Source organism: Phenylobacterium sp. NIBR 498073 (genome assembly GCF_027286305.1).
Classification (GTDB): domain Bacteria; phylum Pseudomonadota; class Alphaproteobacteria; order Caulobacterales; family Caulobacteraceae; genus Phenylobacterium.
Map to the genome: position 1 here is coordinate 1,993,559 of NZ_CP114599.1, position 55,749 is coordinate 2,049,307.

A 55,749-nucleotide genomic window follows, 5' to 3' on the forward strand; every position below is an offset into this window, starting at 1 on the left:
ACAGCAGCAGCGCCCGGCGGGCGTCCTCGTCCAGCGCTTCGTAGTCGGGGCAGACCCCGGCCACCGCCATCAGCTCGGCGACCGTGCGCGCGTGCACCGCCGAGTTCTGCCGCAGGTCCAGGGTCGCCAGGTGGAAGCCGAAGCAGTCCACCGCCCGGATCAGTTCGGGCAGCGGGCCGATGGCGAAGGTGTCGCCGTGGTTGGCGATCAGGCTGTCGAGAATGGTCTGCAGGTCGGCCTTCAGGGCCTGGGCGTTGGCGTAGGGTTGCGCCGACAGCGGCGAGGGGCGGGGCGGAGCCTCACCGGTCAGGATCGGGTAGGTCGCCGCCAGTCGCGCATAGACGCCGCGCAGGGCCCGCCGATAGGGCTCGTCGCCGCGCTGGGGCGAGGTGTCGCCCGAGGCGTCGGCCATCGCCTGCAGCGCCGGCGTCACCTGGGCCAGCGTGCTCGACAGCGACAACTCCGCACCCAGAGCGTGGATGCGTTCCAGGTAGTTCAGCAGCGCGGCCTGCGACTGACGCGCGAACGCCTGCCGCTGGACCGCGTCCGTGACGAACGGATTGCCGTCGCGGTCGCCGCCGACCCATGAGCCGATCCGCAGGAAGCTCGGCAGCTGGGCTTCCAGCTGGCGCGTCCAGCGCCCATAGAGCCGCGGCAGTTGGGCCAGGAAGCTGCGCTCGAAGTAGGAGACGGCGGTCTCGATCTCGTCGATGACGCCCAGGCGAACGCCGCGCAGCAGCCGGGTGCGCCAGAAGATCGCCACTTCCCGCAAGAGCTCGATCTCGCGCTCGTGGCGCGCGCTTTCGCCGCTGGCCTGCTCCAGCGCGCTCAGCGCCTCGGTGATCGCCCGCGTGCGGTCCAGCACGCTCTTGCGGCGCACCTCGGTCGGGTGGGCGGTGATCACCGGGGCGATGAACGCGGTCTGCAGCATCTTGGCGACCTGCGCGGTGGAGACGCCTTCCTCGGCCAGCGCCGCCAGGCTGCCGGCCAGGGTGTCGACGCGCGGATCGCCGGCCTTACGGCGCTGGACGTAATCCTCGGCGATGTTGGTGATCTGCAGGAAGCACGCGAACGAGTGGGCGAAGCGCACGGTCTCGTGCAGATCCAGGCTGCGCAGCCGTTCTTCCAGCAGCGCTGCGTTCGCCGCTCCGCCTTCGCGATGAAAGGCGACAGAGGTTTTTCGGATGTCCTCGATGCGGTCGAACAGCGTCTGGCCGTCCTGGGATTTGATCACGTCCCCCAGCACCCGACCCAAAACCCGAACCCTGGCCCTCAGCTCCGAGGGCGGCGACTTGGCAGCTCTATCCGGCACGCGCGCACTTTCAGAATGTCGTTACGTCAGTTCGAAGCACGGCGTTCTCTACAGGCGATTTGGCGCGCCGTCGCGCGGGAGTTTGGGCGGCCTCAACCGCGCACGGGGAACCAGATCTCGATCGCCGGCCGACCGGTGTTTTCAGCGTCGTCGCCATAGACCTCGATGAAGTCGGGGGTCAGGCTGTCCCCCGCCGAGCGCAAGCCAAGGTTCGGCAGCCAGCCGTACCAGGCGGTCCAGATGGTGCTGCGCAGCCGGCTCACCGGGCCCAGGTGCGCGAACACCGCATAGCGGCGCGTCGGCACCCGCAGCTGCTCGAACGTCGCCGGACGGCTGGCCGTCTCGTCCGTCGCCACCGCGGCGATCATCTCGAAGCCTTCGCGCTGGGCAAACAGATCGTAATAGAGTCCATAGCCCGCGCCGTCCTTGCGACCGCCGACCTTGGCGAAGCGTTCGGACGCCGCGCACCAGTGCTCGTCCAGGGCGCTCCAGACGCCTTCCTTGCGCGCGTGGCGGCGGCGCAGGCCCGCAAAGGTCCAAGGGCGCTCCACGAACCGCGGCGCGTCCATGGCTGCCGGCTGAAGTCTGTCCATCGTCCCTCTCGTCGGTCTTCCGCGGCGACGCCGCGTCGCGCGCCTGCATCCAGATCGTGTGAAGGTCGCGCGAAGGAACGTCCAAGCGTGTCAGCAGTCCGCGACCGGGCGGCTGTGAAGCTTAGCTGGGCCATTTCACCGGCGTCTTTCCAACCATGACGGGGGTGAAATGCTGACGGCGGAAATACGTATAGCGCCCGGATTTTAGCGGAGTAGAGCACAGATCGTGCGACCGCGCTTGGATAGTCTGAATGGACTAAATTGGTCGGGTTGTGAGTGAGCTGAATTGAATAAAAACAACTGTCAGGGGAAGTGTTTGGTTCAATTGTAAAATGTTAAGCAATGTTGTTGTGTGTGGCTAAATTGTGGCGCAAATCGACTGCCATCTGGAACAGCATCAAGGTGGTATTGCGTGAATAAGCTCAAATTTCAGGTCAAGGCTCCGGCCGTGATTTCGGCGCTCGTTCTCGCGGCTGCGGTCGCCACTCCGGCCGCCGCGGCGGTGCAGGTCGAGTTCAAGAACGTCGCTGGCGCGTGGTTCGACCCAGCCGGCGGCGTGAACGTCAACATCGCCGCCAACGGCGGCGACGGCACGATCCGCTGGGGTCAGTCGACCGGCTACGGCCAGAGCGGCTACAACTTCGTCGGCGCCGACTTCTCGGCCAGCCTCGACCAGGCCGTCGATTCCTCGGGCGCGGTGAACATCGGCGAATTCCAGCATGTGAACTTCCCGATCAGCAGCGGCGGGTCGATCACCGGCGTCGGCCTGCGCTTCACCACCGATGTCTGGGCCGACGGATCGTTCCTGGGCACCAAGACCTTCGAGTACAACTTCTCGCACAACGAGACGACGAACCAGTCGAACCCCTGCGCCAACGGCCAGGCGAACGGATCGGGGATCAACATCAATGGCTGCGCGGACCGCGTGACCATGAACTTCAACTCGAATTCCGAGATCTTCCAGATCGGCGGCAAGCAGTACACGCTCAACCTCGACGGCTTCCTGGTCGACGGCTCGCCCAGCGGCGGGTTCTGGACCAAGGAGAACGCGGTCAACAGCGCCTATATCCGCGGCAAGATCGACCTCTACAGCGTCGCCAGCGGCGTGCCCGAACCGGGCGCCTGGGCGATGATGATCATCGGCTTCGGAGGCGTGGGGACCATGGTCCGCTCGGCCCGTCGCCGTCAGATGCTGGCGACCTGATCGCAGCCAGAGAACAGAAGGCCCGCTCATCGAGCGGGCCTTTTTCGTTGGCCTCAGCGGTCGACGTATTCGCGGATCAGCGCGCGCGCCGCGCGCGGCAGCATCCGATCGGGGCCCTCGCCGCCCAGGGTGATGCGGGCCATGTGCGAGCCTTCGAGCAACAGCAGCAGTCCGTCGCCGAGTTCGTCGTCGGCCGCGCCCGCGGCGCGGGCCAGCTCGATCAGCCGCCGCCGGGTCTCCATCTTGTGGGCCTTGGCGACCAGGAAGGCCGGATGGTCCGGTTCGTGAAGTTCAACGGCGGCGTTGCACAGCGCGCAGCCGTGCGCCTCCGAACTTTCCGAACGCTCGGCGAAGGCGTCGAACAGGCCCTCCAGCTTGGCCCGCGGGGTGTCGAAGCGCCCGACGATCTCGTCCCACCAGGCCCAGCCCTCCTTGGACTGTTCGCGCAGCACCGCGGCGACCAGCTCGTCCTTGGAGGGGAAGTTGCGATAGAGGCTCATCTTGGTGGCCCCGGCCTCGGCGGCGATGCTCTCGACGCCGACCGCGCGGATGCCCTTGCGATAGAACATGTCGCGGGCGGCCTCGAAGATGCGGTCGCGCGCCGAGCGGGGCGCGGCAGCCGTCGTCTTGGATGGTCTCGCCGACATGTCCCGCCTTTCCGTGAGCGACCGGTCTGTAACGAGTTACATCACCGCGCGTCATGCGCGGGGTCAAGCGGGCAAGGCACGAAGCGTCACCTTAACGGCCGCGATGCTGCACGATCAGGCGGATGTTGCGCTGGCGGGTCAGCCAGCTCCACGCCCAGTCGAACGCCACGGCGATGCGGTTGCGCAGCCCGATCAGGAAGTAGACGTGGGCTAGGCCCCAGAACACCCAACCGACGAAGCCGGTCAGCTTGACCTGGCCGATCTGCACCGCCGCCGCGTGCCGCCCGATGGTCGCCAGGTCCCCGGCGTGTGCGTAGCGGAACGGCGCCTGGCCCGGCCTCCCGGCCAGCCGTTCGGCGATCTGCCGGGCCGCATGCTTGCCCGCCTGCTTGGCGGCCGGCGCGATGCCGGGCACAGGCTTGCCGTTGCTGGCCATGGCTGCGGCGTCGCCGACTACGAACACTTCGGGATGGCCGGGAACCGACAGGTCCGGGGCGACTTTCACCCGGCCGGCGCGGTCGTGCTCCACCGCCAGCCCGGCGGCGAGCGGCGAGGCCGCGACCCCGGCCGCCCAGATGATCGTTGCGGCCTCGACCCGCGTGTCGCCCAGATCGACGCCGTGCGTGTCCAGGTCGGTGACCATGGCCGAGGTGCGCACCTCGACGCCGAGGTCTTCCAGCGCGTCCTCCGCATAGGCCGACAAGTCGGGCGACAGGGCCGGCAGCACCCGCGGCCCGCCTTCGACCAGCAGCACGCGCGCCTGGCCAGGATCGATCTGCCGGAAGTCGCGGCTCAGGGCGTCGCGGGCCAGCTCGGCGACCGCGCCGGCCATCTCGACCCCCGTCGCGCCGCCGCCGACCACTACGAAGGTCAGCAGCGCCGCGCGCTGCTCCGGCGCGGCGGTCTCGGCCCGCTCGAACGCCGACAGCACCCGGCGGCGCAGTTCGGTGGCGTCCTCCAGGCTCTTGAGGCCCGGCGCCGCGCTCTCCCACTGCGGCTTGCCGAAATAGGAGTGGGTCGCGCCGGTGGCGATGATCAGGTGGTCATAGGCGAACGTCCCGGCCTCGGTAGTCACGCTGCGTGCGTCCAGATCGACCCCGGCGGCCCCGGTCATCACCACCCGCACGTTGGCCTGCTGGGTCAGCACATGGCGCAACGGCCAGGCGATTTCCGACGGCGACAGCGCCGCCGTCGCCACCTGGTAGAGCAGGGGCTGGAACAGGTGATAGTTGCGCTGGTCGATCAGGGTGATCTGGCATTCCGCCCTGGCCAGGGCCCGGGCCGCTTCCAGTCCGCCGAAGCCGCCGCCCACGATCACGACGCGGGGCTTTTCGGCTTGGGACATGGGCATCTCCGGTTGCGGCGCAGCTCCATCTAGAGGCCGTGCCGCCCGATCCCGCAAGGCGTCGAACCGCATTTGGCGAACGCCGTCCGAGGGCGCATGATGTCGAACAATTGTTTGAGGAATCCTGGCCGGGGGGCCGGGACGATTTCATAGGTGACATTGGTGGGCAGCGAACATTTCGACGTGCTGATCGTCGGGGCTGGGCTTTCGGGCATCGGGGCGGGCTATCACCTGCAGGCCAACTGCCCGGGCAAGACCTATGCGATCCTGGAGGGGCGCGAGGCCAGCGGCGGCACCTGGGACCTGTTCCGCTATCCGGGCATCCGCTCCGACAGCGACATGTACACCCTCGGCTACGCCTTCAAGCCGTGGCGCGAGGCTAAGGCCATCGCCGACGGTCCCTCGATCCTGAAGTACGTGCGCGACACGGCCGTCGAGAACGGCATCGACCGCCAGATCCGCTACGGCCACCACGTCACCTGCGCGTCCTGGTCCTCGGCCGACGCCCGCTGGACGGTGGAGGCGCAGGTCGGGACGAACAAGGAAGTGGTCCGCCTGACCTGCAACTTCCTCTTCATGTGCACAGGCTACTATGACTACGCCGAGGGCTACACCCCGCAGTTCGCCGGAACCGAGCAGTTCCAGGGCCAGATCGTCCATCCCCAGAAGTGGCCGGAAGGCCTCGACTATTCGGGCAAGAAGGTCGTGGTGATCGGCAGCGGGGCGACCGCCGTCACCCTGGTCCCGGAAATGGCCAAGACCGCGGCCCACGTGACCATGCTGCAGCGCTCGCCGACCTACGTGGTCTCGCGCCCGGCCGAGGACGCCGCCGCCAACTGGCTGCGCGCCAAGCTGCCGGCCAAGCTCGCCTATGCGATCACCCGCTGGCGCAACGTCCTGTTCGGCATGCTGTTCTTCAACCTGGCCCGCAAGAAGCCGGAGAAGACCAAGGCGCAGATCATCGACATGGTCCGCCAGCACCTGGGCCCCGATTACGACGTCGCGACCCACTTCACCCCCAGCTACAACCCCTGGGACCAGCGCCTCTGCCTGGTGCCCGACGCCGACCTGTTCGACGCGATCAAGGCCGGCTCGGCCTCGGTGGTCACCGACCACATCGAAGCCTTCACCCCGACCGGAATCCGCCTGAAGTCGGGTCAGGAGCTGGACGCCGACGTCGTCGTCACCGCCACCGGCCTGAAGCTGCAGCTGCTCAGCGGCTTGGCGGTCACCGTCGACGGCGAGCCCGTCAACATGGCGAAGACCATGAGCTACAAGGGCATGATGTACAGCGGCGTGCCGAACCTGGCCTCGGCCTTCGGCTACACCAACGCCTCCTGGACGCTGAAGTGCGACCTGACCTGCGAGTACGTCTGCCGTCTGCTGAACCACATGGACCGCACCGGCCAGCCGATCTGCACGCCCAAGCCCGACCCGACGGTGGGCGAGGCGCCCTGGCTCGACTTCTCCTCCGGCTACGTCCAGCGCGGCATCGACCAGTTCCCCAAGCAAGGAACCAGGAAGCCCTGGAAGCTGTATCAGAACTACGCCCTGGACCTGGTGGCCTTGCGCTTCGGCTCGGTCGACGACGGCGTCATGCAGTTCTCCAAGCCAGAGGCTCGCGGCCGCCAAGATCTGGCAGCGTGATCGAACGTCGATATGCGGCGGCTTGCCAAGCCGCCGCCCCGCGGTTCTGATAGCCCGGCCGGCCGCTCGACGCCGGTCGGGGCGCAGGGGAGGCGGCCATGGGGGCGTTTGCGGGGCGTGCGCTGCCCGCGTGGTACGATGACGCCAAGTTCGGCGTCTTCATCCACTGGGGCCTGTTCTCGATCCCGGCCTTCGCGCCCAAGGTCGGCAAGATCTCGGACATCTTCCAGACCGACTACCGGCGCGCGGTGGCGCTCTCGCCCTATACCGAGTGGTACGAGAACGCGATCAAGTCGCCCGACACGCCCTCGGCCGCGTTCCACCAGGAGACCTATGGCGGCGCGCCCTATCGCGACTTCCGCGAACCGTTCCTCGCCGGCCTGCGCCAGTGGGACCCGGACGCCTGGGCCGAAGCCATCGCCGGCTCGGGGGCCCGCTATGTGGTGCTGGTCACCAAGCACCATGACGGCTTTTGCCTGTGGCCCTCGCGCGTGGCCCATCCCCACGCTCAGGGCTGGCGCACCGAACGCGACGTGGTCGGCGAACTGGCCGCCGCGGTCCGCCGCGCCGGGATGCGGTTCGGCGTCTACTATTCCGGCGGCATCGACTGGAGCTTCAATCCCGAGCCGCTGCGCACCCTGATGGACTTCGTCGGCTCGGTGCCGGGCGGGCTCTATCCGGCCTACGCCACGGCCCAGACCCGCGAACTGGTCGACCGCTACGAGCCCAGCGTGCTCTGGAACGACATCTCGTGGCCGACCGCCCAGGGCGAGCTCGACGCCCTGTTCGACGACTACTATGCCGCCGTGCCCGACGGGGTGGTCAACGACCGCTGGAAGACCCCGACCTTCACCGCGCGGCTGCTGCGCCACAAGCTGCCGCGGCTGGTGCTGGACCGCATGATCGAGGCGCGCGCCGCCAAGTCGGGCGCCGGCGTCGATGGCGTGGTGCCGCCGCCGGTGCCGCACAGCGACTTCCGCACCCCCGAATACGTCCGCTTCGCCGACATCCAGGCCCGCAAGTGGGAGGCGACCCGCGGCATGAGCCATTCGTTCGGCTTCAACCGCAACGATTCCGAAGCCGACTACGAGAGCCCCGAGCATCTGTTGCTGGAGCTCATCGACAGCGTCTCCAAGGGCGGCAACCTGCTGCTCAACGTCGGTCCGCGCGGCGACGACGCCCAGATCCCCGCGCCTCAGCTTGAGCGGCTGAAGGCGATGGGCGCCTGGCTGGCCGACAACGGCGAGGCGGTCTACGGCACGCGGCCCTGGCGCATGGCTGAGGCGCAGACGCAGGATGGCGCGCCGGTCCGCTTCACCACCCGCGGCGATCGGTTGAACGTCATTCCGCTGACCGCGGTCGGCGGCGGCGAACTGGTCGTCCGCGGGGTCGCGCTCAGCGGCCTGGGCGTGCGCCTCTCCGACGGCTGTCCGGTCGAGCTGCGGCCGGAGGGCGAGGCGACCCGCATGATCTTCGCCCGGCCCCAGACCGGCGCCTTCGCGCCGGCGGTGGCGATCGACGGCGGGGCGCTTGAAAGCCCCAGCCTGGGGAGTTCGGCGCCTTGACGGCCAAGCTGGCCGCGGGACCAATGGGCGCATGAAGCCTGCGCGCACCCGGGCCATCTACGCCGGCTCGTTCGACCCGATCACCCTCGGGCACCTCGACATCATCCAGAAGGCGCTGCTGACCTTCGACGTCGTGCACGTGGCGGTGGGGATCAATCCGCTCAAGGCCGGGCTGTTCAGCGTCGAGGAGCGTCTCGACCTGATCGCCCAGTCGGTGATGGACCTCGACCTGACCGGGCAGGGGACCCGCAACCTGCCGCCCGAGGTCGAGGTCGGCGCCTTCCAGGGCGAGAGCGTCATCAAGTACGCCCACCGCGTCGGCGCCACCCACATCGTCCGGGGCCTGCGCCAGTCCTCCGACTTCGACGACGAGTTCCGCTATCACGGCATTCTCGGCCGGCTGGACCCGAACATGCCGATGATCCACATCATCTGCCGCGAGACCTTCCTGCACGTCAGCTCCAGCACCGCGCGCGAACTGGCCAGCCTCGGCGAAGATGTCTCGTGGCTCGTCACCCCCAGCGTCGAGCGGGCCCTACGGGCGAAATTCGGCGAGCGGGCGCAGGCGGGGACCTGAAAATCCGGATTGCGAGAGACTAGCCCAGCCGCAGCCGCACCGGATCCAGCTCAGTGCGCGGCGCATAGTGGTCGCCCAGCAGCCGGCTGCCCTCGACCGACAGGCCGACGGGGATGACGATCTCGCCCGACGGCTCGGTGGTCATCGCCGCCAGGTCCAGCCGGGCGACCTCGACGCGATAGTCGCGCTTGGCGGTGTCGGCGACGGTCAGCGCCGCGCCCTTGTCATCGACCTCGATGGCCGGGTCGGCCAGGAACACCGACAGCATGCCGCCATGGGCCTGGAACTTCACTTCGCCGGTGAACCCGCCGCGGCCCTGCAGCTTGCCCTCGGCGTCCAGCGCCAGGTCGCCGTCCGCGGCGGCGAACACGAACGCCCCGTCCTCGGTCTGCTGCGCGCCGGCCCCGACCTCGGTCGTGCCGCCAGCCATGCCGACATAATTGCGGAAGCTCTGCTTCACGCCCCATTGCAGCGACGTCGCCGGCTTAATCTGGTCGCTCATCGACGACTCCCTCCCCATACCGAGCCCGGAAAGTAACATCTCTCGCCAAACCCGCAGCGGTTGCTTGCCGGTGTCGTGACAATTCCTTTGCGGTGCGACAGGTTGCCGGCCGCCGGCCATGGGGCCGGCGCGGGGTGGGTATGGTCGACCTTCTGTCGTCGCGCGCCGAGGTTCGCGACATCTATGACGGGTTCAACGGACGCGTGGCCGACGGCCCGCGCGCGCCGCGCCATGGGCCGGCCTCCGCCCGCCTGCCGGTCGAGCGCGGCGCCGGGCACTGGGACGTGGTGCGGCTCTACGACTACCTGCTCGTCTGCGTCGCCGACAGCAGCTACGACGACCACTACACCCTGCCGATCCGCGCGCCCGAGGACTTGGTCTCCCTGCGCTTCGTGCTGGCCGGCGGCATCGGCGTGCACGACGGCGGGCCCAATGCGGTGCGGGTCGAGAAGGGCTATGCCTCGGTGCTGACCTTGCCGGCCGGGCGCGACTATGACCTGCACATTCATGGCCGCGAGCGACTGGCCTCGCTGACGCTGCATTTCCACGCCGGCAATCTGGCGCGGATCATGGGGCTGGAGCCGGACGAACTGCCCAAGCTGCTGCGCGACCTCGATCGCACGGGGCAGGGGTTCAACCACCTGGGCATGCGCCTCACCCCGGCCATGCACAGCGCCGTCGGCGACATCGTCGGGGCCTCGTTCAAGGGCAATCTGCGCCAGCGTTATCTCGAGGCCAAGGTCATGGAGATGTTGTGCCTGCTGGTCGACACGGTCGAGAGCAGCGAGCAGGGGCCGCGTGCAGCCTCGCCGGGGCGGCGCAGCGAACGCGACAGCCTCTACCAGGCGCGCGAGATCCTGATGGCTGAGTTCGCCGACCCGCCGACCATCGAGGCCCTGGCCCGCCGCGTCGGCCTCAACCGCACCAAGCTGCAGGGCGGTTTCAAGGAGACCTTCGGGGCGACGGTCTTCGACTTCTGCCAGGGGCGGCGCATGGAGCGGGCCAAGGACCTGCTGCGCGAGGGCGCCATGACCATCGCCGAAATCGCCGAATCGGTGGGCTACGAACACCCGACCAACTTCACCGCCGCGTTCCGCCGCCGGTTCAACGCCGCGCCCAAGGACTTCCGCCGAAGGTAGCGGCGCGGGGGCGCTGCACCTGAAGTTGCCGGTTTCCCGCGACTGATTGCATCGCGCATCAGAATGGCTGCTTGGCGCATCATTCGCAGAAGCGTCACACGCCTATGTTCCGCCCTCGAATTTTGCGCGCGCCGGCTGGAGCAGCGTGCGCGTCTGCCATTCGGGAGGGGATTCCTATGACCATGAGCACCAAGACGCGCCTGCTGGCCGCGTCGGTTCTGATCTCGGCGACGGCGCTGACCGCCGCGCCGTCCTACGCGCAGTCCGCGCGCGACAGCGCGGTCGTCGACGAGCTGGTCGTCACCGCCCGCAAGCGTACCGAAAGCGTGCTCGACGTGCCGATGAGCATCAACGTCGTCGGCGAGCAGGCGATGCAGAACATGGGCGCCGAAAGCTACACGGCGCTGCTGGGTTCGGTTCCCAGCCTGACCGCCTATCAGAACGGCCCGGGCCGCACGCGTCTGTCGATCCGCGGCGTCACCAACGGCGGCGGCAACGACAACGACACCCAGAACCAGGAAACCGTCGGCATCTACATCGACGAAATCCCGATCTCGATGGGCGCCCTGAACCCGGAACTGGCGCTGTTCGACCTGGAGCGCGTCGAAGTGCTGCGCGGCCCGCAGGGCACGCTCTACGGCGCCGGCTCGATGACCGGCACCGTGCGGATGATCACCCACCGCCCGCAGTTCAACACCTTCGAAGGCAAGGCCGAGTACGGCGTGTCGAGCGTCAACGAGGGCGGCGACGGCTTCTCGCTGAAGGGCCTGCTCAACGTGCCGGTGGTCAACGACCGCATCGCGATCCGCGCCTCGGGCTACTACACCAAGACCCCGGGCTACATCGACAACGTCACGACCGGCGAAAAGGACGTCAACGACGGTCTGGCCCGCGGCGGCCGCGTCGAGGCCCGCTTCCAGGTCACCGACGACTTCACCGCCGACCTCTCGTACTTCAAGCACCACTACAAGGACGGCGGCCGTCCCGAGGATCTGGAGCGCGTGCCGGGCCTTGGCCGCGATTACACCTCGGCCGACGGCTACGACGATAAGCTCGACATCTACAACCTGACCCTGAACTACGACCTGGGCTTTGCGAACCTGGTCTCGTCGACCTCGTATTTCGACCGCACCACGGTCAACAAGCGCTCGCTGGACGGCCTGCTGTCGGTGTTCCCCGGCGTCAAGCCCAGCCCGCTGGTCGACACCACGGATTCGACCTACTTCGCCCAGGAAATCCGCCTGGCCTCGCAGGGCGACGGTCCGTTCAGCTGGGTCGTCGGCGCCTTCGCCGACAAGAAGGACATCTACTATCTGAACACCGTCCCGGTGCCGGGCTTCGACGCCGCCATGGGCATCAACTCGAACGATTTCGGCGCGCCCAAGGACAATCCCTACTGGGGCTACGACGACCTCGAGGTGAAGACCTACGCCCTGTTCGGCGAGCTGACCTACGAGATCGGCAAGTTCAGCGTCACCGGCGGCCTGCGCTACTTCAACTGGGAACAGAAGTACAAGCTCTACGCCTCGGGCTTCTTCAACGGCGCGATCCCCAGCGACCCGCCGCGCCGCACGTCCAAGGAAGACGGCTTCAATCCGAAGTTCAACGTCTCCTATGACCTGAACGACGACTTCATGGTCTACGCCCAGGCCGCCCGCGGCTTCCGCTACGGCGGCATCAACACCCCGGTGCCGCAGGATGTCTGCGCCGCCGAGCTGGCCGACTTCACCCGCACCGGCACCGACCCGAACACCTTCGCGGCCGACAAGGTCTGGAACTACGAAGTCGGCGGCAAGGGCTCGTTCGCCGACGGCCGTGTTCGCGTCAACGGCGCCTATTTCCACCTGGTGTGGGACGACATGCAGACCCAGCGCCGCCTCGACTGCGGCTTCGGGTTCCGCGAGAACGTCGGCGGCGCGACCAGCGACGGCGTCGAACTGGAAGTCACCGCCAACCCGATCCAAGGCCTGACCCTGACCGCCGGCGGCGCCTACATCGACTCCAAGCTCTCGACCGACGTGAAGAACCTCAAGGCCAAGGAAGGCGACAAGGCGCCGTTCGTGCCCGAGTTCACCTTCAGCGGCTCGGCCGAGTATGTGTTCCCGGTCAGCGACGACCTCGACGCGTTCGTCTACGCCGGCTACCAGTACATGGGCGAGCGCTTCACCGAGTTCAGCCCGCAGCTGAGCACCTACCGCAAGATGGACGCCTATAACGTCGTCAACCTGCGCGCGGGCCTGACCCACGAGGGTGTCGAGTTCTCGGTCTACGCGAACAACGCCCTCGACAGCCGCGGCGTGATCCGCGCGCTGCCGGCCAGCCCGTTCGATCCCGAGGCGCGCATCCGCATCGTGCCGCGCACCGTCGGGGCTAACATCCGGGTGGCGTTCTAAAACTATGGGCCGGCGGGGCGACCCGCCGGCCTCTCGACTGAAAAAAAAGGGGAGGGGCCGCCTTGGCTGTGAAACTCGCTCGACGCGCCATGCTGGGCGCGGCTCTCACCCTGGCGATGGCGGGCTGCGCGCTCGCCGCGCCGGCGACGCCGGTGGTGATGACCACCGATCTCGGCGTCGTGGAGTTGGAGCTCTACCCGGACAAGGCTCCGGTCACGGTCGCCAACTTCCTGCGCTACGTCGACGAGGGCCGCTTCGACGGGGCGACCTTCTACCGCGTGGTTCGCGCCGGGACCGACCCGAACCCCAAGGCGCCGATCCAGGTGATCCAGGGCGGCATCGACAGCGACGCCCACCGCGGCCAGATGCTGCTGCCGATCGCCCACGAGACCACCGCCAGGAGCGGCCTGTCCCACACCGACGGCGTCATCTCGATGGCCCGCGACGGTCCCGGCAGCGCGACCTCCGAGTTCTTCATCACGGTCGGCGACAACACCAGCCTCGACTTCTGCGGCGCGCGCAATCCCGATGGCCAGGGCTACGCCGCCTTCGGCCGGGTGACGCACGGCATGGACGTCGTCCGCAGGATCCAGGCCCAGCCCTCGGACGCCCCGACGCCGGTCACCTTCGTAAAGGGACAGATTCTGGAACGTCCCGTCGAAATCCTGTCGATACGGCGCAAATAGGAGCCCGAACGTGAACCGCAGCGCACTTTCCGCCATCGCCCTGACGATGGCTCTGATCGCCGGTCCGGCTCTCGCCGACGACCGCGCCGACGTCGCCAAGGTGCTGGCCGACGCCAGCGCCGGCTGGAGCCGCGGCGAGCTGGACACCTTCATGGCCAGCTACGAAAAAGCCCCGCAAATCAACTATGTTAGCGGCGGAAAGGTCATCCAGGGCTATGACGCGATCCGGGCCATGTACGCGCCGCGTTTCGCCGACCCGAAGGCCATGCCGCAGCTCTCGACCGAGGTCGTCGACTTCGATCCGCTGGGCGCCGACTACGCCGCCGTGATCGGCAGGTTCAATCTCGCCATGCCGAATGGCGAGAAGGCCACGGGGCTGTTCAGCCTAGTGTTCCACAAGACCGCCGAGGGCTGGCAGATCGTCTCCGATCACTCCGGCTGAGGCTTGAGCGGCCCGGCCTTTCGAGCCCGGGCCACCGCCTTCTCCAGGGCCGCGTCGTCCAGCCCGCCCTGCAGGAGGTGAGGACCGACCAGATAGGCCGGCGTGCCCTTCAGGCCGAGGCCGAAGGCCTGATTGGCGTGTGCTGCGAGCTGGCGCTCTATCTCTTTGTCATATTGCACTAAATCGGCCTCCAATCGGGCCGGGTCGAGCCCCGCGTCGGCGGCGATCCGGCGGACCTCGGCCGGGGTCAGCGGGGCGTTGTCGGCCATCAGCGCGCGATGCATGGCGAGGTACTTGCCCTGCCGCTCGGCGGCCAGCGCCGCCCGGGCCGCGATCGTCGACTGCTCGCCCAGGATCGGCCAGTCCTTGTAGTGGACCCGCACCTTGGGATCGCGCGCGACCAACCGCTCCAGCGCCGGATCGGTCCGACGGCAGATCGGGCAGCGATAGTCGGTGAACAGCACCACCACCACGTCGGCGTCGGCCGGCCCGACCCGCGGCGTGCCGGCGTCGTCCAGAACGCCGGCGACCACCGGCGTCCGTTCCAGCGCGAGCGCTGGCGGCGGGCGGTTCTGCAGGACGAAGGTGATCGCCAGGCCGACCACGACGGCGATAGCCAGGACACGCCGCGGATGCGCGTCGGCCCAGTCGGCGAGGGAATCGAAAAGCCGCTTCATGGGACCGGCCTAGTGGCGTGCAGGGTGGGCGTCCAGGCGCGAGCGGCGCTAGACTTTCCGGTCTAGCACGTGATCGACATCCCGCGCCTCGATGGCGCGAACGTCCTTGCGCCATAGTCGGGCGCGATAGGCCCGCCCGCTGGCCCGCAGGTCGCCCAGCAAGACGGCTCCGATCTCGCGCGGCGGCGGTCGGATCGGCGGCGAGGGGGGCTGATGTTGGGGGTTCATGCTTGTTGAACGTCGTCGCATCCCTTGTGGTTCTTGGGATGGTGAACGTGGGGCGCTAGCCGCCGTCCAGCTCCGCCGCCAGCCAGTCGAGAAACACCTGCGCCTGCGGCGACAGCGGTCGGGTCCGGTGAGGAATGGCCGCGAAGCCGTCGGCAAAGGGCGCGAACCCGGCCACGGCGACGAGCCGTCCGGCGGCGAGGTCGGCGTTCGCCAGCCGCCGCTCGGCCACCGCCACGCCCATGCCGGCGACCGCGGCCTGCAGGCAGAGGTGCGTGTGCGGAAAGCTGATCTGCGCCAGGGCGTCCATCGACAGGCCGGAGAGCTGGCTCCACAGCGCCCAGGCCCCGGCGGTGTGGTCATGCACGATGCGTCGTCCGACGCGCAGGGCCCCGTCGCGCCGCTCGATCGGATAGCCGGGGGCCGCTACCGGTCCGAACTGCGCGTCGGCGATGCGGACGGCGCGGGCGTGGTCCTCCGGCGGATAGGCGCTGCGGTCCCACAGGATCACCAGGTCGGCGTCGCGGTCCTCACGCATTTCCTTGGCTGAGGTCATCGAGAGCTGCAGCCGCACCTGCGGGTGCAATTCGGAAAAGCGCGATAGATGCGGAACCAGCCAGCCCATGGCGAAGCTGGCGCTGCAGGCGATGCGCAGGGCCGGGGCGCGGGCCTCGCGCACGACCTCGGCATAAGCCTGGCCAAGATCGTCGAACGCGCGGCCGACCGCCTGCGCCAGCTGTCGGCCGGCGGCGTTGGGCTGCAGGCCGGTGCCGACCTTGTCGAACAGCGGCGCGCCGGCGTCCGCGCGCAGGGCCTGCAACTGCTTGCTCACCGCGCCATGGGTGCGGCCCAGTTCCTCGGCGGCGCGGCTGACCGAGCCCAATCTGGCGACGGCCTCGAAGGCGCGCAGGGCGGCTAGCGGCGGCAGGCGTGGGCGCATGGCGTGGCGGCCTTGATGTTGAATTTTCCTCACACATAGCACGACCCGAACTCGACTTTACCCATCTGGGGTGAGGATTGGATGTTCGGGTATCGAGATCGACGTGAGGATAAGTGACAGATGGCGGTTGGCGGGGATGTTGACTACGAGCGAACCGGGACCGGCTACGGCGCACAGCGCCGGCCCGATCCGGTGTTGGCGGCGCGCATCCGCCGTGCCCTGGGACCGGTGCGGACCGTGCTCAACGTCGGGGCGGGAACCGGGTCTTACGAGCCGCAGGACCGCCATGTGCTGGCGATCGAGCCCTCGGCGGTGATGCGGGCCCAGCGGCGGCCAGACGCCGGCCTGGCGATCGAGGGCTTCGCCGAGGCGCTCCCACTCGACGACGACAGCGTCGATGCGGCGATGGCGGTGGCCACCGTCCACCAGTGGCGCGACCTGGCCAAGGGGCTGGCGGAGCTGCGGCGCGTGGCGCGTGGGCCGGTGGTGGTCGCCGCCTTCGACGGATCGGTGCTGTCGCAATGGTGGCTGAACGACTACGCGCCCGAGCTGCTGGCCGCCGAGCAGAAACGCTATCCCGAGATCGCGGCGATCGTGCGGGGCCTGGGCGGCCAGGTAAGCGTCGAGACCGTGCCCATCGCCGCCGATTGCCCGGACGGGATCACCGAGGCCTTCTACGCCCGGCCCGAGCGTTTGCTGGACCCGGCGGTGCGGCGCGCCCAGTCCTCCTGGGGCTTCGTGGGACCAGATGTCGAGCCGCGGTTCGTCGCCGCCCTGTCGGCGGACCTGGCCTCGGGCGCGTGGGACGCCCGCTACGGCCATTGGCGTAACATGGCGACCTATGACGGATCGCGCCGGCTGATCGTCTCGCGACCATAGGGAAGGGGCCGTCTTGCGCCTGCCGCGAACCGCTATGTAGGCTGCTGCGTCAACGCCGGGAGCCATCGCATGAAGTTCAAGCAGCTTGGCCGGACGGGCCTCTATGTCTCCGAGATCTGCCTGGGAACCATGACCTTCGGCGGCAACGAGGAGGCCGGCATCTGGAAGGCGATCGGCTCGCTGCCGCAGGCCGAGGTCGACGCGATCATGGGCAAGGCGCTGGCCGCCGGGGTGAACTTCTTCGACACCGCCGACGTCTACTCGTTCGGGGCCTCGGAACAGCGCCTCGGCCAATCGCTCAAGAACCTCGGCGTCAAGCGCAGCGACGTGGTTCTGGCGACCAAGGTGTTCGGCCAGATGGGGCCGGGGCCCAACGACCGCGGCGCCTCGCGCGGCCACATCATGGACTCGGTGAAGGCCAGCCTGGAGCGGATGCAGACCGACCATATCGATCTCTACCAGATCCACGGAAACGACGCCGTGACCCCCATCGACGAGACGCTGCGTGCGCTCGACGACCTGGTGAGCCAGGGGCTGGTCCGCTACGTCGGCGTCTCCAACTGGGCCGCCTGGAAGATAGCCAAGGCGCTCGGTCTCTCCGAGGCCAAGGGCTATGCGCGGTTCGAGACCCTGCAGGCCTACTACACCATCGCCGGCCGCGACCTGGAGCGTGAGCTGGTCCCGATGCTGAGCGCCGAGCAACTGGGCCTGATGGTCTGGTCGCCGCTCGCCGGCGGCTTGCTGTCGGGCAAGTTCGGGCCGGGCTCGAACAATCCGGAGAACGCCCGGCGCACCAATTTCGACTTCCCGCCGGTGAACCTCGATCGCGCCTGGGCCTGCGTGGAGGTGATGCGCGACGTGGCTCAGGCGCATGGAGCGTCCGTGGCCCGCGTGGCGCTGGCCTGGCTGCTGGCCAAGCCCCACGTGATGAGCGTGATCATCGGCGCCAAGACCGTCGAGCAGCTCGACGACAACCTGGCCGCCGTCGAGCTGCAACTGACAGCCGAGGACATGCAGCGGCTTGATGCGGTTAGCGAGCTGCCGGCCGAGTATCCCGGCTGGATGTTCGCCCGCCAGGGCGGAGCGCGCGTGCCTGCGCCCTTCACCCCGAAGGCCTGAGGCCCGTGACGCTCGATCAGCCTGCGCCGATCGCGGTGGTGCGCGGCGCGCCGACGCCGCAGATCCAGGCCCTGTTCGCCACTTTCGTCGCTCGGCTCGGGACGCCCGTTCGTGTCGTCGGCGTCGTGGAGGAGGAGCCGGTCCCCGGCCGCGCCCAGCTTCGCAGTCTGACCGACGGGCGGCGGTTCGAGGTGTTCCAGGAGCTGGGCCGCGGCTCCAGCGCCTGCAGCGTCGACGCCGGCAGCGTCGTGAGCGCCTGCGAAGCGGTGCGCGGCGACATCGCCGCCGGCTGCGACCTCGTGGTGCTCAGCAAGTTCGGGCGGCTGGAGGCCGAGCGCAGCGGCCTCAGCGACGCCTTCGCCGCCGGTCTGGCCGGCGGAGTTCCGATCCTGACGTCCGTGGCGCCAAAATTCGATCCGGCATGGAGCGCCTTCGCCGCGCCGCTGTTCGTCATGCTGCCGCCGCGGCTGGAGGCGGTCGAGGCCTGGTGGCGCGGCCTGAATCGGCAGGCGGCCTAGTCGCGCAGGCGCCGGCGCAGGCGCATCGCCTCGCGCTCGTCCAGCCCCGGGGGATAGGCCAGGCAGGCGTCCCACCGCCGCGCTCCGCACCGCGCGCAGGCCGCTTTGATCCGCGCTGCGACGTCGGCCACCGGCGTCTGCAAACCGCCGTCGCCCAGCGTGTAGAGCCGGTGCGCAATCCTCAGCGGGTCGTAGCGCCGCCGCCAGCCGCATCCGCCGCAGGAGAGCAGCACGACGCATCCGGGAAAGTACCGCGCCTGGTCGAGCCGGGGCGCGGGCAGGGGCAGTATTCGATCGGGTGGGGGCGCACGCATGTCCCGTTGAAACAAAACAAGAACATTTTAGCCATGGCCTCAGGGTGGCCGCCGGCGACTTGGCGCCACCGTCCGTAGTGGATGTGTGGCCCGCTCCGTTGTGTCGGCGTCGGGGTGCACGGCAAGATCGTTGGTCGGTGAACGCTGTAATTCGGAATTGAGCTCGGCCGCACACTGCGTCAGTGTTCGGTGTCGGCAGGGGCTCGAAGGTGTCCGAATGCGGATGATCTATTTGGTGCTCGCCCACGAAGGTCGGCCGCAGCTTGACGCCTTGGTCGAGCGGTTGGCGCCCGCGGGCGGCGTGGACATGGTCATCGTTCACGCGGACCGTCGCTCGGACCTGTGGCGTAGCCTGCGGGAGGATCCTCCCCCTGATACCCGGCGGGTGGAGGTCATCCAGAACCCGGTCTCGGTCCGTTGGGGGCATCGGAGCCTTCAGGCGGCGATCATCCTACTGATCGAACGGGCCATGGCGTTCGAGTTCGACTACGCGCACCTGGTCAGCGGGTCGGACTGGCCGGTCATGTCTCGCCATGAGATCGTCCGGGAGCTCGAGGCCTCCCAGATCCCCCTTTGCTATATCGAAGCGGAGTTCGGGCGAGAGGAGGAGCGGATGCAGCGCTTCCACGTCGACGCGCGCTGGCTGCGGCCCGATCCGCGGCGCGAGCCCATGGCCTACCGATTCAAGCCGGCGATCGTTCGCCTGTCGCGATGGCTGGATGGCGCGCGTCACCGGCTCCTAGGAGACCGCTCGCGTCCGTGGGGCCGATGGTTCAAGGGCGAGACCTGGTGGTCGTTGCCGAACGATGCGCTGCAGATGGTCGCCGTGGAGTTGCGCCGATTGACGGACTCGGGCCGTCTCGTCGGGACCTATGTTTGCGAAGAGCATGTCGTCCAGACGATCGTCGCCGCCAGATTGCCCGAACGGCTGGCCGACTGTCGACGCTACATCGACTGGACGGACGGCGGCGACAGCCCGCGGCTGCTGGCTCGCGGCGACCAGAAGGCCATCGCCGAGAGCGGAGCCTGGTTCGCGAGGAAATTCGCGCTGTCGCACGACGACTTCTTCCTGCGCCTGCCGCCGTACAGCTGATCTGCGCGCGAGGCGCAAGGCCTGATGCTGAGCTTCAATGGTCGCATGCTGGAGAGGCCGAGGGGGACGGCTGACGGTCTCGCCCCAACCCCACTTCGGCCAGGTCTTGCGACAGTGCGCGGCAGACCCAGGCAGCCTGTAGCATTGCCGAAAATTAGGACGCGCGCGAATGGCGTTGGCGGATTGGGCCATTGTCCAGCTCGATGAGGTGAGTGAGAGGGCGGCGAACGCGAGGCGGTTCTTGACCTGGCCCCCGCCGGTCCCTCGATCAGATCCTCAAAGGAGAATCCAGTGAAGCTTAAGTCCGTGCTCTGCGGAGCCGCCCTGTTGTGCGGCCTCGCGATGTCGAGCGCCGCTGGCGCGGCGACCACGATCACCTTCGACGCCGGCAGCGATCAATGCGTATCGAACGGCTCGCGTTGCATGATGCTGCAAACCTTCGGCGATACCGATGCGATGGATGTCAGCTATCAGAACATCAAGCCTGACGGGACGGTCGTGGGCGCCGCCCAACAATTCTACGCCAACTTCGGCGATCTGGGGAAAGTCCTGACTGCCGGCAGCTACCTCGACGGAACCCTTGGCCAAGTCACGCTGAAGGCGCGCAATGGCTACAAGATCTCGCTGCTTGATTTCGATTTCGTCGGTTATGTCAATTTCGCGCCGACCCTGCCGCTGAAGGTTATGGATCTTGCGGGCAACGAACTTGTTGCTGGCAGCTATAGCACTGGCACCGGATCCACGCACAAGAGCCTGGCGGTCAATAGTGCATTTCTCGACGGCGTCGTGATCCGCTGGGGCCCTGACGCCAGCGTCGGCGGCATCGACAACATTCGCTACGAAGTGCAATCGTCCGTGCCTGAGCCGGCCACCTGGGCGATGATGATCCTGGGCTTCGGCGGCGTTGGCGCCCTTCTGCGCCATCGGCGGAGAAACCCGCTCGCGGCTGTGGCCTGAGGCTCCTGCCATGATCGGCGGCTCGGGATGGTCCCGAGCCGCCCCCGATGGCGCTGAGCGCTGGCCCCTCGCTCGACGGGCCTATGCTCGCCACGCCGGGACTGTGAAGACCACTATACGGCGAGCGGGCAGAAGGCGTTCGGGGCGAACCGAACCTGCGTGGACGCCGAGAGCCGGAAGGCCGCTTCCCTGGCCCAGGGGGCGGCGAAGCAGGATGCAGTCCTGCGCAGCGCCGGCCTATCGCCGGCGGCGTCGCCTCCCACCTCGTGTTTTCAGAGCGAATTCCTCGGCCCTTGTCCGGCGGTAGGAAGCCGGGCGACCTTGTCCCGCACGGCGTGTCCGCGCTGTAGCCGCGCGGCCGCTGCACGTCCGTCATCACGAGGGCTTCACCAGTATCTCGGGCGGGGCGGTCGTGCCGACGCGCATCAGACGGTTGTCGCACGACCCTGCGCTGGCGTTCCTCGCCGTGCCGTTGAGCGAGGCGGATAGGCGGCTCAACCGACGGACTTCTTGAAGACGTTCTCGGGAAGGGAATTCACGCCGGTTTAGCGGCGAAAAAAGATGGTGGTGGGGGCAGTCAGGTGGCAACTTGTCTCCACCGCCCTCCAGGCGTGTGCCATATGTTATTACTCTTCGTAGCTCCACTGTAGCTCGACATTGCCGAAATCGACGCGCAGCCGCCTGCGGTTGGCTTCGACGGCGATTACCTCCAAACCAGCGTCGAAGCTGCGGTTGATGGTGATTGCCAAGGTCAGCCTGTGCCGCGCTTGCTTTTCTGCGGCCTGCGTATTGAGGCGGACGTAGTCGCGATCGAAGCTGTCGCGCACCGAAAGATCGAACTCGGCGCGGAATTCGATCAAGCAGTCGAGTTCCAGGGAGAAGGTGACGTCCTCCCCTTGAACCGCGAGCACCTTGGGCGGAAGGACGATCTCCCAGGTCTGAAGGACCGCGCTCTCGGGCTGGACGTCGTAATAGAAGTCGGAACTCGCCTCGACCTCGAAGTCGGCGTCGTCCAGCCAGGCTTGTATCTCGAGCTCAATCTCATGACTTAACTCGGGAGCGTCCCCGGCCGCGAGCAGTTCGACGGCGCGTTCCGCCACCCGATGGCCTGCCTGGTTGAACAGGTCCAGGGCACCGTCCAGGTCTGAGGTCCAGACCAGACGCGGCGATGTCTCGGCATAGGCCTTCCAGTCGGCATCGCCGCTGACCGTCAGCAGCAGGACATTGGTACTTTCGGCCCAGGATTCGAGCGTCAGCAGCGCTATGGCGTCAGGGAACTCATTTTTCTTCCCCTCTTTCTGTGCGAACGGAGCCTCGGCTGAGAAATATCGACGGACGAGCTCGCTGAAAGACGCGTGGCCGTCGGCGGACAGGACATGGGCTCCGATTTCGGCGGTGAACGTGTCCCATTCTCCGGCGGCCAGCTGGCTGGCATCGGCGTCGAGATCGATTGCAGCGGCAAGCTGGGAGAGGGGCTCAGTCCGGCGCCAGGCTCTGCGGTATTGATTAAGTGCCGCCTTGAGCTTGAGCGCGTGTTCCTCCGCGGCCCGGCGCCGATGGGCCTGGACCTCGTGCACGGTCACTTCGCTGAAAACCAAGTGAACGTCATGCTGAGCCCCCACGGGGCCGAGCGCCCGAAGGGCCGGAGTTTGCAGGTTGCATCCAAACCGGTCGAAGACGCTGGTGTCGAGGGTGACAGCTCCGAACTGGCGCTGGGCGATTGCGTCGGCCAGTTCGGCCTCTGTCATGGCGGGCACGGGCGCGCTCCTCTCGCCCCTCCTTTAGCTCGCGCATGGCACTGGCGCGAGCCAATGATGGACAACCAAGGTGCCTGTCTGCCCTCTGGCATCGCCGGCGCTTCGGGGGAGCGGCAGCCCATTGATCTGGTCCATGATATGCTGCCAGTTGAAGGTCGCGAGCGACACGCCGCTCTACGCGGCCGTCGAGGTGATCGGCTATGGCTGCGCTTGGCTATTGAGCCGCCAGGGGCCGGCGAGGGCGCAAGCGCGTTGCTCTTGGCCGACGGTCGCCCCGAACTTGACCAGCTCTGTTGGCTCATCATTCAAGGCCAGGTCTATGTGTGGACGGGGTGCCACCTAGGGTGTCAGCGGAAGCGGGGGAGTGGCAATGAAGATCGAGGTTGCTGGCGAGGCCAACGTCTTAGGGGAGGAACCGCTCGAGGAATGTGACCTCGTGATGAAGGGCGGGGTGACGTCGGGGGTGGTCTATCCCTACGCCATCCTCGAACTGGCCAAGGTCTACCGTTTTCGCTCGATAGGCGGCACCTCGGCTGGCGCGATCGCCGCCGCCTTCGCCGCCGCCGCCGAGTACGGCCGGCAGTCGGGCGACCCTGAGGCCTTTGCTCGGCTGAAGGCCCGGTGCGACGAACTGCCGGCGATCCTGGGGAGCCTCTTCCAGCCAAGTCCGCGGTTCGCGTGGGTGATGAAGGCGGCGCTCGCAGCCACCGGTGAGTCGAGCGGGCGTCTGCGGCGGATCCTGCGGGCCCTGGCAGCGCCCTTAGCCGCCGGCGCGGGTGCGGGTCTGCTAGTCTTCAGTGTCGTGGCGTTCCTGCCCCTGGCTCTCGGCTCGAGCGCAGGTGCGCTCGTGGTCGCCATCCTGGGGGCGATCCTGGCGGCGGTGATCGGGGCCGTGCTGGTGATGGCCTTTCATATAAGGACGCTGCTCACTCATGACCTGCCGCAGCAGGATTTCGGGATGTGCAGCGGCCTGACCACCGAGGGCACCGCCTCCCCGGCGCTGACCGAATGGATACACGACTCGCTGCAGTTCATCTCCTTCGGCGCGGATCCGCGCCGCGCTCCTCTGACATTCGGAGAACTAGCGAAGGTGGGCCTCGCACCCGAGGATGCGGCCGCCGGCACCCGCAGCATCGACCTGCGGATGATGACCACCAACCTGTCGATCGGCCGGCCGCACGCGTTCCCCCACCTGAGCCTCGACGTAATGTTCGATCCCTCCGAGTGGCGGCGGCTGTTCCCAGTCGAGGTGATGCGCCACCTCGAGGCCCGCTCGCCGCGTCGGGAGGGCGACCTGCTGGCGCTGCCTGCGGCGGACGATCTGCCGGTCCTGGTGGGCGTCAGGATGAGCCTCAGCTTCCCGATTCTGATCCAGGCAGTGCCGATGCATATGAAGGACGTGGGGGCGGCGGCCCGTGACGAGCTGGCGCCGGGGACGCCGCCGCCCGTGCGGCGCATCCTCTTTTCGGACGGCGGGATCACTAGCAACTTCCCGATCCACTTCTTCGACTCACTAATCCCGAGCCGCCCGACTTTCGCCCTGAGCCTCGACGACATGCACGCGCCTGGTCTGCCGCGGATCAGCTTGCCGCAGGCGGCGGGCGAGGGCGCCTTCTCCCCGATCCGGACTATCAAAGGGGCATTCGGCTTCTTCAATGTGGTGCTCAGCGCGGCCAAGGACTGGCAGGACGAGATGATGAGTGTCCTGCCCGGCCAACGGCAGCGGGTGGTTCGCATCCGCCTGGACGAGGGCGAGGGCCGGCTGAACCTCGGCATGGAGCCGGAGCTTTCTCGGCGGCTGATGGGCTATGGCTCCGAGGCCGGCCAAAAAATCCGCGCGGGGTTCAAGTTCGAGGAGCACCGCTATCGCCGAACGCTGGTGGCCTACAAGCATTTGCGTGAGCTGACGGAGGGCTTCGCGCGGACCTGGCCGGGCTATTCTAGCGACTACCGTACCTATGCGCCCAACGCGATCAGCTACAAAACGATGGTGGGATCGCCGAGCCGCCGCAGGCAGAGCCCGAACGTTACTGGTATGCGCCGGACGTCGAGCTGCACATCTGGAAGCCGGACGGTGACGTCATGCGCTCGGTCGCCGAGCTCGACTGGGCGATCGGGAAGGGGCTCATCGCCGATCCGCGCGCCGAGCCCGCCGCGGACTCGAACGCGTGGTCAGATATGTCAGATTAAGCGCGGCTACTGCGGCGCTTCATGGCTGAAAGAGGCCACCTCGCCGACGCCGCGTTCGGCCTGTGACGCTCCCACTCGCGCGATTGTAGATTTGTCTCAAACCGCCCTAAGGTCGCGGTCTAAGCGTCAGGGGGATAATGGTGTCTGGTGGAAGCCATTCGGCCTCGCCGGTCGAGGGGGAATTTGTCAACGTCCGCGGGCGTCCTTGGCTGGTGGATGGGGTGAACGACGCCGATGAGGGGCTTAAGACCCTCTCGCTGTCATGCATCGCCGACGACGCCAACGGCGAAGCGCTCGAAGTGATCTGGGACGCCGAAGTCGGGGCGTCGGTGATTGACGACACGGGCTGGCAGTCGGTCGGCCTCGGCGGTCCAGACAGCCCGGAGGTCCTGGCGGCGCATGTGCGGGCGTTGCGGTGGAAGTCCGCCACCGCGGCGGACCGCGAACTTCTGCAGGCGCCGTTTCGGGCCGGCATCCGGCTCGACGCTTATCAACTACTGCCTCTCCGCAAAGCGCTGCGCCTTCCGCGCGTGAACCTCCTCATCGCCGATGATGTCGGCCTGGGTAAGACCATTGAGGCCGGCCTCGTCACGCGAGAGCTGCTACTGCGCAAGCGGGTCGATTTCATCGTCATCGCGGCCCCGCCGTCGATGACGATCCAGTGGAAGGACGAACTCGAAGCCAAGTTCGGCCTGTCGTTCGACATCATCGACCGGGAGCGGGTTTCCGACCTGCGGCGCCAGCGCGGGTTCGCCGTGAACTCCTGGAATACCGGTTCGCGCTTCATCATTTCCCATCGGCTCCTGACCGACGAGACCTACGCTGGCGGGCTGCGAGACGTGCTCGGCGAATTCCGGGCCCGCGCCCTGTTCATCCTCGACGAGGCGCACCACGCCGCCCCTTCGGCGGGCGTTCGCTACGCAGTCTCTAGCCAGCTCACCCGGGCCGTCCGCGAGCTCGCGGATCGCTTTGAGCATCGGCTGTTCCTGTCGGCCACCCCGCACAACGGACACTCGAATAGCTTCTCGGCGCTGCTGGAGATGTTGGACCCGCAGCGGTTCACCCGCGGCGTCATCGTGCGGCCGAAGGACCTCGAGCCAGTCATGGTTCGGCGGCTGAAGTCCGACTTGCGCCGTCTGGGCGAGGATTTCCCCGAACGGATCATCGAGCCCATCGTTATCGACGGCCTACCTGACAACGCCCCCGAGCTGGACCTCGCAAGCCGGCTCGCCGCCTATGGCGACCTGCGCATGCTGCGCGTCGCGATGTTGCCGACCCAGAAGGCCGCCCTCGCCAAGCTGGCCTTCGTGGGGCTTCAGCAGCGGCTGCTCTCCTCGATCGCCGCCTTCGCGCGGACCCTGAAGGTGCATCGCAAGGGGCTCCAGCGGATCATCGACGGGGAGACCCCGCTGCAATCCGCGGGCGCCGCGCAGGGGTTCGTCGCGGCGCGCGCCGGAGACGACATCGCCGAACTCGATCTGGAAGATGCCGAAGCCGAGGCCACGGCCGACGCCGAGGAAGACAGCCTCGCCGATGCGGCAACGGTCATCGGCTCGGTCGGCGCCGGAAAGGGTGACCTCCTGGCCGAACTCGCCGCTGTCGACGAGATGCTGGCCATCGCTGAGCACGCCGCCACCCGCCCCGACGCCCGCGTCCGTCACCTTGTCGACTGGATCAAGGCCAACCTCTTTACCGATGGCGTCTGGAACGAGCGCCGCCTGATCCTCTTCACCGAGTATGAGGACACCCGCCGATGGCTGGAGCGCCGGTTGCGGGAAGCGTTCTGGACTGACGCCGCCCTTGCCTGGTCGGCGCGTCTCCATTGTCCCGACCGTTCACCGCGCCTGTGTGTGAGTTCACCGCGAAACAGCTGCGCGTGGCTGGTCCGCCGCCAGACAGGGCGTGAACGGGCGCAATCCCTGCGCTCCACATCACTGTCTGGAACTCCGATGAAGACCCTTCTACCTGCCGCGGCGATCCTGGCCGCCGCCGCTCTTGGCGCCACCTCCGTTCAGGCGGCGACCGTCGTCACCTTCTCGGAGCGACCTCCGCCCACGCCGCCACCGTCGCCACCTTCAACGAACTGAAGACCGACGCGATGTTCAAGCTTCATGGCGCTAAGCCGATCACATCCGGCGGCCTGATCTTCCAAACCAGCGACCAGATCAATGGCTTCGCCTCCTGGGGCACGAACCCGAGCAATGCGGACCCGACCGGGGCCACCCTGATGAACTGGGGCAGCAACGCCATTTTCACGGTCAGCAAGGCCGGCGGCGGCCTATTCGAACTGGCCTCGCTCGACCTGGCCGACAACTACAACGTCGGGGCGGATAAGGGCCCGATCATTTCCGGCGCCCGCCGTCATGACGGGCGGCCTCGGATTGTGGGCCTTGCGGGGATAGACGGCTCACGACGGCCTCTACCCTGACTGGTGGCGAAGAATTTTTGCAGCCGCAGTCGGCTCGCGGTCAAGCCGCAGGTTCGAGGCGGATCTCGCGCGCCGTTCGGCTGGCGACCTTGAGACCGTAGAGGTCCTTCACGGCGCCCACGAAAGCCTCGGTGTCGCCGGTCTCGAACGATCCGGAGACGGGCGTCCTGGCAAGGCCCGCCTCGCCAAGGACGACCTTGGTGGCGCTATAGCGGTTGACCTGCTCGATCGCCGACTGAAGCGGTTGGTCCTGGAAGACCAGCCGGCCACTCGTCCAGCTGGTGGCCGCCACCGCGTCGATCGGCCTGGGCGCTGGAGCAGCAGTAGAAGTCCGGATCTCCTCGCCAGGGGCGAGCGTCCAGGACCTGCCGCTTGTGGCGGACATCACTTGCACCTTGCCTTCGACCAAGATGACCTGGACGCCGTCCTTGTCCTGGCGGACGTCGAACCGGGTTCCGAGCGCGCGCACCGACGTCCCATTCGACTGGACGACGAAGGGCCGGGCAGGGTCGTGAGCCACCTCGAAGAAGGCCTGGCCGCGGACCAGTACGATGGATCGCTCGCTTGGCCGCATGCGCACGCGCAGCTGGCTGTCGGTGTCGATGTGAAGACGCGAGCCATCCGCCAGGCGCACCAGGCGCTGCTCGCCTACGTCGGTGGAGTAGGCCGTCCCCATGTAAGCGCGGTAGCCATAGACAAGCGCCGCGCCGCTAGATGCGACCAGGAAGGCGGCGATCAGGCCTTTGAGCACTGGCCCGGGGCGGCCGGGCTTCTTGCGATCAAGCGCTTCCTGGGCTGCGGCCTTGATCTCCTCGTCGGCCTTCAGCGCCTCGATGCGTTTCCAGAAGGCGTCGATGTCGTCATAGGCCTGACGGTTGTCGCCGATATTCCGCCATTCGCGGAATTCGCGAAGGCACTGGGTGGTGATGGTTGTGTTGTTGAGTTTCGCATACCAGCGGGCCGCCTCATCGCGGGTCTCTTTGGCGATGGGGTCCCTGCCGTCCATGGGTCCAGCCTTGCCTAGTCGCGCAAGGCCTCCTCGCAGAGGGCCAAGGCGCGAGACATACGATACTCGACGGCCTTTACACTAAGGCCCCGCTCCACGGCGATCTCGGCGTACGACATCCCGTGGAAGCGATTCAATATAAACACGTCCCGGTAGAGTTCGGGAAGTCCCAGGATGATCTGCTTCAGTAGCAGGGTCATTTCCTGGTCAGCGTCCGTGAACGGCGCAAGGTGATCGGGGAGGGCGTCGACCTGAAGCGCGACGCCGCCGCGAACCTTGAATTTCCTCGCCTCGTCGATCGCGATGTTCCGGGCGATGCGCTGGAGGAAGGCGCGGGGGTGCCTCGCAACTTCACCTGAGGCCAGCGCGCGAACGAGGGTTTCTTGGGCGATGTCGTCGGCGTCCGCCCTCTGTTGTGGCGAGCTCCGACGAAGGTCCTGGACGACTTCTCGCGCTACGTCGTGGCCTGGAAGCTGTGCACGACCATGAAGGCCGACGACGTCACCGACACCCTGGAGCTGGCGCTCAAGGCCTCCGGCTGCGACCAGGTCCACGTCCGGCACAAGCCGCGTCTGCTGTCGGACAATGGCTCGAGCTACATCTCTGGCGAACTGGCCCAGTGGTTGGGCCGGCAGGACATCACCCACGTCCGCGGCGCGCCCTATCATCCCCAGACCCAGGGCAAGATCGAGCGCTGGCATCAGACCCTGAAGAACCGCATCCTGCTGGAAAACTACTTCCTGCCCGGCGTGGAGGCCCAGATCGGAGCCTTCATCGAGCACTACAACCACGCCCGCTATCACGAGAGCCTGGACAACGTGACGCCGGCCGACGCCTACTTCGGACGGGCTGCCGACATCCTGCGCCGCCGCGCCAGCGTCAAGCGACAGACCCTCGAACATCGGCGCTTGCAGCACCGCAAAATCGCCGCCTAGATATCAACCCCAGACGAGCCCAATCCTCCGCTAAATCCAAAGCCCCACTGTCCCAAAACTTCTGACGACGGACACTTCTCGCCCTGCGGTCCGCAGGCTGACCGCCAGAGACGTCGGGCGCCCGAAAGTGCGGGGCGCTGGCGTCCAGGGCGGCGATGGGGCCAGTCAGGCTTTGCGTTTGATGAAACCCTCAAGTCTGCTCGACTGCGCCACGGTGTTGGAGATCGTGCCGTACTTGCGGACATTCTTATGCAGCAGCTCAAGGCGTTGATCGCTCTCGTCTGTGTCTATGATCAGCTCGTAGTCGACCGAAACCATCATGGGCGGGGCGTCCTGCCGGACCCCATGCAGCCTGACCTCCACCCCTCGGAGATCGAAGTTGAGCATCGGCGTCGCGCGCTCGATACCCTTGATCATGCAGGCGGCGATTGAAGCTAGAAAAAGCTCGGCCGGATTGAAGGCGTCGGGGCGTCCGTTCACGTCCGTATCCAAGACGATTTCGGCCCCCTTGCAGGCGGCGAGGCTGCCGTGTTGATCCTGTCGTCGCGCGGTGACGTGGTACTCAAGCATCGGAGACCTCAAGCTGTGCCGGGGACGAGGAATACCGGCGGTTCGTCCGTCGGCTTTTCGAGGAGCTGCTGTTCCGTCAGACGAGCATAGACCTCGATCAGGTTGTCGTCAGGAGCCACTGCTCGTGCAAGGGCGCGCCTCGGGCATGGCCGCTAGCGCCTCATGGGAACAAACGGGCCTCGTCATGCCTTGATCGGCCTCGCGCCCTTCATCGTCGGCGGCCCGGCGAGCGCCATTGTGTTCGACGATGTATGGAAAAGGGCGCCGCAGATGCGCCAGTCGCCGAGCGGCCCTGGCGCCGCTTCTAGAACCTAGCGCCTGAGCGAGTGTCCGGTCCGCCCAGACGTCAGGCGACGCCGTGTGATCGCACCTCGGCGCCGAGCCCCTGAATGGGACAATTGCGCCCGGCCGCAGGCGTCAGGGTGGACTTTCGCGGCCTAGGCATTAGTAGGCGCTGCAATGTCGGGCTCGCGCACAACAGGCCTCAGGACGCCAGCCATCGCGCTGGTGCTGGCGTGCATGGCCATCGCCCTGCGCGTCTTCGTCCCGCATGGCTACATGGTGGCCACGACCGCGCCTTCGGGGACAATTCCGATTGTGCTCTGCACCTCGCAGGGTGCGCAGACCGTAATCATTGATGAGGCGGGCCAGGTCGTTTCGCCTCAGCCGCACGCCCCGATTGACCAACCCGGCGATCAGAGGGGCGATAGTCCTTGCGCGTTTTCGGGCTTCGGCGGCGCTTTCGCTGCCCAGGCCCCGATGCTCTTTGCGACAGCGCACTGGACTTGGATCCGGCAATCCATAGTCGTTGAGCCCCAGACAACGCCCGGCCGCGGACTTGCCGCGCCGCCGCCGCCGGCCACCGGACCCCCGCTTCAGATCTGACCCCGCCGAACTCCCGCGCGCAACAGCGACGGCTCGCGCGCATGTGCATCAGATCTAAGGCTCATTTCATGTCTCGTTCGTTCAACGGCCGTACGGCCGTGCTCATGGCTGGCGCCTGCGTCGCCGCCCTCGCTACCCCGCTTTCCGCCCAGGCCCAGCCCGCAACCGCGCTCCCCCCCATTCAAGCCCGCGCGGCGTCAGAGGACGCCAGCGCGTCCAGATCGCCGAGCCAGATCGAGCTGACCGGCGAGACGCTCGCGCGGCGCGCCGCCGGCTCGGCCGACACCATGTCGCTGATCGCGGGTGAGCCGGGCATGGCTGTCTCCGCCAATGGCGGCATATCCAGCCTTCCGGTGATGCGGGGGCTGGCCGATAGCCGGGTTCTGGTGACGGTCGATGGCGTCGAGATCACCACCTTCTGCCCCAACAATATGAATCCCCCCGGCTCCTACATCCTGCCTGGACGGGTGGAGGGCATCTCCATCTTGCCGACCCTCTCGCCGGTCAGCGCCGGCGGGGACAACATCGCCGGCGTCATTGCCGTGACCACGCGGGCGCCAACCTTCGCCACCGAGGGCAAGGGCCTGCTCGTGACCGGCGAGGTCGGCGCCAGCTATCGTAGCGTCGCCGACGCCGTCGGCGCGACCGTCCAAGCCTCGGTCGCAGGAGAGCGGTACAGCATTGGCTACGAGGGCGCCTGGAACCGCGCGGGCAACTACAAGACGGGCGGGGGGCGGCGCGTCCGCTCGACCCTGTACGAGGCATACGACCAGGCGCTGACGCTTGCGCTGTTGACCGACCAGGGCGTGCTCAGCCTGCGCGCCGGCAAGCACTTCTCCCCATACGAGGGGTTTCCCACCCAGCGCATGGACCTGACCGAGAACGACAGCAGCTTTGCTGATCTTCGCTACGACGGGACCTACGGCTGGGGTGAAGTGACGGCCAAGGCGTCGTGGCGCTCGGTCGACCACGAGATGAACTTCCTGAGCGACAAGGGCGGATCGGCCGCCGGCGGCATGCCGATGAACACTCAGGGACGCGATCTTAGCGCCGCCCTGGCGGCAAGCATGCCGCTGAACGACGGCGGAGCGCTGCGCGTCGGGGGCGAGGCCCATCGTGCCGACGTCGACGACTGGTGGCCCCCCGTGGCGGGCAGCGCGATGATGGGGCCGCAGACCTATTGGAACATCAAGAACGGCCGTCGGGAACGGACGGGACTCTGGGCGGAGTGGGAAGGAAGGCGTTCGGCGCAATGGACCACCCTGCTCGGCGCGCGTGTCGAGCATGTCGAGACGGACGCCGGTCCGGTTCAGCCCTATGCCTGGGGCGGCATGATGAACATGGCCGACGCCAAGGCCGCGCTCGCCTTCAACGCCCGCGACCGGGGCCGTGCCGATGACAATGTGGATGTCACAGCCAAGGCGATCTGGCGGGCGAATGATACGACAAGTGTCGAGTTCGGCTACGCTCGCAAAACGCGCAGCCCCACGATCTACGAGCGCTACGCCTGGGGCATGGGGATGATGTCGAGCTCAATGACGTCCTTCGCCGGCGACGCCAACGCCTATGTCGGCGATCCTGATCTTGAGCCTGAGGTGGCGCACAATCTGGCTGCGACGGTTAAGTTCGCCAGTTTGGACGGAAGGCGCGGCCTGACGCTCAGCGCCTACGATTCGCGTGTCGAGCACTTCATCGACGCCGTGAAACTGGCGGACCTGGCCAAGGGCTTTGTGCAGCTTCGCTTCACCAATGTGGACGCCCGGATCTATGGCTTCGACGCAAGCGGTCACGCGCAGCTCTGGGACACCTCGGCGTTCGGGCGAGGGACCTTTACGGGGGGGCTGTCGTGGGTCGAGGGTGAGAACCGCGACAGCGGCGACAGTCTCTATCACATGACCCCGCTTACGCTTCGGCTGGGCGTGGAGCAGGTGAAAGGGCGCTGGACCAACCAGGCTGAGTTGGAGCTCGTCGGTGAGAAGGACGCGGTGAACGCACTGCGCCGCGAGCCGATGACCGCCGCCTATGCCCTGCTCAGCCTGCGCTCTGGCTGGAAGGGCGAGCGTGTGCGGGTGGATCTCGCCGTCGAGAACCTGCTTGACGCCTCCTACGATCTGCCGCTCGGAGGCGTGTCGTTCGGAGACTTCAAGGCCGAGGGCGGCGTCCCCCCGATCCATCCCCTGCCGGGGCTGGGGCGGTCGATCAACCTCAATCTGGCCTATGCGTTCTGAGCTTGAGGCGCCGCCATATCGATCTCCGACTGGCCGGGGCGATCAGCGCCTCGACCATCTTGCACGCCGCGGCGTGGGTGGCAGCGACCCATGGGCCGCCGGCCGAGCCTGCGGCGCGGCAAATCCTGGTCGTCCAGCTGGTTGCGGCGCCGGCTTTGGCGCAAAGGCCGCCTGCGCCAGCCTTGCCCGCTCAAACCGAGCCAGCCCAAACCCGGCCCGCCCCGACGGGCCTTGCCATGGCGAGGTCGGCGGCCGGCCCAACTCCGACGCCGGATCCGTCCCTGGTCCCAGCGAGCCTCACCGGACCCACGGCGAAAGCCGTGGCTCCAATGGGCCCGCCAGTTGCGGTCATCCCGACTGATGATGGCGCCGACGCCAGACCTGCGAGCCCCTCGCTCGATGACTACCGGCGGCGCGTGTGGACCCATCTGGCGACGCATGCGCCTTCGGCTCCCCCGGGAACAGGGTCGGCGAGGGTGATGTTCGGGCTCGATGAGACCGGCGGCGTGCTCTTCGTGCGACTTGCGCGCTCCAGCGGTCGCCCGGCGTTCGACAGAGCCTGCCTAGCGTCGGTTCGCGCGGCCGCGCCCCTTCCGTCGCCGCCGGCTGGGACAGCCCGCGCTGATCTGGTGTTCGAGGTTCCAATTGAGGCCGCACGAGCCCAAGGCGCGAGGGGACGATGAGGCGCCGCGACGCCTTGGACCCTGCGAAAGGCGGCCTGTCGGGGCGAAATCCCGGTCTCTCCGGAGAGCGACCGGCGGGAAGGTCAGCACGATGGCGTGGCTCGCGGTGACGCCGACGAGATGGGCTGGGCCGTGGGCCGACGTGGCGCTTCAACCCCCAACTGGAGCGTCCACCTGTAGCGATTTGAAGCACGGCGCGCCGGTAAATCGTCAGTCCTCGTCCGCCAACCACAGTTCGTGGGCGTCGAGAGCGAGCTTGAGCAGCGCGCGATGGGCCACGGAGCGGGCGGCCAGCTCGATGCGGCGCGCCTCGTAGGTCTGGCGTTCAGCCAGCAGGCGGTCCGAGAGATCGCGCTCGCCCAGCTCGTAGGCGCGGGAGACCCGGCGCGAGGCCTGTTGGGCCGCGCCGAGCGCCAGGGCCGCGTCCCGCCAGGCGTCGAGGGCGGCCGAGGCGGCGATGACGTCGGAATGGGCGGTGGCGCGCACCTCGCGGGCGGTCATGGCGTATCGCGCCTCGGCGGCCGAGGCGAGCGCCGACTGCTGGTCCGCCGCGGCGCTACGGCGGGCGCCGCCGAACGGGGCGGAGATGAAGACGCCGACGCCGCTTTCCTCGCCGCCGCGTTCGCTGAAAGTGCGCACGCCGATGACGGGGTCGGGCACGCGGTCCTGGCTGAACCTGCGCGCTAGGAAGCGTTCCCGATCGGCAAGCGCGCGGGCGATGACGACCTCATGGCTGCGCTGGACGATCAGATCGCTCCACTCGGCGAGCGGGCGCGCGGGCGCCGCCGGCGCGGGCGTCAGCGGCGCGGCGTCAGGCGCCAGGCCTGGGTAGCGGGCCTCCAGCTCGGCGCGGGCGGTCCGCTCGGCGCCCTGCGAGCGCGCGAGCGCGGCGCGGGCGCGGGCCTCCGCGCCCTGGGCCTGCTCCAGATCGAGGAGGGCGGCGTCCTGAAGCTCGACGCGGCGCGCCAAGGCGCGAACCTCGCGTCCGTAGACTTCGAGCTCCTCGGCGTCGACGGCGCGGGACTCGGCGGCCTCGGCCCAGTTCAGATAGCGTTCGGCGAGATCGAGCGAGGCCTGGTGGCGGGCGTCGTCGACGCTGTTATGGGCGGCCTTAACGCCCGCCTCGCCGGCGGCGCGATCGAGGGCCGCCTTGGCGGGCATGCGAACGCCCCGCGCCGCCTGCAGCGACCACTCGCCGTAGGTTCGCTCGCCGCGCACGCGGCGGTCGTCAAAGGCGGCCGTGAAGGTGGTTTCATGTTCCCCGACGGCAAGCATCCGAGCCTGGGCCTGGGCCCCCCCGAGCATGGCGCGCGCCTCCATCAGGGCGGGCGAGCCCTCCAGGACCTCAAGAATCTTCTGATCCGGCGGCAGGAAGGCTGGGCGAGCCATGCCGGACTCGGCCGCCGTGGCCTCAGGCGCGAGCAGGAGGAGGGCGAACAGGGGAGCGATCAAGGGGGCGGGGCGCATCATGCAGTCTCCAGGACGGCGGCGCCGCGCTCGACCCCGAACCGGCGATAGAGGATGGGCAGCAGGATCAGGGTGAGCAGGGTCGAGGTCACCAGGCCCCCGACCACGACGATGGCCAGCGGGCGCTGAATCTCCGAGCCCGGTCCGGTGGCGGTCAGTAGCGGCACGAGGCCCAGGGCGGTGATGCTGGCGGTCATCAGGACCGGCCGCAGGCGCCGGCGCGCCCCTTCAGTCACGGCGGTGGCGACGTCGCGCCCGCGCTGGACCAGCTCGTTGAAATGCGTGACCAGCACCAGCCCGTTCAGCACCGCGATGCCGAGCAAGGCGATCAGGCCCACCGATGCCGGCACCGACAAATATTCGCCCGAGATCCACAGGGCCACGACCCCGCCGATCATCGCGAAGGGGATGTTGGCCAGGATCAGCAGCGATTGCCGTGTCGATTTCAGGCTGATGAACAGCACCAGGAAGATCAGCCCCAGGGCCATCGGCACCACCACCCCAAGGCGGGCGGCCGCGCGCTTCTGGTTCTCGAACTGGCCGCCCCAGGCGAGGCGGTAGCCGGCCGGCAGCGGCACGTCGCGCGCGACGTTGGCCTGGGCCTCCTTGACGAAGCCGACGAGGTCGCGGCCCTGGACATTGGCCTGGATGACGGCGAAGCGCGAGGCGTTCTCGCGGTCGATCTTCACCGGGCCCTCCCGGCGCTCGATGCGCGCCACGTCGCCGGCCCGCAGCAGGCCGCCGTCGGGCGTGGCGATCTGGGCCTGCTCGAACAGCGCCGGATCCTCGCGCAGGTCCTGGGGCCCCCTGACCAGGATCGGCGTGCGCTTGCCCTGTTCGAAGACCACGCCCGCAAGGGCGCCCTCGAGCTGGGCGCGCAACTCCTGCTGCAGGACCTCGGCGGACAGGCCGGCCCGGACGGCCGCGGCGCGGTCGACGTCCAGCTGGAGGTAGGTCACGCCGTCGCCCGCGACCGTGTAGACGTCGGACGCGCCGCGCGTCGTCTTCAGGGTCTCCTCGATGCGGCCGGCCAGGTCGCCGAGCGTCTTCAGGTCAGGGCCGAACACCTTGACCGCCAGGTCGCCCCGGCTGCCGGTGAGCATCTCCGAGACCCGCATCTCGATCGGCTGGGTGAAGGTGGCCTCCACGCCGGGGAACTGGGCGGCGACCTTGCGGATCTCCTCCGTGAGCCAGGCCTTGTCCTTCCGGCGCCAGTCCTTGCGGTCCGCCAGCACCAGGAAGCTGTCGGTCTCGTTCAGACCCATGGGATCGAGGCCCAGTTCGTCGGAGCCGACGCGGGCGACGATGCGCTCGACCTCCGGCACCTGGGCCAGGATCGCGCGCTGCACGGCCAGGTCCTGGCGGGCGCTGGCGTCGAGGTTGATCGAGGGCAGCTTGGCCAGCTGCATGAGGATCGCGCCCTCGTCCAGGGTCGGCATGAAGCTCTTGCCGATCAGGACGTAGGCGACCGCCGCCAGGACCATGCCGCCGCCGGCCGCCGCGTACACGGGCTTGGGCCTGGCCAGGGCGCGGGCCAGCTGGCGTTCATAGAACGGGCCAATCCTGCGCATGATCCAGGATTCGCGGTGCGCGTGGGCCTTCAGCAGCAGCGAGGCCAGGACCGGTATCACCGTGAACGACAGCAGGAGCGACGAGCCCAGGGCGAAGACGATGGTCAGGGCGACGGGCGCGAACAGCTTGCCCTCCAACCCCTGCAGGCTCAGCAAGGGCAGGAAGACCAGGCAGATGATCAGCACGCCCGAACCGACCGGCGCGGCCACCTCGGCCACGGCCTCGTAGATCACGTGCAGGCGCCGCGAGCCGGTGATGCTCGGATTGTCGAGCCGCTCGACGGTGTTCTCGACCACGACGACCGCCGCATCGACCAGCATGCCGATGGCGATGGCCAGGCCGCCCAGGCTCATCAGGTTCGCCGAGAGCCCGAACGCGCGCATCAGCAGAAAGGTCGTCAGCGCCGCCAGCGGCAGGGTGACCGCCACCACCGCGGCGGCCCGCAGGTCCCCAAGGAACAGCAGCAGCAGGATGACGACCAGCACCGTGGCCTCGACCAGCGCCTTGTTGACGGTGCCGGTGGCGCGCTCGATCAGGTCCGAGCGGTTGTAGAACGGGCTGACCTTCACGCCCTTGGGCAGCGAGGGCTCGATCTCCTTCAGGCGCGCCTCGACCGATCTCACGACCGCCTTGGCGTCGGCGCCGCGCAGGGCGATGACGATGGCCTCGGCGGCCTCGGCCTCGCCGTTCTGGGTGACCGCGCCATAGCGGGTGAGGGCGCCTTCCTGAACCTCGGCCAGGTCGCCGAGCCGGGCGGTTCCACCGCCGGGCAGCGGCACGACCGTGTCGCGCAGGTCGTCCAGGCTGGTGATCGCCCCGGCGACACGCACCACCAGAGCCTCCTCGCCCTCGCTCAGACGTCCGGAGCCGTCGTTGCGGTTGGAGGCGGGGATGGCGTCGATGAGCGCCTGGGAGGTCAGGCCCGAGGCGGCGAGGGCGGCGGGGTCGGGCGAGACCTCCAACGTCCTGGCCCGTCCGCCCAGGACATTCACGTCGGCGACGCCAGGAAGGCCGCGCAGGGCAGGACGGATGGTCCAGTCCAGCAGGGTGCGCTTCTGCTCGAGCGTCAGGCCCTCCCCCTCGATGGTGAACATATAGACGTCGGACAAGGGCGTGGAGATCGGCGAGAGGCCGCCGCTGACGCCCGCGGGCAGGGCGCCCAGAGCGTTGGAGAGGCGCTCTGCAGTTTGCTGGCGGGCCCAGTAGACGTCAGTCCCAGGCGCGAAATCGATGGTCAGGTCGGCGATCGCGTACTTGGCGGTCGAGCGCAGCATGGCCTGCCTGGGGATGCCCAGAAGCTCCATCTCCAACGGGGCGATGACCTGGCTCTCGACCTCCTCGGGCGTCATGCCGGGGGCCTTGAGGATGATCTTCACCTGGGTCGGCGAGATGTCGGGGAAGGCGTCGACGGGCAGATTCAGGAACGCGTTGATCCCGAGACCGATCAGGGCGAGCGCCAGCACCGCGGCCAGCAGCCGCTGCGACAGGGCGAAGGCGATGAGCTTGCGCATGCCTATCGCCCCAGGGCCGACTTCAGTTGCGCAGCGCCCGATGCGGCGACCCGCGCGCCGGTCGGGAGGCCGCTCACGACGGCCTCGGTCCCCGCAACGCCGACCACGGCGACGGCGCGCGCCTCGTAGCCCGCGCCGGTCTTGACGAAGACTCGCGCGCCGGCGGCGTCCTGGACCAGCGCCCCGCGCGGAACGGCCTGGGCGCCCGCGGGCGCCGGGGCGAGCAAGGTGACGGTGACGGTCTGGCCGAGCGCCAGGGCCGCGCCCCTGTCCAGTTCGGCCCGCAGCGGCAGCGAGCGGGTCTTGGGATCGATGCTCGCACCGACGGCGACCACCCGGCCGGCCGTATCGCCGACCCGCACGGGATAGCCGATCTTCAGCTTCTGGGCGATGGCGGGCGAAACCCGCGCCTCGATCCACAGCCTGTCGGCGCGGTCGAGGGTGACGGCCGGGGCCATGGCCTCCAGCCCGCCGCCCGGTTGGGCGTTCAGGGCGGCCACGCGCCCGGCGCTCGGCGCGCGCAGCACGTATTCGCCCGACGCGCCGCCGGCGCCCGACAACAGGCGGCGGCGCTCGTTGACCATGGCCCGGGCCTGGGCGGCGCGGGCCTGGGCTTCCTCAGCGCGGGCGCCGGCGATGACGCCCTCGTTGGCCAACTGCCGGGTGCGGCGGGCGGCGGCCTCGGCCACGCGCAGCTCGGCCTGGTTCTGGATGAGCTCGGAGGACACGGCCAGCGCGTCGCGGCTGAACAAGGTCACCAGCGGCGCGCCGGCCGTCACCGCCTGGCCCTCCAGGACGTGGACGCGCAGCACTGTTCCGGCGAATGGCGCGGCGACCACCCGGCGGTCGTTCAGCGGCGGGGTGACCGTGGCCGGGACGGCGGCCAGCGGCGCGCCCGAGGCGGGCCTGGCCGTGGCCAGCACGACGCCCATCGCCTTCTCCTGAGCCGCGCTCAGGGTCAAGGGCCCAGCGGCTAACGTTGGCGTTGGCGTTGTCGAGACGGCCATGGCGAGGGCGGCGGCGAGGCTTGAGCGGACGGCGGGCATGGACTCCTCGGGGCTTGAGCCGTCCCCCGATGCGCCGCCAGGCTGAAGTCATCCTGAAGCGAAGCTGAAACGGACCTGACAAGACGCAGTCAGGTTCGCTTCAGCCGTCGGTGCTAGAAGAGGAAGCCAGTCCAGGGAGACCGCCGCCCATTCGCGTCCTGCTCGTCGAAGACGATCCCGAAATCGCCCGCCGCCTTGGCGCGGCGCTGACCAATGCTGGCTTCGTCGTGGAGAACGCCGCCGACGGTGAGACCGGGCTGCTGCTGGGCCAGACCAACGACTTCGACGCGGTGGTCCTCGACCTCGGCCTGCCACGCCTGCCGGGCCTGGAGGTGCTCAAGCAGTGGCGGCGCGAAGGCCGCGACGTCCCCGTGCTGGTGCTGACCGCGCGCGATGCCTGGACCGATCGCGTCGAAGGCCTGAACGCCGGCGCCGACGACTACTTGGGCAAGCCGTTCCAGAACGCAGAGGTGGTGGCGCGGCTGCGCGCCCTGACCCGGCGCTCGGCCGGCCGCTCATCGCCCGTCATGCGGCGTGGCGACATCGTGCTCGATCCTGTCGCCGGCACGGTCCAGCGCGGCGAGGAAACCATTGAGCTGACGGCGCGCGAGCTGAAGGTGTTGGTCTATCTGATGCATCGGGCCGGCCGCGTCGTGTCGCAGGGCGAGCTGATCGATCATGTCTACAGCCTGGACGAGACGCGGGAGTCCAACACGATCGAGGTCTATGTGGCGCGGCTGCGTAAGAAGCTGGGCAAGGACGCGATCCGGACCATCCGCGGGCTGGGCTACAAGTTCATCTGATGCGCCATCTCTGGACCAGCTTCCGCACCCGCCTGCTCGTCGGGGCCGCCATCTGGATCATCGCCGGCATGGCCCTCAGCGGCTTCCTGCTGTCGGAACTTTTCAAGGCGCACGTGACGCAGCAGTTCGACGACGAGCTGCACGGCCACGCCGCCGAGCTGGCCGTCCTGGTGGGCGTCGCGCCCGACGGCAAGCTGTTCCTGCATCGGCGGCTTAGCGATCCGCGCTTCCTGCCCGCGGACTCGGGGTTTTACTGGCGGGTCGAGGCCGAGACCGGGGCTTCGATCGGCTCGCCGTCGCTGGCTGGCCGGCCTCTGCCCTTGCCAGGCCCCTTTCCGACCGCCGGCGCCGAGCGGCACGTCTTTGTCACCGGGCCCTCCGGCCAGCTGCGCCTGGTCGAGCGGGCGGTCGCAGCGCCGGGCGCGCCGCAGCTGCGTATCGGCATCGGGGTCGACCAGCGCCTGCTGGACGAGGTGCTGGCCCACTTCAACAGGACGCTGTTTCTCTCGCTCGCCATCGTGGCCTTGGGCCTGATCGCCGCGGCGATCCTGCAGGTGTGGTTCGGGCTGCGTCCGCTGAGCGGAATGCGGCAGGCGCTGTCGGAGGTCCGAATGGGCAGGGCCAGCCGCCTGCCCGAGGATCTTCCCAGCGAGGTCCGTCCCCTGGCGGTCGATCTCAACGCCCTGCTGGAGGGCAATCTCGAGATGCTGCGGCGCGCCCGCACCCAGGCGGGCAATCTCGCCCACGCCCTGAAGACGCCCCTGGCCATCCTGCTGGACGAGGCTGAGCGTCTGCGTCGGGCCGGACAGGACGAGGCGGCCGAGGTGATCGAGGCGCAGTGTGAGCGCATGCGCCGGCAGATCGACTACCAGATCGCCCGGGCCCGCGCCGCCGCGCTCAAGCGCGCCCCGGGCGTCGCGGCCGAGGTCAAGGGGACGCTGGAGCCGATCATCGCCGCAATGCGTCGCCTGCATGGCCGTCGCGGCGTCACCTATGCGGTCGCCTACGAAGCCGACGCGACGGTCGCGGTCGATGCGCAGGACCTGGCTGAGATTCTCGGAAACGTGCTCGATAACGCCGGAAAGTGGGCGAACGCTCGCGCCGAGGTCTCGGTGCGGCGCAGGGGCGAGATCGTGGAGATAGTCGTCGACGACGATGGCCCTGGACTGCCGCCCGAGAGCTACGAGCATGTCTTCGGTGTGGGAGAGCGGCTTGATGAACGCACGCCGGGCCATGGCCTGGGCCTCTCGATCGTCAGGGATCTGGTCGGCCTCTACGAGGGCCAAGTCACCCTTGATGCTTCGCCGCAAGGAGGGCTTCGACTGATCCTGGCCTTCCCGATGGTTCACGCCTAGCGCCGCCACCTTCGCACCCTCGGGGTCCGGGCTGCGCGGAGAGGCGGCAGTTCAGCGAGCGTCGGGGGAGGCGCCGCTAGCCAGCTGCCTGAACGATCGGATGGTTGGGCGCGTCACTGCGTTTACGCAGCAGGACCAGCGCGGCGGCGGCCACCAGCGCCGCGCCGGCCAGGCTCGTCACATATGCGGCGCCGACGAAGAAGGGCAGCCATGGAAGGTCGACGGCCGCGAAGTTGCGGACCAGCAGAAGGACAACGCTGCCCAGATAGCCGGAGGCGTCCGCGACGTAGATCAGGAAACCCGCACAGCGGTGATCACCGCCGCACCACCTCTCGGCGCTCGACCACCTGTCTTCGCTCAGGCGTCCGTCGCACCAGCGGCCCACTACGGGCGTTGCGACCAGTGAGATAGTCGAGCGCCTGGCTGGTCGCATCGACCTGGTCGTCGTGTTTGCCAGCAGGGAAGGCGAGCAGCTCCCTCACATACTCCCCCAGCCAGGGCGCTTCATGCGGCAGATGCACCTGTCCGGCTTCGAAGCGTGCGGACTGCGCCTCCAGCCGCACGCGCTTCTCGTGATAGGGTCGGATCAGGATCGGGCGCAGGAGACCGGCCCGCCGCAAGTCCTGCCCCAGCGCCCGCCCAAGCTCAGTGTCTTCGATGATCGTTGTGTCGGCCTCCCAGCGCATGGCGACATCGACAATGGTTCGGCGCAGATCCGGCGCCTCCAACCGGTCGCGCACGACATCGAGCAGATAGTAGTCGAGCCCCTTGGCGCCCCACACCTGACCGACCGACCAGTCCGAGGTCTCGTTCAAGGTCGAGGCCGTATCCCAGGAGACGATGAGCCGGTCGAAGGTCTCGGGCGGGGCGTCGCAGTACCTCAGCCACTCGCGCCGAATGACGTTGCCGCCAGCCGGCGCCGGCTGCTGCTGGTACTGGGCCTGGAAGAGCAGACTGCCCTGGGCGCGGCGAAGTTCGTTCAGCACGTCGATCGGCTCGCGTTCGGGCATGAGCAGATCGCCAGCGCGCCGACGATGCATGTCGCCGCGACGACCACTCAACGGGTGGACAGTGTCCTCGGTGGCGATGGCGGGGAAGGAGACCACCTCCCAGTCACCGCGCTCCAGCACGTGGCCGACGAGATCGTCTTCGTGCAGCCTCTGCATGATGATCACCACCGCCCCGCGGGTCTTGTCATTGAGACGGGTGATCAGGGTGTTGTCGAAGAAGTCATTGACCCGCCGGCGCGACGCCTCCGAGAGGGCGTCCAAGCCCTTCAGAGGGTCATCGACAATGATGACGTCCGCCCCGCGGCCGAGGATTGCGCCGCCCACGCCCGAGGCGAAGCAGGAGCCGAAGCGCGAGGTTCGAAGCTCCAGATCCCGGAGCCGGGCCATCTGGGTGTCGGGGAACAGCGACTGATACCAGTCGCTCTCGGCGATTGCCCGACGCTTGATGCTGAAATCCCGCGCCAGGTCCTCGGTGTGCGAGACGCAGATCATCTTCAGGGTCGGATCATGCCCCCAGAGGAACATCGGCCAGGCGATGGTCGCCAGGACCGATTTTCCCGACCTAGGCGGGACATTAATGATCAGCCGGCGGCATTCGCCGCGCATGACGCGGGCGAGCTGCCAGGCGATCGCCTCGTAATGCCAGCCCATGACGAACTGGGTTCCGGGATCGATGTCGCGGAACACGCGCTGTACGAAGGCCAGCAGATCCTGACGTAGAACGGCTTCGAGAAGCCTTGTCCGATCAGACACGGGCGCCTCCGCGGCCGAGCCGTCGCAGCGCTTCGGCGAGGAGTGCGGCGTCCTCGTCCGTCATGCCCTCGCCGACGGCTTCCGCCTTCGGCTCCAGGGCCGACAGCATGTCGACAATCATCGGAAAGGTCCTGATCGCGATCTTTGGATCGTTGACGGCGGCACCTATCATGCGGCGAAGGACCGCTTCCATGACCGTGAGTTCCCGGTCGCCCGCCGAGATTGAGCTTTTCAGGACCTCGACGAGGATCTGGTGGAGCTCGTCCTTCAGCGACGGTGACTTCTTCGCCCGCCGTCCCGCGGGGTTAGGGGATGGGCCGCCCTTCTTCCACTGGTGCTCCTTGCCGATGTTCTTGTAGCCGGGCTTGCCGTCACCGGGCTGACGCCCGGCCGGCTGATTGCGGTGTTTTCCCATGCCGGCGGCCTCACGCGGCGGCCACGGGTGAGGCTGCACGCTGGTCGAGGAGAGCCTCGAGGGTGAGGCCGGTCTCCTCATGGATCATGGGGCGGTCCACGACCGCCTGCAGCCGGCGAACCGCCACCTCGAAGTAGATCGGGTCGATCTCGACGCCGACGCCCACCCGGTTCACCCGGTTGGCGGCGACGACCGTCGAGCCAGTGCCCATGCAGGGGTCGAGGATCACGTCGCCAACGTTTGTCACGTCCAGGATCGCCTCGGAGAGGAGCTGGACCGGCTTGACGGTGGGGTGTGCGTCGAGCGCGGCCTTCCGGTCGACGCCGAACTGAGCCATGCCGCTGCTGGACCACAGCGTCGTCCGATTGCGGCCGTGCTTGCCGAGCTGGACGTTGTTGACGGCGATGCGCTCGCCCTTCGCCAGCACCAGTACGAACTCCACCTGGTGGCGGTAGACTCCGCCCATGCCGCCGGCGGTCTTATCCCACGCCACCGTGCAGATGTGGCTCAGGCCCAGAGATCGCGTCGCCTGCGTGAGACCGTACATGCCGCGGTGGTCGATGAAGAGGAAGACGGCCCCGTTCTGGACGACATGCGGGACCGAGGCCCCGAGCAGCTCGGAGAAAAAGCTGATCGCCTCCGGCTCGCTCATGGAGGCGCCTTCGACGAAATCCTTATGCCTGGCGCTGACGACGCCCTCGATCGGCACCAGGCCGTAGGGGACATCGGAGAACAGCATCCGCACCGGCATGCCGCCCACAGCCTGGGCGATGACGGTCGGATCCTTTGCGTCGCCGCAGACCAGCCGATGCACTGGCGCGCCATCAGCGCTGGGATCGAAGATGAAGGTGTCGCCGTGTTGGAGGAGGGAAGTCTTCTCCGCCGTGGGGCTGTCTTCGTCGGCCGGCTTCTCGAAGCCGGAGAGAAGCAGGCCGTCGATCTTGCCCATAGGAAGCAGGGTGTGGGCGACCAGATCTGGGTCGATCTGGATCAGTCCTTCGACGCTGAGCTTGAGCTGCTCGACATCCCACTGCCCCATCTCCAGCAGGGCGTGATGGGCGATACGGAACGTCTCGACCTCCGCTTCGCTCAAGTGGTCAGCGCGCTGGACGTAGACGGTGGTGTGGCCGAGCGTCTTCAGCGCCTCCCAGAGGAGGTGGCCGTCGATGATGCGGTTGTCCTTGTCGACCAGGATCGGAGCAACCACGCCGAAACGGCGGATGGTCGAGACGAGTTTGTCGAGCTTGCCGCGCGGGTGCTTCCGCACCCGGCGCTCGGCGGGTTTCAGCTGATCGATTGGGATCGGTATGAAGGTGGAAGGACGCTCAGTTTGCAGAGCTGTCGAGGTCTGGGGGCGCTGACGAACGCGCACGGCGTTCGAGTTTGGCTGGGGCATTTGGGCCTCCGAGATGACGTGAACCCGGCCATCGACGTCGTTCACCTCCTTTCGGAGGCGCCAGTTCGTTGATTAGCCAGCTTCGCCGCTGCTCAGAACCATTCGGTCCCAAAATGCCGCTCGCTGTCCGTTGGGCGTCCGGACCCAGACAGGTTGCCGTAGATTCGGCAAATTGTGAAGATTGGGGCGGGTTCTGTGTCGGCGCGGCCCCGTGCACCATCCGACGCAACGTCGAAATGGGCGTAATTTGACTCCAAGCGGTCGTCAGGACCGTCCGCTCCCGTCGTCGAGCTTTGGCGCCGTTGGGCCCCGAGACAGCGAAGCGGATATCCGCCCCGTCGTCGCCCGGCATCGCGGTCCCGCGCCGGCGTGGTTGCAGTCGACTGGTAGCCTGTCGCAACGCGCAAGCGGACAACCTGACCGGTGTCCCAGGCCGCCGGGTTCATGCGCGTGACCACTAGCATTTCCGGTAACTCCGCACTGTCTCCTCGGTGATCCCGAGATGTTCAGTTCGCTGAAATCCGACCGAGCGTGCGGCTCGTTTGCCTTCAAGGACCCCGCCTACCTCAGGGATATCCTCGGGAGCGCCGGTCTCGACAAAGCCGGCTTCGACGCCTGGAGCGGGGACCTGCCGTTCGCGGGGCGGGGAGCGTCATGCGCCGACGCGGTCACCTTTGCGCTGGAGGGCATGGCCTTCCGCGACAGGGCCGCGGCGCTCGATCCCCGGGCCCGGGACGCGCTCGCGCGTGACCTGGTAGATCGCTATAAAGACCACGCGACCGAACAAGACGTGATGATGCCCGCGCGGGTCTGGCTCGCGCAGGCGACAGCCTGATCAAGCCGGACGACAAAATCGCCGCCCGGTCTGGCGAGTTGCTCGGGTTCAATCAGGTTGCGTCGGCCATTTGGGTGGCGGTCGATTGAACCGTTCGGTCCCGCTCAGGCCGCGGGTCCATCGCCGCGAATCTCCTCGTGCGTCCGCCCATCCCGGATGTGATAGAGGCGTTTGAACGTGGGAATGATCTTCTCGTCATGGGTGACGATGATGATCGCGGTCCGGAAGCGGGCCGCCATGTCGTTCAGAATCTTGATCACCGCCAGCGCGCGCTCGCCGTCGAGCGGGGCGGTCGGCTCGTCGGCGAGGATGACCGGCGGCTCGCTCACCAGCGCGCGGGCGATGGCGACGCGTTGTTGTTCTCCGCCCGAAAGTTGCGATGGCATCGCCTTGGCGCGGTGGACGACATCGAGGGCCGTGAGCAGCTTCCTGGCGCGGGCGCGGGCCTCGGCGTTGGCGACGTCCGCCAGCATCGGCAGCAGGGCGACATTGTCGGTGACGTCAAGGAAAGGGATCAGATAGGGAGCCTGGAAAACGAAGCCGATCCGGTCCCGCCGCAGGGCGCGCAGGTCCGGAATTTTCCAGCCGTCGTCGTAGATGGTCTCCTCGCCGATCGTCATCCGGCCTGATGTCGGCTCGATCACCGCGCCCAGGCATTTGAGCAGGGTGCTCTTGCCTGATCCCGAAGGGCCGATCAGGCCGACGACTTCTCCGGGGGCCACGTACATGTCCACGCCCCGGAGCGCATGGACCGCCGTCTCGCCTTCACCATAGGTCTTGACGAGATTTTCGATGCGGATGCCGTCAACCACCGATCGCCTCCGCAGGATCGACCCGGAGCGCGGCGCGGATGGCGAGCAGGCTGGCGACCGCACAGATCACCATCACCGCCACGAGGCCCCGCACCGAGTCGCTCGACAGCAACAGCACATATTTGGGGAAGATCGGCGCCCAGACCGTCGCGGCGATCTTGCCGACGACAAATCCGATCAGACCCAGTCCGAGCGCCTGCTGCAGGATCATGAAGGAGATGGTCCGATTGCGCGTGCCGATCAGCTTCAGCACCGCGATCTCCCGGATCTTTCCCATGGTCAGCGTGTAGATGATGAAGGCGACGATCGCCGCGCTGACGATGGCCAGGATGACCAGGAACATGCCGATCTGGCGCGCTGAGGTGGCGATCAGCTTCTCGACCAGGATCTGTTCCATCTCCGCCCGGGTATAGACGGTCAGTCTTTGCCAGCGCCGGATGGCTTCGGCCGCCTGGTCCGGGCTGTAGCCCGGCTCGACTTGGACAAGGACCGCGTTCACATAGGGGTTGTTAGCCTGTGAAGCGGTCACGGCCTCGATCACGCCGGGATTGCCGGGCGGATTGAGCGCCGGATTCTGGGCCGTGCGCGCGCGCTGGCTGACGATCGCGTCGCTGTCCTTCTGGAACTGGGCCTGCTGGGCGTCCTTCAGGGGGATGAACAGCATGGGATCGCCGCCCGAAGACACCATGCGGCTGGTCAGTCCCACGATCGTGTAGCGATTGCGCCGCACCTGGACGGCGTCGCCCAAACCAAATCCGGTCTTCACATCAGCGACCGCCTCATAGTGACTGCGAACGATCTGCCGACCGGCGACCAGATGCGGCGGCTGGCCGGGCTCGCCGGGCGAAGCGGTGCCGATGCCGACCACCATGACCCGGACATCGCTCCCGGCATGGTCGATCTGCATGGTCAGATAGGTGACGTTGGCCGCCCGCTCAACTCCGCGCATGGTGCGGATCGATCGGTCGACATCGTCAGGAATGCTTGACGGTTCGGCATAGGGACCGAGCGTGTCCTTCTGCACCACCCAGAGGTCCGCGCCGCTGTTGTCCAGCATCGCCTGTGCGTCATCAACCATCCCGCGATAGACACCGGCCATGGTCAGGGTGACGCCGATGAGCAGCCCCAGGCCGATGCCTGTGAAGACGAATTTCCCCCAGCCATGAAGGATGTCACGCCCCGCCAAGCTGATCATCGCCGTCCCCCGACGAGCTGATCGACGACGCGGATGCGGGTGCGAGCGGTCAGGCCGCGCTGGCTGTAGGCCACCACCTGCTCGCCCGGTTCCAGGCCGCTTAACACCTGGACCGTACCCTCAAGATCGGTGGCGCCGGTCGTGACGGGCCGAAACCGCAGCCTGCCGTCGGCAACGACCCAGACGCCGGTCTCGCCTTCGACGCGATGAATGGCGGCGTTGGGTACGGTGAGCGTTTTCCCGGCGGGCGGCAGGGTCACGGTCACCTCCGCCAATTCTCCAACAGGCGGCAGCTCACCGGTTTCAAAGCCGATCTTGGCCAGCAATTCCTCGGTGACCGCGTCGGCCATGGGCTCGGTGCGAATGACCCGGCCTTCGAACGGGGCTCCGCTCCGCGATCGGAGCACCACCCGGGCCCGCAAACCGGGCGCGAGGCCGGTCGATTGGGTCTGGTCGAAGCGCGTGTTGATCCACAGGTTCGCGGGGTCGATGATTTCGACGACGGCCTGCCCGGCGACAACCGTGGTCCCCGGTTCCGCTACGCGGCGGACGACGAGACCATCGGCGGGGGCGACAAGGCGCAGATTGGACCTTTGGCGAACAAGCGCCGCGCTTTCTGCGCCGGCGCGCCCGCGGTCCTGCGAAGCGGCGGCGAGATTGGCCCGCGCCGCCGCGGCCCCGGCTTCCGCCACCTGCAATTCCTGGCGCCGCGTATCGACCGCCGCCTCGGAGATCCAGCCACCATCGAGCAGTTGTTCGGCTCGCCCCGCCTGAGTTCGAGCCAGCCGCGCCCGCGCATCGGCGTCGGCGAGTTGCGCCTGCGCCGTGCGCTCCATCGCCGCCGCGCGACCTTCTGCACCCTGTTGCGCCGTGATGCGCTCATCCAGGTCGATCGGATCGATTTCGGCCAAGGCCTGCCCCGCGACGACAGAGTCCCCCACATCCACCAGGATACTGCGGACACGCCCCGCCGTGGTGGGACCGACGCGGTGCGTGTAGCGCGCCTCGACGGCGCCGATGCCGAACAGGGAGGGGGAGATCGCCCTTTCCTCGACCGTCACCAGTGTCACCGATATCGGCGCAAGCGGGCCGGAGCGCAGCGCCACATAGGCGAACGCCACGCCCAGCGACGCCAGGACGGCGATCAATATCCACGTCCGACGATTGCCCGGCAGGGAAAATTTCATGTCTGCGCCCCGATGCCCTTGAGGTAGATGCCGAAGACCCGGCTGGCCATGGTCCGCATGTCTGCGAAATCTCCCGCTATCATGGCCTGCATCACCAGCCCCTGGATCGTGCCGACGAACAGCATCGCCGCGGCCTCGGTATCCAGATCGGCGGGCAGTGAGCCTTCGGTCTTGCCGCGCTCGACAAGCCCCATGACGCGGACCCGATAGCCGTCCATCAAAGCTCTCGCGCCCCGCTTCGCGGCCGTATCGCACGTGCGCTGAAGCTCGCCGAACAGGATCCGGGGCACGCCGGGTCGGGCGGCGACGAACCCGACATGGGCCATGAACATCGCTTCAAGGGCGGACAGGGGCGATTCCTCCTTCGCCAAGGCCCGGTCCAGGCGCTGGGTGAGTTGGTCAGCGGTCCAGACCATGACCGCACCCCAGACAGCGTCCTTGGTGGGAAAGTGTCGGAAGATCGCGCCCTGGGACAGGCCCATATGCTCGGCGATCTGTCCGGTCGTGATCTCGGCCGGATTGTTCGTGGCGGCGAGCTCAACGACCGTCTCCACGGTCATATCGCGGCGCTGGGCGGCAGGGAGGTTCTGGCGGGTCATAAAAATGACGATACCTGAAAGAGAGTGAGCGATCACTAACATATTGGCGGCCGGCGGTCCGGCGCACCGCGCATGGGAAGGCGCTGGGAGGTTCGATTGCGGATGAACGTCTGGTTGGCGGTTTGCAGCAGTTTCAATGGGTGGAGGTGGAGATAACCATCGCACCGGCTACACCGGCTCCTGCCGCCCAGACGGTTTCGAAGAAATGGGCGACGATCGACGCTAGTTTCACACTTATACGCTTAACTCCGCAGACACTGGACTTCGATTTCTTGTGCTTTTTGCTCATGATGACCTCCTTGATCTGCTCTCCGGCGAAACGGAAAACGGTAAGAAAGGCGACAAGAGCTAGCGTAGCCGTGGGATTCGAACCCACCCCAACCCCCGAAGAGGAATGGCTGCGCTTACATAGGCTCTCGCTTCGCTCGCGCAAGTGGCGCCGTACTCCAGCGGGCGCTGACGGTCAGGAATGGGGAGCGAGCCCAACTTCCCCTCCTAGCGCTGAGCAGTCATCACTCAGCCATGCAAGACTGTGGCTCCATCGACTGGACTTCGACCTGAAAGGAAGCGGTAGTCCGTTCACGCCCGGGCCTCCGGGCTTGCCTCAGTACGGGGGGCGCGATGGGCGAGCCTCGATTAAAGGAGGCGAATATGACCAACACCACGACTGGAGCAGCGTCGAAGACGGCTGAGGCGACTGGGCCGAAGGGCAAACTCGGCGCCCTGGTGGCGCTGCTACTTCGGCCGGAAGGCGCCAGCCTGGAGGCGATGCAGGCGGCGACCGGCTGGCAGGCCCACTCGGTGCGCGGCGCTATCGCAGGCTCGATCAAGAAGAAGCTGGGCTTCGCGGTGAGCTCGGAGAAATCCGAAGCCGGTCGCGTCTACCGCATCGTGAAGGGAGCCGGCGCGTGAGCGCCGGCGATCTCCTGGCTGGGCTGGAGTCCATGTCGCTCGCCGAACTGCGTGCGGCATGGACGGAGCGCCTCGGTGTTGAGCCGCCGAAGCTGCGCACCCGTGACCTTCTGGCGCTAGCTCTGGCTCATCGACTGCAGGTCAGGGCGCATGGCGATCTGCCGGGACCCGCCAAGCGGAAGATGGCCGAACTGGCGCGGCGGTTCACCGAGGACCGGAGCTACACGCCGACGCCCGGTCCGGTGCTGAAACCCGGTTCCGCCTTGATCAAGGAGTGGCGCGGCGTCCGACATGAGGTTTGGGTGCTCGAACAGGGCTTCAGCTACCGTGGCGAGCGGTTCGGCTCGCTGAGCGAGGTGGCCCAGCGGATTACCGGCACTAAGTGGAACGGCCATGTCTTCTTCGGCCTGAAGGCGCGCCGTCGATGAGCCCGCGTCTGCGCTGCGCTATCTACACGCGCAAGTCCTCCGAAGAGGGACTGGAGCAGAACTTCAACAGCCTGCATGCGCAGCGCGAGGCCTGCGAGGCCTATGTGCTTTCGCAGGCCGGAGAGGGCTGGTCCGCCATCCAGACCGAATACGACGACGGCGGCTATTCCGGCGGCTCGATGGAGCGGCCCGGGCTGAAGCAGCTTCTGGCCGACATCCAGCGCGGCCTCATCGATGTCGTCGTGGTCTACAAGGTCGACCGTCTGACGCGCTCGCTGGCCGATTTCGCCAAGATCGTCGAGCTGTTCGACGCGAAGGGCGTTTCGTTCGTGTCAGTGACCCAGGCGTTCAACACGACATCGAGCATGGGCAGGCTGACGCTGAACGTGCTGCTGTCCTTCGCCCAGTTCGAACGCGAGGTGACCGGCGAGCGCATCCGCGACAAGATTGCCGCCTCCAAGGCCAAGGGCATGCGCATGGGCGGCCGTCCGCCGCTGGGTTACGACATCGCCGAGGGCAGGCTGGTGGTGAATACGGAGGAGGCCGAGCGGGTCCGGCGCATCTTCGAGCGTTACCTGAAACTTGGATCGTTGAGCGCGCTGCAGCGGGAGGGTGTCGAAAGCAAGCGGTGGACCAACAAGGCCGGTGAACCAGCTGGCGGCGGACGCATGAGCACCGGCGCGATCACCTACCTTCTGTCCAACCCGGTCTATCGCGGCGTGAACCGCCACAAGGACAAGACCTACGAAGGCGCCCATCCGGCGATCGTCGATGAGGAGACCTGGAACGAAGCGCAAGTGCTTCTTGCCGTCCGCAAGGCCAAACACGACGGGCCGACGTTCAGCCGGCGTGGGAAACTTGCCCACATCCTGTTCGACGACAGAGACAATGCGATGCCCGTTGTCCACAACCGGCGTCGCGGAAAGTTCTACCGATACTATCTCTCGCGACCGAAGATCACGGGGATCGGGGAGCCTGGTAGCCTGCCGCGCATCTCGGCTGGGGTTCTGGAGCAGTTTCTAGTCGAACGTCTGGTGCCGATGCTGTCGCCCGGCCATGCGCCCGACGCCGAGGCGATCGACCGTGTCGTCTCCGCTCTGAGGCGCGTCACCCTGGGCGAGGATCAGATCGTGCTGCAGGTCAGCGAGACCGCCGTATCGCCTGACGCGCTGAAAGCCTTTCAGGACGCGTCCGACGGCGGCGCAGGCGTGCGAACCCTGCGCCTCGCGTTCCATATGAGGCGACGCCAGGGCGCGATCATCATCGAGCCCACGGATGCGGCGCCGACGCCCGCCGCAAAGTTGGACCGAGCGCTGATCCGCGCCGTGGTTCTCGCCCGAACCTGGGCTGAGCGGCTGGAGCGGGGTGAGGTCGAGACCATCAAGGCGCTGGCCCGCGCCGAAGGGCTCTGCAACCACTACACCACGCGGCTCCTGCCGCTCGCATATCTCGCGCCTGAAATCGTCGCCCAGATATTGGAGGGCCGCCAGCCACGGGCCGTCAGTCTCGGAGCCCTGACCGCTGCTCCGCTCCCAGCGGACTGGGAAGCACAACGGCGACGGTTCCAGCAGTTAGGAAACATCACGGCATGAAATCGCTGTTCTGATTGGAAGCTTCGCTGATTCCATACCGGCTCCGCATACCCGGCGGAGCCGAAATCGTTTCTGGTGCAAGGTGTTAGATGAACAGGCGGACGCCGTGGCGGCGTCACCGAAAACTGGAAATCGCTGATGACTTCGCTGTTAGCAGCGATATCCAGGGTGGCTCGCGGACCGAAACCTACACTTCTGGAATGGCCCTGGAGAGAACCCGGCGAATTGCAGGCTTCGGCGCCGGTTTGCAGCTCTTGGAGAGCTGGGCGCCGGGATGCATAGCCGCCTAACTGGCGGACTTTTCGGGGGTATTCGTGGGGAAGGAATTCACGCCGGTTCAGCGGCGGAAGGAATGGTGGATGCGACAGGGATTGAACCTGTGACCCCCTCGGTGTGAATGTGAGGGTGGCCGATTTCCGGTGATTTTCGCCTGTTTCTCGCCGCTGCCGCCAATAGCTGATTTCACTGGATAAACGGGCGGTGGGTGATCCGCTCGCGTCTTTCTGTTTCCCCAAGTTTCGCACGTCGTGGTATCTATCCGGTATCGAGCTGCTTCGGCCCGATACCAGCCACCGCGTCGGAGGGTGAAGATGGAAAGCCGCAAAGCCCGCATCACCAAGCGCACCGTCGATGCGGCTCCCGTTCCCACCACCGGCGAAACCCGCGTGTGGGATACGGACCTCAAGGGCTTCTTCCTGCGGGTCTATCCGACCGGCCGTCGCGTCTACGCCTTAAAGTATCGCCTTGGCCCGTTGCAGCGGATCTACACGCTCGGCGTCCACGGCTCGCCCTTCACACCGGAGGCCGCCCGTGATGCTGCGGAAGCCGCGCTGCGCCGCGTTGCGGTGGGTGAAGACCCGGCGACCGAGAAGAAGGCCGCGCGCGAGGCCCTGACCGTCTCCGCCCTCATCGACCGCTACCTTGAGGACGGCCCTGCGACGAAGCCGGGCAAGCGGGCGAGCACATGGGAGAATGACGGCTCCAACCTCAAGCGTCACATCCGGCCTCTGCTCGGCCGCAAGGTCGCGAACTCGGTGAGCAAGGCTGAGGCCGCCAAGGCCATTCGCGACATCACCACCGGCAAGACAGCGGCCGACGAGAAGAGCGAGAAGATGCGCGGCCGGGCCATCGTCAAAGGCGGCGCCGGTGTCGCGCGCAGAACGCTCACCACCACAGCGGCGATGTTCGCATGGGGCGTGGAACATGGGCTGGTGGCCGCCAACCCCTTCACCTCCGTGAAGCTGTCGGCGGCGCCGGTGCGCGAGCGGTTCCTCAGCCGCGAGGAAGCGGGTCGGCTACTCGATGCGCTGAACGACGTGGAGGCTGAGAACGTGGTCAACCCCGCGTTCTGCGACGCCATCCGCCTGCTGCTGCTGACGGGCGCGCGGAAGACCGAAATCCTCGGGCTGAGCTGGTCGGAAGTGGATATCGAGCGGCGCGTTCTGTTGCTGCCGCCCGAGCGAACGAAGGCCGGTGGTCAGAACGGCGAACGCAGAATCATCCTCTCGCCGCCTGCGCTGGAAATCCTCGCCAAGCGGCGCCCGGAGAAGGCTAAGCCTGCGGACTTCGTGTTCCCCGCCATCCGTGGCGAGGGCCACATCATCGGTGTGCGCCGGGCGTTCGCGAAGGCTTGCAAGCGGGCCGGGCTCGATGGCGTCCGCATCCATGACCTGCGTCACAGCTTCGCCAGCTTCGCGGTCGCGGACGGCGCCAGCCTGTTCTTGGTCGGCAAGCTCCTTGGACACGCCAGCGCGCGAACGGCCGAACGCTACGCCCACTTGAGCGGCGACCCGTTGCAGGACGCTGCGGCGGGCATTGGGCAGAAGCTCATGCCCGCGAAGGAGAAGCCCGCCGCTGAAGTAGTCCAGCTTCGCCCCGGAGCCTGACGCGCCACCCCCTGACATCGGAGATAGAAAATGACTGCGACCACCGCCAAGCCGCCTTTCGATGCCGAGCAATCGCTCGCCGATCTTGAAGCCCTCGGAGTCGTGGTCTCGGGATTTGGCTTCTCCTTCCCAGATGGCTGCACCGCTCAGATGCTCGATGCGCTCACCGCGCTCGGCACGACACCGAACGCCCGTCAGGTGATGGCATTGGCAGAAGCCCGCAGCTGATGGACCGGCTCGCTTTGAGTCTCCTGCAAGCCCGCGCGACGGATCTTCTGGCGGTGGTTCTGGCCCACGCCGACTGCGCGGCTGTGGAGGGCGACAACGCCATCGTGGCCGCCCGCATCCCGTTCGGCGTGCTCGACGACGCCTTCGCGGTGCTGGGCGCCTTAGAGGACTTGGAAGAGCAGCACGACCGCGAAGCCGATTACGCGGCGAGCCCGCATTTCGGCGCGACGGCGACGAGCGGCTTCGCTGACGCCGAACCCTCAATGGGCTGGGGAAACCCCCACACCGGCCACCCGCCGTCGTGGCAGGCGGACGGCTCACCTCTCGCTTGGGACAACGACCAATGACGCACGTCACCGAAGAACCGGAACAAGCCAAGGGGCGCGTCTATCAATATCCCAAGCAGCCCAGCGGGGCGGTGCGTCAGCCAAAGGGGGCCATGCAGCGGGAGAACTGGCCCGATAAAGTCCGATCCATTCGACCGCCGCCCAAGCCCAAGACGGTGATTCCGCCCAGCGGGTTTGTCGTCCTCGCGCTCGTAGAGGCGACGGCCAAGAAGCGCGGCCGAAAGGGAAGGTCGCCTCCGCCCGCTTGCTTGATGGACGTGCAGGCTGAGTTGTCGGCGATGATGGAGCGGTTCAAGGCCGCCGGTGATATCGAGGCCGCCGCCGGTGTCTACAACGCGATGGACCTGCTTTGGGCGGGGAGAACCGGCCGGTGGTGAACCCCTCGCCGGATCAGACGAGCCGTTCGGAGATGACTGACGAAGAGCGCGTCGCGCAGGACGAGCGGATCGCGCGCGCCTTCGCGAAGAAGGACCCTGAGTTCGCTCGCGAGCAGTTCAATCGCGAGACGGATGAGCGGCGTTGGATGGATGCCGCCGGGACATTCATGGTGGCCCTCTACCACCGCGCCGTCGCGCTGATGGAAACTGAGGACTTCGGCATCCAGTGGCAGGAGCCGCCTGACGATGGGTTCGGCGTCATCGTCGGCATTGTCGCTGCTCTCTCCAAGCTGGTCGAAGAGCAAGGCGACAGCGCACCTTTCAAGCTGCTCATCGCGTTGGAAGCGTTCTCGTCCATCGCGCGGACACAGGCCATCATCGAGGGGCGCGACCCGGACTGCGAAGAGGAGGGTGACCGCACCGCCAAGCTCATCCTCGCCGCAGCAGCCATGGGGCATTGCGACACGTCCATCGCGCTCTGCGAGAACGGCCATTGGGATGACTTCGGCGAGGCCAAGTGGAAGCTGTTCCAGATGGGGCGCACGCAGCGGGGCCGCCAGGCCCCGT

General features: G+C 67.6%; 54 protein-coding genes and 1 pseudogene (2 of these 55 only partly in view). 29 read left to right on the top strand and 26 right to left on the bottom strand.

Annotated elements, in window-relative coordinates:
* Together ppc and O4N75_RS09960 are read right to left on the bottom strand one after the other, a co-directional pair.
* Positions 1-1,312, bottom strand: partial view of a phosphoenolpyruvate carboxylase gene (gene ppc, locus O4N75_RS09955; protein WP_269629196.1) — the 5' end (the start) only. The gene continues 1,385 nt to the left of window position 1, outside the view; the window shows 1,312 of its 2,697 coding nt (coding positions 1-1,312); the start codon lies at positions 1,310-1,312; its stop codon lies beyond the left edge, outside the window.
* A gap of 92 nt (positions 1,313-1,404) precedes the next feature.
* Positions 1,405-1,905 (bottom strand): GyrI-like domain-containing protein, encoded by a 501-nt coding sequence (locus O4N75_RS09960; protein WP_269629197.1) that lies wholly within the window; start codon positions 1,903-1,905, stop codon positions 1,405-1,407.
* Between the two features lie 412 nt (positions 1,906-2,317).
* Here O4N75_RS09960 and O4N75_RS09965 point away from each other — a divergent pair, with 412 nt between their 5' ends.
* The gene (locus O4N75_RS09965) at positions 2,318-3,109 is read left to right on the top strand and encodes a THxN family PEP-CTERM protein (protein WP_269629198.1); all 792 of its coding nucleotides are present in this window, start codon (positions 2,318-2,320) and stop codon (positions 3,107-3,109) included.
* A 53-nt stretch (positions 3,110-3,162) separates the two neighbouring features.
* On the opposite strand, the gene O4N75_RS09970 is transcribed toward O4N75_RS09965, so the two are convergent.
* Positions 3,163-3,756: a TetR/AcrR family transcriptional regulator gene (locus O4N75_RS09970; RefSeq protein WP_267229844.1), complete on the bottom strand. Its 594-nt coding sequence runs from the start codon at positions 3,754-3,756 to the stop codon at positions 3,163-3,165.
* Positions 3,757-3,847: 91 nt separating this feature from the next.
* Positions 3,848-5,101, bottom strand: a complete 1,254-nt coding sequence (locus tag O4N75_RS09975; protein WP_269629199.1) for an NAD(P)/FAD-dependent oxidoreductase — start codon at positions 5,099-5,101, stop codon at positions 3,848-3,850.
* Positions 5,102-5,263: 162 nt separating this feature from the next.
* On the opposite strand from O4N75_RS09975, the gene O4N75_RS09980 reads away from it, so the two are divergent.
* The 3 genes from O4N75_RS09980 (at position 5,264) to coaD (ending at position 8,890) form a co-directional block, all read left to right on the top strand.
* The gene (locus tag O4N75_RS09980; protein ID WP_269629200.1) at positions 5,264-6,748 is read left to right on the top strand and encodes an NAD(P)/FAD-dependent oxidoreductase; all 1,485 of its coding nucleotides are present in this window, start codon (positions 5,264-5,266) and stop codon (positions 6,746-6,748) included.
* Positions 6,749-6,846: 98 nt separating this feature from the next.
* On the top strand, positions 6,847-8,313 hold the full coding sequence (locus O4N75_RS09985) for an alpha-L-fucosidase (protein WP_269629201.1): 1,467 nt from the start codon (positions 6,847-6,849) through the stop codon (positions 8,311-8,313).
* Positions 8,314-8,344: 31 nt separating this feature from the next.
* The gene (coaD, locus tag O4N75_RS09990; protein ID WP_269629202.1) at positions 8,345-8,890 is read left to right on the top strand and encodes a pantetheine-phosphate adenylyltransferase; all 546 of its coding nucleotides are present in this window, start codon (positions 8,345-8,347) and stop codon (positions 8,888-8,890) included.
* Between the two features lie 19 nt (positions 8,891-8,909).
* Here the strand turns inward: coaD and O4N75_RS09995 are convergent, their stop codons facing one another.
* The gene (locus O4N75_RS09995; RefSeq protein ID WP_269629203.1) at positions 8,910-9,392 is read right to left on the bottom strand and encodes an HtaA domain-containing protein; all 483 of its coding nucleotides are present in this window, start codon (positions 9,390-9,392) and stop codon (positions 8,910-8,912) included.
* A gap of 140 nt (positions 9,393-9,532) precedes the next feature.
* Here O4N75_RS09995 and O4N75_RS10000 point away from each other — a divergent pair, with 140 nt between their 5' ends.
* The 4 genes from O4N75_RS10000 to O4N75_RS10015 all read left to right on the top strand — a co-directional run bounded on the left by O4N75_RS10000 (position 9,533) and on the right by O4N75_RS10015 (position 14,052).
* The gene (locus O4N75_RS10000; RefSeq protein ID WP_269629204.1) at positions 9,533-10,531 is read left to right on the top strand and encodes an AraC family transcriptional regulator; all 999 of its coding nucleotides are present in this window, start codon (positions 9,533-9,535) and stop codon (positions 10,529-10,531) included.
* A 182-nt stretch (positions 10,532-10,713) separates the two neighbouring features.
* Positions 10,714-12,924 (top strand): TonB-dependent receptor, encoded by a 2,211-nt coding sequence (locus O4N75_RS10005; RefSeq protein ID WP_269629205.1) that lies wholly within the window; start codon positions 10,714-10,716, stop codon positions 12,922-12,924.
* A 68-nt stretch (positions 12,925-12,992) separates the two neighbouring features.
* Positions 12,993-13,610: a peptidylprolyl isomerase gene (locus O4N75_RS10010; protein WP_269629351.1), complete on the top strand. Its 618-nt coding sequence runs from the start codon at positions 12,993-12,995 to the stop codon at positions 13,608-13,610.
* Between the two features lie 10 nt (positions 13,611-13,620).
* The gene (locus tag O4N75_RS10015; protein WP_269629206.1) at positions 13,621-14,052 is read left to right on the top strand and encodes a nuclear transport factor 2 family protein; all 432 of its coding nucleotides are present in this window, start codon (positions 13,621-13,623) and stop codon (positions 14,050-14,052) included.
* On the opposite strand, the gene O4N75_RS10020 is transcribed toward O4N75_RS10015, so the two are convergent.
* Genes O4N75_RS10020 through O4N75_RS10030 form a run of 3 tightly spaced genes read right to left on the bottom strand, consistent with a single transcriptional unit; the run spans position 14,040 to position 15,894 of the window.
* Entirely contained in the window at positions 14,040-14,729 is a 690-nt protein-coding gene (locus O4N75_RS10020) for a DsbA family protein (RefSeq protein WP_269629207.1), read from the bottom strand. The genes O4N75_RS10015 and O4N75_RS10020 overlap by 13 nt on opposite strands.
* 48 nt (positions 14,730-14,777) lie before the next feature.
* A complete protein-coding gene (locus tag O4N75_RS10025) occupies positions 14,778-14,957 on the bottom strand; it encodes a hypothetical protein (protein ID WP_269629208.1) in 180 nt (59 codons plus the stop codon).
* Positions 14,958-15,012: 55 nt separating this feature from the next.
* Entirely contained in the window at positions 15,013-15,894 is an 882-nt protein-coding gene (locus O4N75_RS10030; RefSeq protein ID WP_269629209.1) for a LysR substrate-binding domain-containing protein, read from the bottom strand.
* Between the two features lie 120 nt (positions 15,895-16,014).
* On the opposite strand from O4N75_RS10030, the gene O4N75_RS10035 reads away from it, so the two are divergent.
* The 3 genes from O4N75_RS10035 (at position 16,015) to O4N75_RS10045 (ending at position 18,410) form a co-directional block, all read left to right on the top strand.
* Positions 16,015-16,773, top strand: coding sequence for a class I SAM-dependent methyltransferase (locus O4N75_RS10035; RefSeq protein ID WP_269629210.1), 759 nt, complete (start codon positions 16,015-16,017; stop codon positions 16,771-16,773).
* Between the two features lie 69 nt (positions 16,774-16,842).
* Positions 16,843-17,892, top strand: a complete 1,050-nt coding sequence (locus O4N75_RS10040) for an aldo/keto reductase (protein ID WP_269629211.1) — start codon at positions 16,843-16,845, stop codon at positions 17,890-17,892.
* 5 nt (positions 17,893-17,897) lie between these two features.
* Positions 17,898-18,410, top strand: a complete 513-nt coding sequence (locus tag O4N75_RS10045; RefSeq protein ID WP_269629212.1) for a DUF2478 domain-containing protein — start codon at positions 17,898-17,900, stop codon at positions 18,408-18,410.
* Here O4N75_RS10045 and O4N75_RS10050 read toward each other — a convergent pair.
* Entirely contained in the window at positions 18,407-18,724 is a 318-nt protein-coding gene (locus O4N75_RS10050; protein ID WP_269629213.1) for a hypothetical protein, read from the bottom strand. The genes O4N75_RS10045 and O4N75_RS10050 overlap by 4 nt on opposite strands.
* A gap of 217 nt (positions 18,725-18,941) precedes the next feature.
* Here O4N75_RS10050 and O4N75_RS10055 point away from each other — a divergent pair, with 217 nt between their 5' ends.
* Positions 18,942-19,817, top strand: coding sequence for a beta-1,6-N-acetylglucosaminyltransferase (locus O4N75_RS10055; protein WP_269629214.1), 876 nt, complete (start codon positions 18,942-18,944; stop codon positions 19,815-19,817).
* Positions 19,818-20,108: 291 nt separating this feature from the next.
* Positions 20,109-20,774, top strand: coding sequence for a PEPxxWA-CTERM sorting domain-containing protein (locus O4N75_RS10060; protein ID WP_269629215.1), 666 nt, complete (start codon positions 20,109-20,111; stop codon positions 20,772-20,774).
* A 626-nt stretch (positions 20,775-21,400) separates the two neighbouring features.
* Here the strand turns inward: O4N75_RS10060 and O4N75_RS10065 are convergent.
* Entirely contained in the window at positions 21,401-22,522 is a 1,122-nt protein-coding gene (locus O4N75_RS10065) for a PIN domain-containing protein (RefSeq protein ID WP_269629352.1), read from the bottom strand.
* A gap of 379 nt (positions 22,523-22,901) precedes the next feature.
* Between O4N75_RS10065 and O4N75_RS10070 the strand changes: the two genes are divergently transcribed.
* From O4N75_RS10070 to O4N75_RS10080, 3 genes are read left to right on the top strand one after another with little or no spacing between them, the layout of a single operon-like run.
* Positions 22,902-24,959 carry a patatin-like phospholipase family protein gene (locus O4N75_RS10070; RefSeq protein WP_269629216.1) on the top strand — a complete coding sequence of 686 codons (2,058 nt, stop codon included), beginning with the start codon at positions 22,902-22,904 and terminating at the stop codon, positions 24,957-24,959.
* Entirely contained in the window at positions 24,943-26,808 is a 1,866-nt protein-coding gene (locus O4N75_RS10075; protein ID WP_269629217.1) for an SNF2-related protein, read from the top strand. Before O4N75_RS10070 ends, O4N75_RS10075 begins: the two co-directional genes overlap by 17 nt.
* An 11-nt stretch (positions 26,809-26,819) precedes the next feature.
* Complete coding sequence (locus O4N75_RS10080; RefSeq protein ID WP_269629218.1) at positions 26,820-27,149, top strand: hypothetical protein; 330 nt, start codon at positions 26,820-26,822, stop codon at positions 27,147-27,149.
* A gap of 40 nt (positions 27,150-27,189) precedes the next feature.
* On the opposite strand, the gene O4N75_RS10085 is transcribed toward O4N75_RS10080, so the two are convergent.
* The gene (locus tag O4N75_RS10085; protein ID WP_269629219.1) at positions 27,190-28,155 is read right to left on the bottom strand and encodes a FecR family protein; all 966 of its coding nucleotides are present in this window, start codon (positions 28,153-28,155) and stop codon (positions 27,190-27,192) included.
* A 14-nt stretch (positions 28,156-28,169) separates the two neighbouring features.
* Positions 28,170-28,547 (bottom strand): sigma factor-like helix-turn-helix DNA-binding protein, encoded by a 378-nt coding sequence (locus O4N75_RS10090; protein ID WP_348649546.1) that lies wholly within the window; start codon positions 28,545-28,547, stop codon positions 28,170-28,172.
* On the opposite strand from O4N75_RS10090, the pseudogene O4N75_RS10095 reads away from it, so the two are divergent.
* Positions 28,533-29,090: pseudogene (locus O4N75_RS10095) on the top strand (integrase core domain-containing protein); the annotation flags it as partial. The gene O4N75_RS10090 and the pseudogene O4N75_RS10095 sit on opposite strands and share 15 nt — an antisense overlap.
* 165 nt (positions 29,091-29,255) lie before the next feature.
* Here the strand turns inward: O4N75_RS10095 and O4N75_RS10100 are convergent.
* Positions 29,256-29,660 (bottom strand): OsmC family protein, encoded by a 405-nt coding sequence (locus O4N75_RS10100; protein WP_269629220.1) that lies wholly within the window; start codon positions 29,658-29,660, stop codon positions 29,256-29,258.
* A 1,066-nt stretch (positions 29,661-30,726) separates the two neighbouring features.
* A complete protein-coding gene (locus O4N75_RS10105; RefSeq protein WP_269629440.1) occupies positions 30,727-30,861 on the bottom strand; it encodes a hypothetical protein in 135 nt (44 codons plus the stop codon).
* Between O4N75_RS10105 and O4N75_RS10110 the strand changes: the two genes are divergently transcribed.
* Positions 30,833-32,773: a TonB-dependent receptor gene (locus tag O4N75_RS10110; RefSeq protein WP_269629354.1), complete on the top strand. Its 1,941-nt coding sequence runs from the start codon at positions 30,833-30,835 to the stop codon at positions 32,771-32,773. The genes O4N75_RS10105 and O4N75_RS10110 overlap by 29 nt on opposite strands.
* An 893-nt stretch (positions 32,774-33,666) precedes the next feature.
* On the opposite strand, the gene O4N75_RS10115 is transcribed toward O4N75_RS10110, so the two are convergent.
* From O4N75_RS10115 to O4N75_RS10125, 3 genes are read right to left on the bottom strand one after another with little or no spacing between them, the layout of a single operon-like run.
* On the bottom strand, positions 33,667-34,926 hold the full coding sequence (locus O4N75_RS10115; protein WP_269629221.1) for a TolC family protein: 1,260 nt from the start codon (positions 34,924-34,926) through the stop codon (positions 33,667-33,669).
* On the bottom strand, positions 34,923-38,006 hold the full coding sequence (locus O4N75_RS10120; RefSeq protein ID WP_269629222.1) for an efflux RND transporter permease subunit: 3,084 nt from the start codon (positions 38,004-38,006) through the stop codon (positions 34,923-34,925). Before O4N75_RS10120 ends, O4N75_RS10115 begins: the two co-directional genes overlap by 4 nt.
* Positions 38,007-38,008: 2 nt before the next feature.
* Positions 38,009-38,938: an efflux RND transporter periplasmic adaptor subunit gene (locus O4N75_RS10125; protein WP_269629223.1), complete on the bottom strand. Its 930-nt coding sequence runs from the start codon at positions 38,936-38,938 to the stop codon at positions 38,009-38,011.
* Between the two features lie 263 nt (positions 38,939-39,201).
* Between O4N75_RS10125 and O4N75_RS10130 the strand changes: the two genes are divergently transcribed.
* Both O4N75_RS10130 and O4N75_RS10135 read left to right on the top strand, forming a co-directional pair.
* Complete coding sequence (locus tag O4N75_RS10130) at positions 39,202-39,855, top strand: response regulator transcription factor (protein WP_269629355.1); 654 nt, start codon at positions 39,202-39,204, stop codon at positions 39,853-39,855.
* Positions 39,855-41,210 carry an ATP-binding protein gene (locus O4N75_RS10135; RefSeq protein ID WP_269629224.1) on the top strand — a complete coding sequence of 452 codons (1,356 nt, stop codon included), beginning with the start codon at positions 39,855-39,857 and terminating at the stop codon, positions 41,208-41,210. Before O4N75_RS10130 ends, O4N75_RS10135 begins: the two co-directional genes overlap by 1 nt.
* 76 nt (positions 41,211-41,286) lie before the next feature.
* Here the strand turns inward: O4N75_RS10135 and O4N75_RS10140 are convergent, their stop codons facing one another.
* The 4 genes from O4N75_RS10140 to O4N75_RS10155 are packed head-to-tail and all read right to left on the bottom strand — an operon-like array spanning position 41,287 to position 44,784.
* Positions 41,287-41,595 (bottom strand): DUF5690 family protein, encoded by a 309-nt coding sequence (locus O4N75_RS10140; protein ID WP_269629225.1) that lies wholly within the window; start codon positions 41,593-41,595, stop codon positions 41,287-41,289.
* Positions 41,525-42,973: a phage terminase large subunit gene (terL, locus tag O4N75_RS10145; protein WP_269629226.1), complete on the bottom strand. Its 1,449-nt coding sequence runs from the start codon at positions 42,971-42,973 to the stop codon at positions 41,525-41,527. Before terL ends, O4N75_RS10140 begins: the two co-directional genes overlap by 71 nt.
* The gene (locus O4N75_RS10150) at positions 42,966-43,388 is read right to left on the bottom strand and encodes a DUF5681 domain-containing protein (RefSeq protein ID WP_269629227.1); all 423 of its coding nucleotides are present in this window, start codon (positions 43,386-43,388) and stop codon (positions 42,966-42,968) included. Before O4N75_RS10150 ends, terL begins: the two co-directional genes overlap by 8 nt.
* Positions 43,389-43,398: 10 nt before the next feature.
* Complete coding sequence (locus O4N75_RS10155) at positions 43,399-44,784, bottom strand: DNA methyltransferase (protein WP_269629228.1); 1,386 nt, start codon at positions 44,782-44,784, stop codon at positions 43,399-43,401.
* Between the two features lie 502 nt (positions 44,785-45,286).
* On the opposite strand from O4N75_RS10155, the gene O4N75_RS10160 reads away from it, so the two are divergent.
* Complete coding sequence (locus O4N75_RS10160) at positions 45,287-45,619, top strand: hypothetical protein (RefSeq protein WP_269629229.1); 333 nt, start codon at positions 45,287-45,289, stop codon at positions 45,617-45,619.
* 104 nt (positions 45,620-45,723) lie between these two features.
* On the opposite strand, the gene O4N75_RS10165 is transcribed toward O4N75_RS10160, so the two are convergent.
* The 5 genes from O4N75_RS10165 to O4N75_RS10185 form a co-directional block, all read right to left on the bottom strand.
* A complete protein-coding gene (locus O4N75_RS10165) occupies positions 45,724-46,431 on the bottom strand; it encodes an ABC transporter ATP-binding protein (protein ID WP_269629230.1) in 708 nt (235 codons plus the stop codon).
* Entirely contained in the window at positions 46,424-47,626 is a 1,203-nt protein-coding gene (locus O4N75_RS10170; RefSeq protein ID WP_269629231.1) for an ABC transporter permease, read from the bottom strand. The genes O4N75_RS10165 and O4N75_RS10170 overlap by 8 nt, the downstream gene beginning before the upstream one ends.
* Complete coding sequence (locus O4N75_RS10175) at positions 47,623-48,813, bottom strand: efflux RND transporter periplasmic adaptor subunit (protein WP_269629232.1); 1,191 nt, start codon at positions 48,811-48,813, stop codon at positions 47,623-47,625. Before O4N75_RS10175 ends, O4N75_RS10170 begins: the two co-directional genes overlap by 4 nt.
* The gene (locus O4N75_RS10180) at positions 48,810-49,454 is read right to left on the bottom strand and encodes a TetR/AcrR family transcriptional regulator (protein WP_269629233.1); all 645 of its coding nucleotides are present in this window, start codon (positions 49,452-49,454) and stop codon (positions 48,810-48,812) included. The genes O4N75_RS10175 and O4N75_RS10180 overlap by 4 nt, the downstream gene beginning before the upstream one ends.
* A 91-nt stretch (positions 49,455-49,545) precedes the next feature.
* A complete protein-coding gene (locus O4N75_RS10185) occupies positions 49,546-49,701 on the bottom strand; it encodes a hypothetical protein (RefSeq protein WP_269629234.1) in 156 nt (51 codons plus the stop codon).
* Positions 49,702-50,063: 362 nt separating this feature from the next.
* Between O4N75_RS10185 and O4N75_RS10190 the strand changes: the two genes are divergently transcribed.
* The 8 genes from O4N75_RS10190 to O4N75_RS10225 all read left to right on the top strand — a co-directional run.
* The gene (locus O4N75_RS10190) at positions 50,064-50,324 is read left to right on the top strand and encodes a DUF3489 domain-containing protein (protein ID WP_269629235.1); all 261 of its coding nucleotides are present in this window, start codon (positions 50,064-50,066) and stop codon (positions 50,322-50,324) included.
* On the top strand, positions 50,321-50,752 hold the full coding sequence (locus O4N75_RS10195; RefSeq protein WP_269629236.1) for a DUF2924 domain-containing protein: 432 nt from the start codon (positions 50,321-50,323) through the stop codon (positions 50,750-50,752). Before O4N75_RS10190 ends, O4N75_RS10195 begins: the two co-directional genes overlap by 4 nt.
* Positions 50,749-52,344, top strand: coding sequence for a recombinase family protein (locus O4N75_RS10200; protein WP_269629237.1), 1,596 nt, complete (start codon positions 50,749-50,751; stop codon positions 52,342-52,344). The genes O4N75_RS10195 and O4N75_RS10200 overlap by 4 nt, the downstream gene beginning before the upstream one ends.
* A 590-nt stretch (positions 52,345-52,934) precedes the next feature.
* Positions 52,935-54,230, top strand: coding sequence for a site-specific integrase (locus tag O4N75_RS10205; RefSeq protein WP_269629238.1), 1,296 nt, complete (start codon positions 52,935-52,937; stop codon positions 54,228-54,230).
* Between the two features lie 30 nt (positions 54,231-54,260).
* The gene (locus tag O4N75_RS10210) at positions 54,261-54,458 is read left to right on the top strand and encodes a hypothetical protein (RefSeq protein ID WP_269629239.1); all 198 of its coding nucleotides are present in this window, start codon (positions 54,261-54,263) and stop codon (positions 54,456-54,458) included.
* Positions 54,458-54,805 (top strand): hypothetical protein, encoded by a 348-nt coding sequence (locus O4N75_RS10215; RefSeq protein ID WP_269629240.1) that lies wholly within the window; start codon positions 54,458-54,460, stop codon positions 54,803-54,805. Before O4N75_RS10210 ends, O4N75_RS10215 begins: the two co-directional genes overlap by 1 nt.
* Positions 54,802-55,182: a hypothetical protein gene (locus tag O4N75_RS10220; protein ID WP_269629241.1), complete on the top strand. Its 381-nt coding sequence runs from the start codon at positions 54,802-54,804 to the stop codon at positions 55,180-55,182. The genes O4N75_RS10215 and O4N75_RS10220 overlap by 4 nt, the downstream gene beginning before the upstream one ends.
* Positions 55,183-55,214: 32 nt before the next feature.
* Positions 55,215-55,749 carry the 5' portion of a hypothetical protein gene (locus tag O4N75_RS10225; protein ID WP_269629242.1) on the top strand. Its footprint extends 242 nt past the window's final position, so the window shows 535 of its 777 coding nt (coding positions 1-535); the start codon lies at positions 55,215-55,217; its stop codon lies beyond the right edge, outside the window.

Excerpts from the sequence above, each read along its gene's own strand:
- O4N75_RS10050 (WP_269629213.1), bottom strand. The coding sequence starts at position 18,724 with ATGCGTGCGCCCCCACCCGATCGAATACTGCCCCTGCCCGCGCCCCGG.
- O4N75_RS10100 (WP_269629220.1), bottom strand. The coding sequence starts at position 29,660 with ATGCTTGAGTACCACGTCACCGCGCGACGACAGGATCAACACGGCAGC.
- O4N75_RS10135 (WP_269629224.1), top strand. The coding sequence starts at position 39,855 with ATGCGCCATCTCTGGACCAGCTTCCGCACCCGCCTGCTCGTCGGGGCC.
- O4N75_RS10070 (WP_269629216.1), top strand. The coding sequence starts at position 22,902 with ATGAAGATCGAGGTTGCTGGCGAGGCCAACGTCTTAGGGGAGGAACCG.
- O4N75_RS10080 (WP_269629218.1), top strand. The coding sequence starts at position 26,820 with ATGTTCAAGCTTCATGGCGCTAAGCCGATCACATCCGGCGGCCTGATC.
- O4N75_RS09985 (WP_269629201.1), top strand. The coding sequence starts at position 6,847 with ATGGGGGCGTTTGCGGGGCGTGCGCTGCCCGCGTGGTACGATGACGCC.
- O4N75_RS10160 (WP_269629229.1), top strand. The coding sequence starts at position 45,287 with ATGTTCAGTTCGCTGAAATCCGACCGAGCGTGCGGCTCGTTTGCCTTC.
- O4N75_RS10000 (WP_269629204.1), top strand. The coding sequence starts at position 9,533 with ATGGTCGACCTTCTGTCGTCGCGCGCCGAGGTTCGCGACATCTATGAC.
- O4N75_RS10025 (WP_269629208.1), bottom strand. The coding sequence starts at position 14,957 with ATGAACCCCCAACATCAGCCCCCCTCGCCGCCGATCCGACCGCCGCCG.
- O4N75_RS10220 (WP_269629241.1), top strand. The coding sequence starts at position 54,802 with ATGACGCACGTCACCGAAGAACCGGAACAAGCCAAGGGGCGCGTCTAT.
- O4N75_RS09960 (WP_269629197.1), bottom strand. The coding sequence starts at position 1,905 with ATGGACAGACTTCAGCCGGCAGCCATGGACGCGCCGCGGTTCGTGGAG.
- O4N75_RS10190 (WP_269629235.1), top strand. The coding sequence starts at position 50,064 with ATGACCAACACCACGACTGGAGCAGCGTCGAAGACGGCTGAGGCGACT.
- O4N75_RS10210 (WP_269629239.1), top strand. The coding sequence starts at position 54,261 with ATGACTGCGACCACCGCCAAGCCGCCTTTCGATGCCGAGCAATCGCTC.
- O4N75_RS09970 (WP_267229844.1), bottom strand. The coding sequence starts at position 3,756 with ATGTCGGCGAGACCATCCAAGACGACGGCTGCCGCGCCCCGCTCGGCG.
- O4N75_RS10150 (WP_269629227.1), bottom strand. The coding sequence starts at position 43,388 with ATGGGAAAACACCGCAATCAGCCGGCCGGGCGTCAGCCCGGTGACGGC.
- O4N75_RS10040 (WP_269629211.1), top strand. The coding sequence starts at position 16,843 with ATGAAGTTCAAGCAGCTTGGCCGGACGGGCCTCTATGTCTCCGAGATC.
- O4N75_RS10085 (WP_269629219.1), bottom strand. The coding sequence starts at position 28,155 with ATGGACGGCAGGGACCCCATCGCCAAAGAGACCCGCGATGAGGCGGCC.
- O4N75_RS10020 (WP_269629207.1), bottom strand. The coding sequence starts at position 14,729 with ATGAAGCGGCTTTTCGATTCCCTCGCCGACTGGGCCGACGCGCATCCG.
- O4N75_RS09995 (WP_269629203.1), bottom strand. The coding sequence starts at position 9,392 with ATGAGCGACCAGATTAAGCCGGCGACGTCGCTGCAATGGGGCGTGAAG.
- O4N75_RS10180 (WP_269629233.1), bottom strand. The coding sequence starts at position 49,454 with ATGTTAGTGATCGCTCACTCTCTTTCAGGTATCGTCATTTTTATGACC.
- O4N75_RS10170 (WP_269629231.1), bottom strand. The coding sequence starts at position 47,626 with ATGATCAGCTTGGCGGGGCGTGACATCCTTCATGGCTGGGGGAAATTC.
- O4N75_RS10035 (WP_269629210.1), top strand. The coding sequence starts at position 16,015 with ATGGCGGTTGGCGGGGATGTTGACTACGAGCGAACCGGGACCGGCTAC.
- O4N75_RS10200 (WP_269629237.1), top strand. The coding sequence starts at position 50,749 with ATGAGCCCGCGTCTGCGCTGCGCTATCTACACGCGCAAGTCCTCCGAA.
- O4N75_RS10175 (WP_269629232.1), bottom strand. The coding sequence starts at position 48,813 with ATGAAATTTTCCCTGCCGGGCAATCGTCGGACGTGGATATTGATCGCC.
- O4N75_RS10215 (WP_269629240.1), top strand. The coding sequence starts at position 54,458 with ATGGACCGGCTCGCTTTGAGTCTCCTGCAAGCCCGCGCGACGGATCTT.
- coaD (WP_269629202.1), top strand. The coding sequence starts at position 8,345 with ATGAAGCCTGCGCGCACCCGGGCCATCTACGCCGGCTCGTTCGACCCG.
- O4N75_RS10105 (WP_269629440.1), bottom strand. The coding sequence starts at position 30,861 with ATGCCCGGCTCACCCGCGATCAGCGACATGGTGTCGGCCGAGCCGGCG.
- O4N75_RS10120 (WP_269629222.1), bottom strand. The coding sequence starts at position 38,006 with ATGCGCAAGCTCATCGCCTTCGCCCTGTCGCAGCGGCTGCTGGCCGCG.
- O4N75_RS10005 (WP_269629205.1), top strand. The coding sequence starts at position 10,714 with ATGAGCACCAAGACGCGCCTGCTGGCCGCGTCGGTTCTGATCTCGGCG.
- O4N75_RS10155 (WP_269629228.1), bottom strand. The coding sequence starts at position 44,784 with ATGCCCCAGCCAAACTCGAACGCCGTGCGCGTTCGTCAGCGCCCCCAG.
- O4N75_RS10205 (WP_269629238.1), top strand. The coding sequence starts at position 52,935 with ATGGAAAGCCGCAAAGCCCGCATCACCAAGCGCACCGTCGATGCGGCT.
- O4N75_RS09975 (WP_269629199.1), bottom strand. The coding sequence starts at position 5,101 with ATGTCCCAAGCCGAAAAGCCCCGCGTCGTGATCGTGGGCGGCGGCTTC.
- O4N75_RS10125 (WP_269629223.1), bottom strand. The coding sequence starts at position 38,938 with ATGGGCGTCGTGCTGGCCACGGCCAGGCCCGCCTCGGGCGCGCCGCTG.
- O4N75_RS10185 (WP_269629234.1), bottom strand. The coding sequence starts at position 49,701 with ATGAGCAAAAAGCACAAGAAATCGAAGTCCAGTGTCTGCGGAGTTAAG.
- O4N75_RS10055 (WP_269629214.1), top strand. The coding sequence starts at position 18,942 with ATGCGGATGATCTATTTGGTGCTCGCCCACGAAGGTCGGCCGCAGCTT.
- O4N75_RS10030 (WP_269629209.1), bottom strand. The coding sequence starts at position 15,894 with ATGCGCCCACGCCTGCCGCCGCTAGCCGCCCTGCGCGCCTTCGAGGCC.
- O4N75_RS10115 (WP_269629221.1), bottom strand. The coding sequence starts at position 34,926 with ATGATGCGCCCCGCCCCCTTGATCGCTCCCCTGTTCGCCCTCCTCCTG.
- O4N75_RS10110 (WP_269629354.1), top strand. The coding sequence starts at position 30,833 with ATGTCGCTGATCGCGGGTGAGCCGGGCATGGCTGTCTCCGCCAATGGC.
- O4N75_RS10065 (WP_269629352.1), bottom strand. The coding sequence starts at position 22,522 with ATGACAGAGGCCGAACTGGCCGACGCAATCGCCCAGCGCCAGTTCGGA.